General features: G+C 44.1%; 43 protein-coding genes and 1 pseudogene. 40 read left to right on the top strand and 4 right to left on the bottom strand.

The window, feature by feature from the left end; translation table 11 throughout:
- Positions 1–168 precede the first annotated feature (168 nt).
- From GT674_RS12350 to GT674_RS12335, 4 genes are all read left to right on the top strand, one after another.
- A complete protein-coding gene (locus tag GT674_RS12350) occupies positions 169–528 on the top strand; it encodes an Asp23/Gls24 family envelope stress response protein (protein WP_161285979.1) in 360 nt (119 codons plus the stop codon).
- 22 nt (positions 529–550) lie between these two features.
- Positions 551–2,215 carry a DAK2 domain-containing protein gene (locus tag GT674_RS12345; RefSeq protein ID WP_161285983.1) on the top strand — a complete coding sequence of 555 codons (1,665 nt, stop codon included), beginning with the start codon at positions 551–553 and terminating at the stop codon, positions 2,213–2,215.
- A 5-nt stretch (positions 2,216–2,220) separates the two neighbouring features.
- Positions 2,221–4,269: an ATP-dependent DNA helicase RecG gene (gene recG, locus GT674_RS12340; RefSeq protein WP_161285978.1), complete on the top strand. Its 2,049-nt coding sequence runs from the start codon at positions 2,221–2,223 to the stop codon at positions 4,267–4,269.
- A 77-nt stretch (positions 4,270–4,346) separates the two neighbouring features.
- A complete protein-coding gene (locus GT674_RS12335; RefSeq protein WP_161285977.1) occupies positions 4,347–4,838 on the top strand; it encodes a DUF6465 family protein in 492 nt (163 codons plus the stop codon).
- A gap of 70 nt (positions 4,839–4,908) precedes the next feature.
- On the opposite strand, the gene GT674_RS12330 is transcribed toward GT674_RS12335, so the two are convergent.
- On the bottom strand, positions 4,909–5,136 hold the full coding sequence (locus tag GT674_RS12330; protein WP_161285976.1) for an alpha/beta-type small acid-soluble spore protein: 228 nt from the start codon (positions 5,134–5,136) through the stop codon (positions 4,909–4,911).
- Positions 5,137–5,386: 250 nt separating this feature from the next.
- Between GT674_RS12330 and GT674_RS12325 the strand changes: the two genes are divergently transcribed.
- From GT674_RS12325 to GT674_RS12310, 4 genes are read left to right on the top strand one after another with little or no spacing between them, the layout of a single operon-like run.
- Positions 5,387–5,782, top strand: a complete 396-nt coding sequence (locus tag GT674_RS12325) for a methylglyoxal synthase (RefSeq protein WP_161285975.1) — start codon at positions 5,387–5,389, stop codon at positions 5,780–5,782.
- Positions 5,779–6,333, top strand: coding sequence for a 16S rRNA (guanine(966)-N(2))-methyltransferase RsmD (rsmD, locus tag GT674_RS12320; RefSeq protein WP_161285974.1), 555 nt, complete (start codon positions 5,779–5,781; stop codon positions 6,331–6,333). The genes GT674_RS12325 and rsmD overlap by 4 nt, the downstream gene beginning before the upstream one ends.
- Before the next feature lie 9 nt (positions 6,334–6,342).
- Positions 6,343–6,834: a pantetheine-phosphate adenylyltransferase gene (gene coaD / locus GT674_RS12315; protein WP_161285973.1), complete on the top strand. Its 492-nt coding sequence runs from the start codon at positions 6,343–6,345 to the stop codon at positions 6,832–6,834.
- 14 nt (positions 6,835–6,848) lie between these two features.
- Positions 6,849–7,484 carry an ATPase gene (locus tag GT674_RS12310; protein WP_161285972.1) on the top strand — a complete coding sequence of 212 codons (636 nt, stop codon included), beginning with the start codon at positions 6,849–6,851 and terminating at the stop codon, positions 7,482–7,484.
- Here GT674_RS12310 and GT674_RS12305 read toward each other — a convergent pair.
- Entirely contained in the window at positions 7,461–8,372 is a 912-nt protein-coding gene (locus GT674_RS12305; RefSeq protein ID WP_161285971.1) for a nucleoside recognition domain-containing protein, read from the bottom strand. The genes GT674_RS12310 and GT674_RS12305 overlap by 24 nt on opposite strands.
- 175 nt (positions 8,373–8,547) lie before the next feature.
- Here GT674_RS12305 and GT674_RS12300 point away from each other — a divergent pair, with 175 nt between their 5' ends.
- From GT674_RS12300 to GT674_RS12150, 32 genes are all read left to right on the top strand, one after another.
- Positions 8,548–9,999 (top strand): aminoacyl-histidine dipeptidase, encoded by a 1,452-nt coding sequence (locus tag GT674_RS12300; protein WP_161285970.1) that lies wholly within the window; start codon positions 8,548–8,550, stop codon positions 9,997–9,999.
- Between the two features lie 181 nt (positions 10,000–10,180).
- The gene (locus GT674_RS12295) at positions 10,181–10,993 is read left to right on the top strand and encodes a M23 family metallopeptidase (protein ID WP_243149119.1); all 813 of its coding nucleotides are present in this window, start codon (positions 10,181–10,183) and stop codon (positions 10,991–10,993) included.
- Positions 10,994–11,099: 106 nt separating this feature from the next.
- Positions 11,100–11,906: a GTP pyrophosphokinase gene (locus GT674_RS12290; protein WP_161285969.1), complete on the top strand. Its 807-nt coding sequence runs from the start codon at positions 11,100–11,102 to the stop codon at positions 11,904–11,906.
- 14 nt (positions 11,907–11,920) lie between these two features.
- The gene (locus tag GT674_RS12285) at positions 11,921–13,822 is read left to right on the top strand and encodes a YgiQ family radical SAM protein (RefSeq protein WP_161285968.1); all 1,902 of its coding nucleotides are present in this window, start codon (positions 11,921–11,923) and stop codon (positions 13,820–13,822) included.
- Positions 13,823–13,860: 38 nt separating this feature from the next.
- Positions 13,861–14,484: a hypothetical protein gene (locus tag GT674_RS12280; RefSeq protein ID WP_161285967.1), complete on the top strand. Its 624-nt coding sequence runs from the start codon at positions 13,861–13,863 to the stop codon at positions 14,482–14,484.
- 18 nt (positions 14,485–14,502) lie between these two features.
- Positions 14,503–15,486 (top strand): RluA family pseudouridine synthase, encoded by a 984-nt coding sequence (locus GT674_RS12275; protein WP_161285966.1) that lies wholly within the window; start codon positions 14,503–14,505, stop codon positions 15,484–15,486.
- Positions 15,483–16,040 carry a signal peptidase I gene (gene lepB, locus GT674_RS12270; protein ID WP_161285965.1) on the top strand — a complete coding sequence of 186 codons (558 nt, stop codon included), beginning with the start codon at positions 15,483–15,485 and terminating at the stop codon, positions 16,038–16,040. The genes GT674_RS12275 and lepB overlap by 4 nt, the downstream gene beginning before the upstream one ends.
- Positions 16,041–16,574, top strand: a complete 534-nt coding sequence (locus GT674_RS12265; protein WP_161285964.1) for a Holliday junction resolvase RecU — start codon at positions 16,041–16,043, stop codon at positions 16,572–16,574.
- 93 nt (positions 16,575–16,667) lie between these two features.
- Positions 16,668–17,786, top strand: coding sequence for an ATP phosphoribosyltransferase regulatory subunit (gene hisZ / locus GT674_RS12260; RefSeq protein WP_161285963.1), 1,119 nt, complete (start codon positions 16,668–16,670; stop codon positions 17,784–17,786).
- Position 17,787: 1 nt separating this feature from the next.
- A complete protein-coding gene (gene hisG, locus GT674_RS12255) occupies positions 17,788–18,429 on the top strand; it encodes an ATP phosphoribosyltransferase (RefSeq protein WP_161285962.1) in 642 nt (213 codons plus the stop codon).
- 27 nt (positions 18,430–18,456) lie between these two features.
- Positions 18,457–19,758, top strand: a complete 1,302-nt coding sequence (gene hisD, locus GT674_RS12250; RefSeq protein WP_161285961.1) for a histidinol dehydrogenase — start codon at positions 18,457–18,459, stop codon at positions 19,756–19,758.
- 9 nt (positions 19,759–19,767) lie between these two features.
- On the top strand, positions 19,768–20,355 hold the full coding sequence (hisB, locus tag GT674_RS12245) for an imidazoleglycerol-phosphate dehydratase HisB (protein WP_161285960.1): 588 nt from the start codon (positions 19,768–19,770) through the stop codon (positions 20,353–20,355).
- Between the two features lie 18 nt (positions 20,356–20,373).
- Positions 20,374–21,654 (top strand): bifunctional phosphoribosyl-AMP cyclohydrolase/phosphoribosyl-ATP diphosphatase HisIE, encoded by a 1,281-nt coding sequence (gene hisIE / locus GT674_RS12240; protein ID WP_161285959.1) that lies wholly within the window; start codon positions 20,374–20,376, stop codon positions 21,652–21,654.
- A 14-nt stretch (positions 21,655–21,668) separates the two neighbouring features.
- The gene (locus GT674_RS12235) at positions 21,669–22,403 is read left to right on the top strand and encodes a glycosyltransferase family 2 protein (RefSeq protein ID WP_161285958.1); all 735 of its coding nucleotides are present in this window, start codon (positions 21,669–21,671) and stop codon (positions 22,401–22,403) included.
- Positions 22,404–22,497: 94 nt separating this feature from the next.
- The gene (locus GT674_RS12230; RefSeq protein ID WP_243149118.1) at positions 22,498–24,438 is read left to right on the top strand and encodes an outer membrane protein assembly factor BamB family protein; all 1,941 of its coding nucleotides are present in this window, start codon (positions 22,498–22,500) and stop codon (positions 24,436–24,438) included.
- 90 nt (positions 24,439–24,528) lie between these two features.
- The gene (locus GT674_RS12225; protein ID WP_161285957.1) at positions 24,529–25,050 is read left to right on the top strand and encodes a GGDEF domain-containing protein; all 522 of its coding nucleotides are present in this window, start codon (positions 24,529–24,531) and stop codon (positions 25,048–25,050) included.
- A gap of 24 nt (positions 25,051–25,074) precedes the next feature.
- The gene (locus GT674_RS12220) at positions 25,075–26,847 is read left to right on the top strand and encodes an extracellular solute-binding protein (RefSeq protein WP_161285956.1); all 1,773 of its coding nucleotides are present in this window, start codon (positions 25,075–25,077) and stop codon (positions 26,845–26,847) included.
- 4 nt (positions 26,848–26,851) lie between these two features.
- Positions 26,852–27,190 carry a hypothetical protein gene (locus tag GT674_RS18265; protein WP_330585567.1) on the top strand — a complete coding sequence of 113 codons (339 nt, stop codon included), beginning with the start codon at positions 26,852–26,854 and terminating at the stop codon, positions 27,188–27,190.
- Positions 27,191–27,208: 18 nt separating this feature from the next.
- Positions 27,209–29,815, top strand: coding sequence for a response regulator (locus GT674_RS12215; protein WP_330585566.1), 2,607 nt, complete (start codon positions 27,209–27,211; stop codon positions 29,813–29,815).
- Positions 29,816–29,877: 62 nt separating this feature from the next.
- A complete protein-coding gene (locus GT674_RS12210; RefSeq protein WP_161285955.1) occupies positions 29,878–30,339 on the top strand; it encodes an NUDIX hydrolase in 462 nt (153 codons plus the stop codon).
- A gap of 11 nt (positions 30,340–30,350) precedes the next feature.
- Positions 30,351–31,817, top strand: a complete 1,467-nt coding sequence (locus GT674_RS12205) for an ATP-binding protein (RefSeq protein ID WP_161285954.1) — start codon at positions 30,351–30,353, stop codon at positions 31,815–31,817.
- 346 nt (positions 31,818–32,163) lie between these two features.
- A complete protein-coding gene (locus GT674_RS12200; protein WP_161285953.1) occupies positions 32,164–33,378 on the top strand; it encodes a BMP family lipoprotein in 1,215 nt (404 codons plus the stop codon).
- Positions 33,379–33,405: 27 nt separating this feature from the next.
- Complete coding sequence (locus GT674_RS12195; RefSeq protein ID WP_161285952.1) at positions 33,406–34,965, top strand: ABC transporter ATP-binding protein; 1,560 nt, start codon at positions 33,406–33,408, stop codon at positions 34,963–34,965.
- Positions 34,949–36,013 (top strand): ABC transporter permease, encoded by a 1,065-nt coding sequence (locus tag GT674_RS12190; RefSeq protein WP_178818098.1) that lies wholly within the window; start codon positions 34,949–34,951, stop codon positions 36,011–36,013. Before GT674_RS12195 ends, GT674_RS12190 begins: the two co-directional genes overlap by 17 nt.
- On the top strand, positions 36,013–36,927 hold the full coding sequence (locus GT674_RS12185; protein WP_161285951.1) for an ABC transporter permease: 915 nt from the start codon (positions 36,013–36,015) through the stop codon (positions 36,925–36,927). The genes GT674_RS12190 and GT674_RS12185 overlap by 1 nt, the downstream gene beginning before the upstream one ends.
- Positions 36,928–36,938: 11 nt before the next feature.
- Positions 36,939–37,505 carry a cysteine hydrolase family protein gene (locus GT674_RS12180; RefSeq protein ID WP_161285950.1) on the top strand — a complete coding sequence of 189 codons (567 nt, stop codon included), beginning with the start codon at positions 36,939–36,941 and terminating at the stop codon, positions 37,503–37,505.
- Positions 37,506–37,516: 11 nt separating this feature from the next.
- The gene (locus tag GT674_RS12175) at positions 37,517–38,455 is read left to right on the top strand and encodes a carbohydrate kinase family protein (protein WP_161285949.1); all 939 of its coding nucleotides are present in this window, start codon (positions 37,517–37,519) and stop codon (positions 38,453–38,455) included.
- Positions 38,456–38,470: 15 nt separating this feature from the next.
- Positions 38,471–39,238: a nucleoside phosphorylase gene (locus tag GT674_RS12170; RefSeq protein ID WP_161285948.1), complete on the top strand. Its 768-nt coding sequence runs from the start codon at positions 38,471–38,473 to the stop codon at positions 39,236–39,238.
- A complete protein-coding gene (locus tag GT674_RS12165; protein WP_161285947.1) occupies positions 39,231–40,019 on the top strand; it encodes a BtpA/SgcQ family protein in 789 nt (262 codons plus the stop codon). Before GT674_RS12170 ends, GT674_RS12165 begins: the two co-directional genes overlap by 8 nt.
- 20 nt (positions 40,020–40,039) lie before the next feature.
- Positions 40,040–41,188, top strand: a complete 1,149-nt coding sequence (locus GT674_RS12160; RefSeq protein ID WP_161285946.1) for an iron-containing alcohol dehydrogenase — start codon at positions 40,040–40,042, stop codon at positions 41,186–41,188.
- Between the two features lie 3 nt (positions 41,189–41,191).
- Positions 41,192–41,911: a tryptophan synthase subunit alpha gene (locus tag GT674_RS12155; protein WP_161285945.1), complete on the top strand. Its 720-nt coding sequence runs from the start codon at positions 41,192–41,194 to the stop codon at positions 41,909–41,911.
- A gap of 48 nt (positions 41,912–41,959) precedes the next feature.
- A complete protein-coding gene (locus GT674_RS12150) occupies positions 41,960–42,688 on the top strand; it encodes a GntR family transcriptional regulator (RefSeq protein WP_161285944.1) in 729 nt (242 codons plus the stop codon).
- 227 nt (positions 42,689–42,915) lie between these two features.
- Here GT674_RS12150 and GT674_RS12145 read toward each other — a convergent pair.
- A pseudogene (locus tag GT674_RS12145) lies at positions 42,916–43,212 on the bottom strand (SulP family inorganic anion transporter); the annotation flags it as partial.
- A 163-nt stretch (positions 43,213–43,375) separates the two neighbouring features.
- The gene (locus GT674_RS17930; protein WP_334297017.1) at positions 43,376–43,525 is read right to left on the bottom strand and encodes a zinc ribbon domain-containing protein; all 150 of its coding nucleotides are present in this window, start codon (positions 43,523–43,525) and stop codon (positions 43,376–43,378) included.
- Between the last annotated feature and the right edge of the window lie 242 nt (positions 43,526–43,767).

Here is a 43,767-nt window from a genome sequence, read left to right as displayed (position 1 = left end):
CTGTTGATGGAAGCATTATACTACATTGGGACATTTTCCTTTGTGGTATATTAGGACATTATCATAAATGGTTCATAACGATTATCTTATGTCGAAATTAAACATTGTCTTATAGCGGAAAACGGGTTATAATATCCTCATATAATAAATTTTTATGGAGGTCACTATATGAATGGACGTATAGATTCCGGCTTAGGTCAGATCGTCATTGACACAGACGTTATTGCTACCTATGCGGGCAGTGTGGCAGTTGAATGTTTCGGGATCGTAGGAATGGCGGCAGTCAGCATGAAGGACGGACTTGTCAAGCTGCTTCGTATGGAAAGTCTGAAACATGGTATCAGTGTCAAGATCACAGAGGACAATAAGATCCGCCTGAATTTCCATGTGATTGTAGCGTACGGTGTAAATATCAGTACGATCGCAGACAATCTTGTCAGCAATGTCAAATATAAAGTCGAAGATTTTACCGGTATGGAGATCGAGAAGATCAATATTTATGTAGAAGGCGTACGCGCAATAGATTAAGAAATCAGAGGAGGAACTTGTGTTGAATATAAAAACCATAGATGCCGGCATGCTTTCCAGAATGTTTCTGGCAGGAGCCAAGAATCTGGAGGCAAAGAAAGAATGGATCAATGAACTGAATGTATTTCCTGTGCCGGATGGAGATACAGGAACCAATATGACAATGACGATCATGTCAGCGGCTGCTGAGGTGAGCGCACTGACAGATCCTGATATGGAGACCCTTGCGAAGGCTATCTCTTCCGGTTCTCTTCGCGGAGCCAGAGGAAACTCCGGTGTTATTCTTTCTCAGCTGCTTCGAGGCTTTACCAAGAGCGTTAAGAAAGCAAAGGAACTCGATGCACTGGCCGTTGCCGCAGCGATGGAACGTGCAGTGGAGACAGCATACAAGGCAGTTATGAAGCCGAAGGAAGGAACCATCCTTACTGTAGCGAGAGAGGCAGCACTTAAGGCAGCTGAGATCGCTCCGGAAGCAGATGAACTGCAGCCGTTTTTTGAGAAAGTTTTTGCACATGCAGAGGAAACTCTGGCCAGGACTCCTGAGATGCTTCCTGTTCTTAAGGAAGCAGGCGTTGTGGATTCAGGCGGACAGGGACTTCTGGAGGTCTTAAGAGGTGCCATCGACGGTTTCCTTGGCAAGGAAGTTGATTATTCTGATTTTGAGAGAACTGCAGGTCCGGCAGTGACGAAGATCTCTCCACAGGCAGAGGCTGATATTAAATTTGGCTACTGTACAGAGTTTATTATTCTTCTGGATAAACCGCTTCCGCTGGAAGAAGAACATAAATTTAAGGAATTTCTGACTTCTCTTGGTGATTCCATCGTTCTTGTCGCAGATGATGAGATTGTCAAGGTTCATGTACACACCAACCATCCGGGACAGGCGATCGAGCGGGCTCTGACTTATGGTGCTCTTTCCCGTATGAAGATCGATAACATGAGAGAAGAACATCAGGAGAAGCTGATCAAGGATGCGGAGAAGCTCGCGAAACAGCAGGCTGAGGAAGAGAAGAAGCAGGAGCCGGCAAAGGAAGTCGGATTTATTGCAGTGTCCGCAGGTGACGGACTTACTGACATCTTCAGGGAGCTTGGTGTAGATTATCTGATCGAGGGCGGTCAGACTATGAATCCGAGTACGGAGGATATGCTGAACGCGATCGACAAGGTCAATGCGAAGGCAGTCTATATTCTTCCGAACAACAAGAATATCATTCTGGCAGCAAACCAGGCAAGAGATCTGACAGAAGATAAGAAGATCATTGTAGTTCCGACCAAAACAGTTCCGCAGGGTGTTACAGCACTTATCAGCTATGTGCCGGAGAAATCTCTTGAGGAAAACACCGCTGAGATGGAAGAAGCGATCGCAAGAGTCAAGACAGGACAGATCACTTATGCGGTAAGAGATACCAGAATCGAGGAGAATGAGATCCATGAGGGTGACATCATGGGAATCGGAGATAAGGGAATCCTTGCTGTAGGCGGCAATAAAGAAAAGGTTGCAGAGGATACGGTAGATGCGATGATTTTTGATGATGCAGAGATCATCAGTATCTATTACGGTGCAGATGCCTCCGAGGAAAAGGCAGAGGAACTGGCAGCAGCCCTGGAGGAGAAATATCCGGACTGTGAAGTGGAAATCAACTATGGCGGACAGCCGATCTATTATTATATCATTTCTGTTGAGTAGGATAAATGGGACAGAGTTTAAGAACATTAAAGGGTGTAGGAGAGAAGACGGAGAAGCTTTTCTGGAAAGTCGGTATCTATGATACGGACGATCTTCTTCACTACTATCCGAGAAATTATGATGAGTATGAAACGCCGGTAGATATCGCAGAACTTAAGGAGGGGACGGTGCAGGCCGTCTCCGCTGCGGTATGCTCCGGCGTTTATGTTAATTCCGTGAAAGGCAGACAGATCATTTCTGTGAATATAGCCGATCAGAGTGGAAAATTCCCGGTGGTCTGGTTCAATCTTCCATATTTAAAGAAGACTCTCCGAAAGGGAAGCTGGTTCGTTTTTCGTGGAAGGATCGTGCGTAAGCAGGGAAAGCTTGAGATGGAGCACCCGGAGATTTTTACTCCGTCAGCATATGAGGAGATCCTGCACCACCTTCAGCCGATATATGGACTGACAGCAGGGTTGTCCAACAAAACGGTCGTCAAGATGATCACACAGCTTCTGGAGAGTGTTCCGATGCAGAGTGAATATCTTCCGGAAGAATTCAGGGAACGTTATGAACTTGCAGATATTAATTATGCCCTCAGGACCATACATTTTCCGCCGAATAAAGAAGAGCTTCTGGTTTCACGGAAACGTCTGGTTTTTGATGAATTTTTTCTCTTTATTCTTTCAGTAAGAAAGATGAAGGAGAAGACAGAAGAAACCCCGAACTGTTTCCCGGTCAGAGAAACCTGGCTGACAGAAGAAATCATAGAGAGGCTTCCGTATTCTCTTACAGGGGCACAGCTGAATGCCTGGCATGAGATTGAGCGGGATCTTGCGGGGAGAAGAATGATGTCCCGTCTGGTTCAGGGAGATGTCGGAAGCGGAAAGACGATCCTTGCCTTTCTTGCCATGTGCCTTGTGGCAGATAATGGTTACCAGGCAGCGTTGATGGCACCGACAGAAGTTCTTGCCAGACAGCATTATGAAGGGTTTCAGAAGCTGATGGAGGAGCAGAACCTTTCTTTTCCGACAGTACTTCTGACCGGATCAGATACCGCCAGGGAGAAACGCCTTGCATATGCAAAGATTGCCTCGGGAGAGGCACTGGTTATTATCGGAACGCATGCACTGATCCAGGAAAAGGTGGAGTATGCAAATCTTGCACTGGTGATCACAGATGAGCAGCACCGCTTTGGTGTAAAACAGAGAGAAGCTCTGACGACAAGAGGAAATCCGCCGAATGTCCTGGTCATGAGTGCGACACCGATCCCGCGTACGCTTGCAATCATCCTGTATGGCGATCTGGATATTTCTGTGATCGATGAGCTTCCGGCCAGACGTCTTCCGATCAAAAACTGTGTGGTTAATACATCGTATCGTCCGAAGGCTTATTCCTTCATAGAAAGGCAGGTCCGGGAAGGAAGACAGGCCTATGTCATCTGTCCGATGGTGGAGGAGAGTGAGGGCATGGAGGCGGAAAATGTCCTTGATTACACGGAGAAATTAAGGGAGAATCTTTCCTCCGATATCCGGATCGAATATCTCCACGGAAAAATGAAAGCCAAAGAAAAGAATGTTGTCATGGAAGCTTTTGCACAGGGCGCGATCCAGGTTCTGGTATCAACAACTGTTGTAGAGGTCGGGGTCAATGTACCGAATGCTACGGTCATGATGGTTGAGAATGCGGAGCGTTTTGGCCTGGCACAGCTCCACCAGCTCCGCGGCCGGGTCGGAAGAGGGGAATATCAGTCTTACTGTATCTTTATACAGGGAAATCAGGAGCAGGTATCAAAGAGGCTGGAAATCCTGAATAAATCCAATGACGGATTTTATATTGCCGGAGAAGATCTAAAGCTTCGAGGCCCCGGTGATCTGTTTGGAATCCGTCAGAGTGGAGATATGGAGTTCAAAATCGGTGATATCTATAATGATTCAGCAACCCTTACAAAGGCCAGCGAAGCGGCCGATGAGATTCTTGCCCTTGATCCGGAGCTTGATCTTGAACAGCACAGATTCCTGAAAGAACGTATGGGAAGTTATGGTCAAAGCGAGGCGGAAAACATCAGTTTGTAAAAGAAAACTTGCAAAACTGTTGGAAACGTGCTATTTTAGTACCGTAAAATATTTTTTCACCTTGTAAGGAGGCTATTATGGCTACAAGAACAACGACAAAGAAAGCAGAACCTAAGACAACTACTGCACAGAAGGCTATCGAAAAAGAGGCTCCTGCAAAGCTCGCTGCAGAACCGGAGACAAAAGAGCCGGTCAAAGCAACAGTAACCGAGAAGAAAGCTGTAGAAACAGAAGTGAAAGAACCTGTGAAGAAAACAACCAGAAAGAGAACTACAGCGAAAAAGACGACTGAAGAGAAAACGACCGAAAAGAAAACTGCTGCAAAGAGAACAACCACAAGAAAAACCGCAGCCAAGAAAGCAGCTGAGGTAAACACGGAAGTATTCGTGCAGTGGCTTGGCAAAGAGATATATGCAAAGGATGTTGTAGACAGCATCAAGAAGATCTGGACAGAAGAGATGGGCAAAAAAGAATCAGAACTTGAAGATTTAAGGGTATATATCAAACCTGAGGACAACGGTGCACATTATGTCATCAATGGTGATATTACCGGATTTCTTGGATTATAAGAAGGACAAAAGCTCAGATGATCGGTTCATCTGAGCTTTTTATCCTTTTGTGGATCAGGAACAGCGAAGATTAGTACTGACTGCTCTGACTTCCGGAAGACATCTGTCTTTCCTGCTGTTCGATCATTTTTTTGACCATATAGCCGCCGACAGATCCGTTCTGTTTGGAGGTAAGATTTCCATTGTATCCATCGGTGAGCGGCACACCAAGTTCATTTGCTACTTCAAATTTAAAACGATCCAGGGCACCCTTTGCTTCTGGTACAACTGCTTTGTTAGAAGAAGTGTTGTTTGACATAGTTCATTTCCTCCTTGGTTGGTTGTTTTGTGTTCGTGTTACGATGTTAGTATGTGGATTTATGAGAATAATACACTGGAAGTTACCGTATAATCTGCCAGAAAAATGAAAAATATTAACTTTCTATGAATAATGTATAAATTTGAAAGATTTAATTGCACTTTTTTTGGCAACTTGCTATAATAATTTAGATGAGTTACAAAATAAACTAAAAACCAGCTATGTATTGGTGAAAATGGAGAGATGAACGATGAATTTAGGAATCATTGCACACAACAGCAAAAAGGTACTTATCGAAGATTTCTGTATCGCCTATAAGAATATTCTCGCCAAGCATGAGGTTTATGCTACCGGAACAACCGGAAGAAGAATTGAAGAAGCCACAAACCTTCATGTGCATAAGTTTCTTGCAGGAAGTATAGGCGGAGACAAGCAGTTTATGGAAATGGTAGAGAGACAGGATCTTGATATGGTCATCCTGTTTTACAATCCGGTCATGGTCGACCCGAAGGAACCGGACATTCACTCTATCGTTATGAGATGTGATCAATATAATATACCGGTTGCTACGAATATCGCAACAGCAGAACTTCTGATTCTCGGACTTGCCCGCGGCGACCTGGATTGGAGACTGAATCTGAAATGAGAGTAATAGCTGGAAAAGCCAGACGTCTTTCTCTTAAGACGGTACCTGGCATGGAGACTAGACCAACCACTGACAGAATCAAAGAAACACTGTTTAATATTCTGCAGCCTTATATTCCGGATTGTACTTTCCTGGATCTTTTCAGCGGAAGTGGCGCGATTGGAATTGAGGCACTCAGCAGAGGAGCAGAACATGCAACCTTTGTTGAGAAAAATCCCAGGGCATGTGCCTGTATCAGGGAAAATCTTGCATTTACAAAGCTGGCTGAACATGGTAAACTGCTGAACATGGATGTACTGCAGGCTCTTCGCTCTATGGAAGGGCAGGCTGCATTTGACTGTATTTTTATGGATCCTCCGTATATGAATGAACTGGAGAGGCAGGTACTTGAGTATCTTAAGGACAGTTCACTTGCGGATGAGGATACGCTGATCGTTGTAGAGGCGGATCTTCATACGGATTTCACTTATGCAGAGGAACTTGGTTATGAATTGAGCCGATCCAAAGAATACAAGACAAATAAGCATATTTTTTTGCATAAAAGAAAGTGAGAATACCTTATGGTAACAGCTGTTTATCCGGGAAGTTTTGATCCGGCAACTTATGGTCATCTGGATGTCATCAGGCGCGCAAGCGTTTCTTTTGACAGAGTTGTGGTCGGGGTTTTGCAGAATTCTGCAAAAAGTCCGTTGTTTTCTGTAGAAGAACGTGTTAATATATTAGCAAAGGCGACCAGAGATATCCCAAATGTGATCATCAAGCCATTTGATGGACTTTCTGTAAACTTTGCCAGAGAGAACCAGGCCCAGGTCATCGTACGTGGGCTTCGTGCGGTTACGGATTTTGAGTATGAGCTTCAGATGGCTCAGACAAACCGTGTTCTGGCGCCGGATGTAGATACCGTATTTTTGACGACAAGTCTTGAGTACGCTTATGTGAGTTCCACCATCATGAAGGAAGTTGCCCGATTTGGCGGAGACCTGTCGAGCTTTGCACCGGCAGAGATCATTCAGGAACTGCGCCTGAAACTACAGGAAAAAGAGAGAAAATAAGGAGAGTATATACTATGAGCAGCAGAATTGAACAGCTTATCGACGAGATCGATGAATTTATAGAAGGCTGCAAGTTTCAGCCTTTGTCTGCAACAAAGATCGTTGTAAATAAAGAGGAGATGGAGGAGTATCTGAGAGAACTTCGTCTCAAAACTCCGGATGAAATCAAGAGATACCAGAAGATCATCAGCAACAAGGATGCGATCCTTGAAGATGCACAGGCTAAGGCCGATGCTCTGATCGCAGATGCACAGAACAAAGCACAGGAGCTTGTTACACAGCATGAGATCATGCAGAAGGCTTATGCCCAGGCAAACGAGACCATCAATGCTGCCAACAAGCAGGCGCAGGAGATCCTGGACTCTGCCACACAGGATGCAAACAGCATTCGTCTGAGTGCGATCACTTACACAGATGATATGATGGCAAACATCGGTTCTGTCCTGAATCAGACACTGGAAGATGCGGGTGGCAAATACAAGACCTTCATTGATTCTCTGCAGAGCTGCCTGGAAGTTGTAAACCACAATCGTCAGGAGCTTGCACCTCAGACAGCACAGGCAGCAGCTATTACAGGTTCCTACCATGAAGAGCCTGCCAGAGAAGCAGAGGATGATGGCAGTCTGTTAGATGATCTTGGTGATGAATAAGAACAGGATCATGACGATCAGTGCATTCAGAAGTTTGGATGCAAGATAGGGAAGCAGTGAGAGTTCTCGTGTCACGAGGCTTCGGGTCTGTGCAGTGACGCAGATTCCGCCGAGGGTGACGGTGATCAGGGCGCAGAGACATTTTGTATCAGCGCTCAGAGAAGAGAGTGAGAGCTGATGGAGTCCGGTAGTCATTTCCAGAAGACAGAACAGCAGATACGAGAGTATGCTGCGGTTTTTCCAGAAATGTCGGACACAGGCATTCAGAATCGAGAACATCAGAATATAACCACCCAGTCGGGTGATCGTTTCAAAACCGTTCATAATAGAGGCATCCAGTACGGCTCCGGGAGAGTCGGAGGAGGATGTCTCTTTTTTTGTGCCGGATATTTTCGACAGAGTATTTCCCCTGAAGTACCCCAGACGCATAACAGTCATCGTGAGCCATCCGGAAGCTAGCAGAATTCCAAAGATCTTGAAAGCGGGGAACTGCCCTTTCATACAGGTATGTATCAGATAGGAATTGATGAATACAGGACTGGCATGGTTGGTAAAGGTGAGGAGATACTGCGCTTCCCGGTGGCTGATCTTCTGAGCGGTATAGAGATCGGAAGTGACTTTTGCTCCCATGGGATAACCGCAGAGAAGTCCGAAGAGAAGAGCACAGGCACCGGCAGGGGAGATGCCGAATATTTTACTTAAAAAAGGTTCCAGAGGAAGCAGGATCTGGCTTATGAGGTCTGTCCGAATCAGGATCCCGGTAAGAATCATGAAGGGAAGCAGTGTGGGGATCAGGATGTTGAGCCAGAGCTGCATTCCTTTCTGGGCACAAAGCAGTGCCTCCTCTGGATAGAGCATAAGGAAAAGAAGCAGCAGAATGCTTATCATTGTACAGAAGAATCTTTTCATAAAAATCTTTTTTTCTTTACTATACGAAACAGAGCAGATAAATATGAGTAAAAAATCCGGAAACCCTTGAAAAAAGAGATATTTACGGGTAAAATAAATGCTGATCTTCTGTAGTCGATCTGAAGCGATGCAGTGATAATGGAGGAAATTTAAAATGAGAGTTTTAGAAAACTGTGAACCTAAAAGAGTATTTTATTATTTTGAAGAAATCTGTAAGATTCCGCATGGTTCCGGAAACACAAAACAGATCAGTGATTATCTGGTAGATTTTGCGAAGAAACATGGATTTGATTATGTACAGGATGAGATGAATAATGTTGTGATCTACAAACCAGCATCCAAAGGATATGAGAATGCACCGACTGTGATCCTTCAGGGACATATGGATATGGTGTGTGAGAAGCGTCCGGGTGTAGAGCATGACTTTGAAAAAGACGGGCTGAATCTTTCTGTCAGGGACGGATATATCAGTGCAAACGGAACCACGCTTGGCGGAGATGACGGAATTGCCGTTGCATATGCGCTGGCACTTCTGGACAGCACAGACCTTCCGCACCCGGCACTGGAGGTTCTGATTACGGTAGATGAGGAGATCGGACTTCTTGGAGCAGTAGGCCTTGACTGCAGCGTCCTTAAGGGAAAACGTATGATCAATATGGATTCTGAGGCTGAGGGAAGCCTCTGGATCAGCTGTGCAGGCGGACTTTCAGCAGTCAGCAGTATTCCGGTGCAGAGAATCGAAGCCGAGGGAACCAGACTTCAGGTCAAGATCTGCGGACTGATGGGTGGACATTCCGGAGCTGAAATTGACAAGAAACGTGCAAATGCCAATGTTCTTATGGCCCGTTTCCTTTATGGACTGAAGAATGAGGCAGATTATGAGATCATTTCTCTGGAAGGCGGTCAGAAGGACAATGCGATCACCAGAGAAGCGGTGGCAGAACTTCTTATTGACGGAGCACAGGCGGAGGCTGTGAAAGCTTATGCAGCCAAAGTACAGGCCGGACTTCGTGAGGAATATGAAGGAAGCGATTCAGGCATCACGATCCAGATCACAGAAGGTGATGTGGAGCAGGCGATGATCCTTCATCCGACCAGCAGAGAAAAAGTTCTCTTCTACCTGATGGAAGTTCCGTTTGGTATCCAGAAGATGAGTGGAAGTATCGAGGGACTGGTAGAGACTTCTACCAATATCGGAATTGTGAAGCTGTATGAGGACGAATTCTTTGCAAGCTCAGGAGTAAGAAGCTCCGTGGAAGCAGCAAGAGATGCACTGTCTGACAAGATCCAGTATCTCACAGAGTTTCTTGGCGGCGAGTACACGATCCAGGGTGCTTATCCGGCATGGGAATACAGAAAGGAATCTCCGCTTCGTGACAGGATGGTATCTGTATATGAAGAAATGTACGGACAGAAACCGGCAGTCGTTGCGATCCATGCGGGACTGGAATGCGGACTCTTCTATAAGAAGATTGAAGGACTGGACTGTGTATCTTTGGGTCCGGACATGAAAAATATCCATACTTCAGAGGAGGTTCTGGATATTGCATCTACAGAACGTGTATGGAACTACCTTGTAAAAGTTCTGGAACAGTTAAAAGACTGATCGTTACTGTGAACAGTTACGACTGATCCTTCAAAATGATATAAACGCTAAGACAGAGGCTTTGGGACGAAAAACATCCGAAGCCTCTGTTTTACTGTCCACGGAGATCCGCACGGCTATACATAAAGAAGAAACGTAAGACATAAAATAAAAACGGACCATAATCCGAAGAAAGAAGGATATGAAGCATAAAATCTGTATAGTTCTGTTCTGTATCCTGATACTTATCTGTATCGAAGGAGGACAGGAAATTCTGCTCAGGCGAAGCAGAGCCTCCATTTTGAATACAGAAACCTGTGCTACAGAGGCCTTCCGTGAACAGAGACTTTTGCCCGGGCTGTATCAGCAGCTGAAAAAGCAGGAGCTAGAGACGGCCGACTGGATTGAAAATCTGACAGCTGTCATGCTGAATGGCGGCTTTTATCCCGAGAACTGCTCTTTCGACAAAGAACCTTATCTGAGATATAAATATGGAGAATATAAAGATCTGTGCGATGCTTATCGGATGGTGTGGAACGATGCAGAATATTTTCCTGTTGCGTCGAAGGAGATTTTTTTTGAGGATGACTGGATAAAGAGCGGAAAAAACGATGGAAAGGATCAGAAAAGAGCAGGCTGTAATCTGTTTGGAAAATGCGACCAGGCAGATTTTTATCCGATTATCAGTATGACAGACGGAAGGGTTGAAGAGATTGGATGGATTCCTTCCGACGGGTATCGGATTGGAATACGTGCACCGTCAGGAGGATATTTTTATTATGCACATCTCTCCTCGTATGAGCGTCTCCGGGAGAAAGGAACCCTCGTGGATGCCGGAGAAATTCTTGGGTTTATGGGAAATACCGGCTGTGATCCGGGAAAGGCAGAAGGGAAGATACCGGTGCATCTGAATTTCAGAATCTATATCAGAATGCCCTGCACAGATGCGATGAACGTAAATCCTTACTGGGTTTTAAGAGCCGTTCAGAAAAAAATCATAAACTGTGTATATTAATTCACTATTTCAGATGAAAATGTGATATAATGCAAATGTAGTTTTGCTTTCGCCAAGATTGAGACGAAACTACTTTTGTAACAAGCCTTTAAAGGGAGCGATTTTTATGGAAATACAGTTATGGAGAAGTATATTATGCCCCTATGAACTGGCGGTCAGAGAACTGATGGTCAAGTTTGAGCATATTATAGACGAACACAAGCAGAATGACCTCTATTCTCCGATCGAACAGGTCAGCGGACGTGTCAAGAGTGTGCCGAGCATCCTGGAAAAAATGCAGCGCAAACACATTCTTATGGAACATATGGAAGAAGAACTGGAGGATATCGCGGGAATCCGTATTATCTGTCAGTTTGAAGAAGATATTGATACAGTAGCAGCCATGATCCAGAAGCGTACCGATATGACGATCAAGAGTGAGAAAAATTATCTCAAGCATATCAAACAGAGTGGTTACAGAAGCTATCACCTGATCATTTATTATACAGTAGAAACCATAAACGGGCCGAAGCAGATTCAGGCGGAGATCCAGATCCGTACCATGGCGATGAATTTCTGGGCGACGATCGAGCACTCTCTCCAATATAAATATAAAGGCGAGATGCCGCTTCATGTTGCAGAACGCTTAAGTAATGCAGCAGATGCGATCATTGCACTGGACCAGGAAATGTCGTCCGTCAGGGACGAGATCATGGATGCACAGAATTCCTCACAGCTCCAGTCGAATCTTGTCAAAGATATCCTTCTCAGTATCGAAAATCTTTACAAGATCTCAAATAAAAGAGAAGTTGCCAAGATCCAGGATGAATTTCTTCGGGTATTCAGAACGAAAGATCTGCAGCAGCTTGCCCGTTTTCACAGACAGCTTGATATTATCGCAGAAGGATATCGGGCGCAGTCTGTATCATTTTAGGAGAACACAGACACATGCAGGATTTTTTACCAGTAACCAAAAAAGAAATGCAGCAAAGAGGATGGGACCAGGTGGATTTTGTCTATCTGACAGGAGATGCCTATGTAGACCATCCTTCTTTTGGTGCTGCGATCATATCAAGACTTCTGGAAAGCAGAGGTTATCGTGTGGGGATCATTCCACAGCCCGACTGGCGTAAGAAAGAGAGTGTACAGGTATTTGGCGCGCCGCGCCTTGGTTTCTTGGTCAGTGCCGGAAATATGGATTCTATGGTGAACCATTATACCGTATCCAGAAAGCACCGCCAGAAGGATTCCTACTCTCCGGGAGGAGAGATGGGCCTTCGTCCGGACATGCCTACAGTAGTCTACAGTAATCTGATCCGTCAGACATATAAGCATACCCCGATCATACTGGGAGGGATCGAGGCAAGCCTTCGTCGTCTTGCCCATTATGACTATTGGGAGAATAAGGTACGCCGCAGCGTCCTTCTGGATTCGGGAGCGGATCTCATTTCCTACGGAATGGGGGAACATTCGATCATACAGATCGCAGAAGCACTGCAGAGTGGACTTCCGATAGATGAGATTACCTTTGTCCCGGGAACCGTTTATAAATGCAAAGATCTTTCCCGTGCCTATGATCCGGTCATCCTTCCTTCCTATGAGACGGTTTCTTCAGACAAAAAAGCATATGCAGAAAGCTTTGCCGAGCAGTATCGGAATACAGACCCTTTTACTGCCAGAGTGATGGCAGAGAATTACGGAAACAGAGGCTATGTGATCCAGAATCCGCCTGCACTTCCGTTAAGTCAGCAGGAGATGGATGATGTCTATGATCTTCCTTACCGGAATGCATGGCATCCGATGTATGATGCCAGAGGAGGAATACCGGCACTGGAAGAAATCAAATTCAGTCTGACGAGCAACAGAGGGTGCTTTGGAGGCTGTAATTTCTGTGCCCTGACCTTCCATCAGGGAAGGATCCTTCAGACAAGAAGCCACGATTCTATTTTGAGGGAAGCAGAAAAAATGACAAAAGACCCTGATTTTAAGGGATATATCCATGATGTGGGAGGACCTACAGCGGATTTTCGACAGCCGTCCTGTCAAAAGCAGCTGACCAAAGGTGTCTGCCAGAACCGGCAATGCCTTTTTCCGAAACCGTGCGGCAATCTTACCGTAGATCATACAGATTATGTTTCTCTGCTTCGAAAGCTCCGGAAACTCTCCGGCGTCAAAAAAGTATTCATCCGTTCCGGCGTTCGTTTTGATTATGTGGTGGCAGACAAGAGCCCTGTTTTTCTGCAGGAGCTTGTAAAGCATCATGTCAGCGGACAGCTTCGTGTTGCACCGGAACATGTTTCCAATCAGGTACTTCATTATATGGGAAAACCGTCCCATGAAGTCTACCAGCAGTTTCTGGATCAATATGAGAAAGCGAATGCTGCCACCGGCAGGAAGCAGTATGCGGTTCCGTATTTTATGTCCTCGCATCCGGGATGTACGATAAAAGAGGCGGTAAAGCTTGCAGAATATGTGCGTGATCTGGGATTTACGCCGGAACAGGTGCAGGATTTTTATCCGACGCCGTCGACACTTTCCACTTGTATGTATTATACCGGGATACATCCTCTTACGAAAGAAAAGGTATATATTCCGCGTGACCCGCATGAAAAGGCAATCCAGAGAGCTCTGATGCAGTACAAAAACCCTGCAAACCGGAGTCTGGTGCTGGAAGGACTTAAGATGGCAGGGCGCATGGATCTGGTTGGATTCGGGCCGAAATGTCTGCTTCGCCCGGAGAGAGACCGGCGAAAGGAATCCGGCAGAACCATATCAGGTGCAGAGCGAAAGAAGGCTCAGGGAAGAAAGCCGGCCAGAAAAACAATCCGCAACACGCATAAGAAAAAATAAAAGTAACTGTCAGAACGGTTACCAATAAGGAGCTGTAAATGAGCAAAACAAAAAATGAAAACAAGGTCAGAAAAGGAGATTACGGGTATCTGGCTTCCGAAAAAAAGAAGAGGATCCTTATTACTGCAATTTTATTTGCAGTACCGCTTGGAATCTTTTTTTCTGCAATGATCTATTTTAAGACCAGACTGACGATATGGACGGTGATTGCTGTTGTCGGCTGCCTTCCGGCGTGCAAATCCATGGTAAGTCTTATCATGATCTTTCGTGCAAAGCCGGTCGCACCGCAGGTGTATGAGGAGATATCCGAGCATGCCGGCAGAATCCTGATGTCTTATGAGATGTATATGACCTTCTATGAAAAAAGTGCATCGATCGATGCATTTGCAATCTGTGGAAATACGGTTGTCGGTTTCAGCAGTGATCCGAAGATCGATACTGCATTTATGGAGCGGGAAGCACAGAAGATTTTGCGGGGAAATGGCTTTAAGGCAAACGTCAAGATCTTTACGAGGCTGCCGCAGTTTCTGGAACGTCTGGATTCCATGAACGAGCATAAAGAATCCCTGGAGGAGGGAATCAAATTCCGACCGGACGAAAAATATCCGGAATTATCCAGAAATGAACTGATCAAACACACGATCCTGGCGATCTGTGTCTGAAAGAAAGAGGAACAGGAAATGAAGGAGTTTCAGATTCGTGACAATGAAGCCGGACAGAGATTTGACAAGTATCTGTCCAAGCTTCTTCGGAATGCTCCGAAAAGTTTTTTTTACAAAATGCTCCGCAAGAAAAATATCACGTTGAATGGTAAGAAGGCGACTGGAAATGAAAAGCTGGAAGCTGGTGATACGATAAAGCTGTTTTTAAGTGATGAGACATTTGATAAATTCAGTGAGCAGAAACAGGCTGCCAGGGCAGTGACTGCACTGGAGGTGATCTATGAGGACAGAGACATTCTTCTCATCAACAAACCGGCAGGAATGCTTTCACAGCCGGATGACAGCGGAGAACCATCCATGGTAGAATATCTGACAGGCTATCTTCTTGAGAAGGGAGAACTGACAGAGGAAGACCTTCGCACCTTCCGCCCATCTGTCTGCAATCGCCTTGACAAAAACACGAGCGGTATCATTGCAGGAGGCAAATCACTGGCGGGGCTGCAGGAGCTTTCGGAATTATTCCATGACAGGACAGTACATAAAGAATATCTGTGTGTTGTAAATGGAGTCCTAAAGGAAAGGAAGCATATCAAAGGTTATTTATATAAAGATACAAAGCTGAATAAAGTAACCATTTACAGACAGAAAGAGAAAGATGCACAGCCAATAGAGACCGTCTATGAGCCGCTTGGAGACAATGGGAGGGTAACACTTCTTAAGGTTGGGCTGATCACGGGACGTACGCATCAGATCCGTGCCCATCTTGCGTCTGAGGGGCATCCGCTGGCGGGTGATACCAAGTACGGGCAGGAGAGCTTTAATCGCCGTTGCAGAGAAAAATATCAGTTAAAGCATCAGCTGCTTCATGCGTTCCGTCTGAGTTTCCCGGACGGGATGGATGGGAGGCTTTCAAATCTGTCTGGAAAGTGTTTTGAGGCACCACTGCCGGCACAGTTTCAACGCATCATAAAAGAAGAGAAGTTAGAGGAGAAATTATTATGAAAATCTGGAATGAGGTCTGGGACTATGTCAAGATGTTCGTCATCGTAATCGTGGTAGTCCTGGTCGTAAACAATGTGATTCTTATCAATGCAAAAATCCCGTCTGAATCCATGGAACAGACAATCATGACAGGAGACCGTATCTTTGGTTTCCGTATGGCATATGGCATCAACTTCGATTTCTTTGGAAAACATATTTCCAAAAAAATGAAAGATCCGGAGCGTTATGATATCATCATCTTCAAATATCCGGATGATGAGAGCCAGCTCTTTATCAAAAGACTGATCGGTCTTCCGGGAGATACTGTTGAGATCAGGAACGGCAAAGTTTTTATCAACGGTGTGGAAGATGAGGAAGCAAACAGTCATGTACCGGAAACACCAACCGGAAATTATGGTCCATATGTTGTGCCGGAGGGAAGCTATTTCATGCTTGGAGATAATCGAGAGCATTCCAAGGATTCCAGATTCTGGCAGAATACGTTTGTGACCTATGATGAAATTGTCGGCAAAGCAATCGTAAGATATTATCCGTCCATCAAGGTTCTGGAATAAATGGCAACGTGGAACAGCAGAGGTCTTCGAGGTTCAACCCTTGAAGACCTTGTTAATCGTACCAACGAGCAGTATGCTCAGAAGAAGCTGGCACTGATACAGAAAATACCGACACCGATCACTCCGGTACGGATGGATAAGGAAAACCGTCATATAACACTGGCCTATTTTGAGCAGAGAAGTACCGTAGATTATATTGGAGTGGTTCAGGGCATCCCGGTCTGTTTTGACGCAAAGGAATGCTGTGTGGATACCTTTCCGCTGAGCAATATACATCCTCATCAGGTGGGGTTTATGGAGGCCTTTGAGCAGCAGGGAGGAATTGCCTTCTTCCTTATTTTCTTCAGCCACGCGGATCGTTTTTATTATCTTCCGTTCCGCGATCTCAAAAGCTTCTGGCAGCGTATGGAAGATGGCGGGCGCAAGAGTTTTCGAAGAGAAGAACTCAAAGAGGAATTCTATCTGCCGAAGCAGGGCGGATTTCTGGTTCCTTATCTGGAGGGGATTCAGCAGGATCTCAAAATGCGGGATTGACAATCCTTAGAATATCAACTATAATCTTTAGTGTTTTACAGAGTAGCATGGTAGCATACTAAAGCGTATGGCTGCCCACGAGGAGGACAAACTATGCAGCGTATTTTTCATACACCGGAGGGTGTACGTGACATCTATAATGGAGAGTGCAGCCAGAAGCATCATCTGCAGGCGGAAATTTATAAAGTATTCCATTCTTATGGATATGAAGAGATAGAAACACCGGGGATTGAATATTTTGAGGTGTTCAGCAGTGAGGTAGGAACCGTTCCTTCCAAAGACCTGTATAAATTTTTTGACAGAGAAGGCAACACTCTGGTATTGAGACCGGACTTTACCCCGTCTGTATCCAGAGCATGTGCGACGTATTTTAATCCGGATCAGCAGGTAGTGACACTGTGTTACACCGGAAATACATTTGTAAATAACTCAAGCTATCAGGGAAGGCTCAAAGAAACGACGCAGATGGGCGTTGAGCGTATCGGAGATGATTCTCCGGAGGCAGATGCAGAACTGCTTGCCATGACGATCGAGAGCCTTCTGGCCTCAGGCCTTACTGAATTTCAGGTCAGTGTAGGGCAGGTGGATTATTTCAAATCCCTTCTTCGGGAGGCAGATCTTGAAGAAGAGGCAGAAGAGCGTCTTCGTTCTTTGATCTCTCAGAAGAATTATTTTGCAGTAGAGGATCTGGTAAAGGAACAGAATCTTCCGGAATCTCTGGAAAAAGCTTTCCGCGAACTGCCGCATCTGTTCGGTTCCAGCGAGGTGCTTGCAAAAGCCAGAAGTCTGACAGAAAATAAATGTGCGATCGCGGCTGTAGAAAGACTGGAAGAAATCTATGAGATTCTTAAGATATACGGCTATGAAAAATATGTAAGCTTTGATCTTGGCATGCTCAGCAAGATCCAGTATTATACAGGAATCATTTTTCAGGCATATACCTATGGGATCGGCGAGCCGGTAGTAAAAGGCGGACGTTACAATGAGCTTCTGAAGCATTTCGGAAAACCGGCAGCTTCCATTGGTTTTGTTATTGTTGTAGACAGTCTTCTTATGGCACTTTCCAGACAGAAGATAAAGGTTATGGAGGATGAAGCTCCTCTGATCCTTACCTATACAGAGAAAAACAGACGAGAAGCCATCCTGGAGGCACAGAGGCTTCGTAAAGAGGGAACCTGTGTAGCTCTGCGCTGTGAGAAGGAGGAAGACTGAGATGAGATACCTGACAATTGCACTGACAAAGGGAAGACTTGCCGAAAAAACTCTGGATATGCTGGAACAGATCGGGATCACCTGTGAGGAGATGAGAGACAAGAGTTCCCGTAAACTGATTTTTGTAAATGAAGAACTGAAGCTTCGTTTTTTCCTTGCAAAGGGACCGGATGTACCGACTTATGTAGAATACGGTGCAGCCGACATCGGAGTGACAGGTAAGGATATTATCCTGGAAGAGGGAAGAAAGCTTTATGAGGTTATGGATCTTGGATTCGGCAAATGCCGGATGTGTGTCTGCGGACCGGAAAGTGCCAGAGAGCTTCTGCATAACAATCAGCTGATCCGTGTGGCAACTAAATATCCGAATATAGCAAAGGATTACTTCTATAATCAGAAGCATCAGACGGTAGAGCTTATCAAACTGAATGGTTCTATCGAACTTGCACCGATCGTAGGACTTTCTGAGGTGATCGTAGATATTGTGGAAACAGGAAGTACGCTTCGTGAGAACGGTCTTAAGGTTCTTGAGGAAGTCTGCCCGCTTTCTGCAAGGATGGTCGTGAATCAGGTCAGCATGAAGATGGAGGGCGAAAGAATCCATAAGCTGATCACAGATCTCAGAAATGTGATGGATAAATAAATACTGTTGACAGAAGGGATGATAACAATGCGTACAGTAGCACTGACAAAAGAAAGTACAAAAGATATTTTGGAAAATCTTCTCAAAAGAAGTCCGAACAATTACGGAAAGTTTGAAGCCGCAGTAGATAACATTCTCAAAAATGTAAAAGAAAAAGGGGATGAAGCCCTTTTTGCCTATACGAAGGAATTTGACAAGACTGAAATCACCGGAGAAACGATCCGTGTTACAGAAGAAGAGATCAAAGAAGCCTATGAGGCAGTAGACCCGGCTCTGATCGAGGTGATCCGAAAAGCACTGGTGAACATCAGAAGTTATCACGAGAAACAGAGACAGAACAGCTGGTTTACCACAGAAGCAAAGGGAACCATGCTTGGTCAGAAGGTGACACCACTTGAGAGAGTCGGCGTTTATGTTCCGGGCGGAAAGGCGGTTTATCCTTCTTCGGTTCTTATGAACATTGTGCCGGCGAAGGTGGCAGGGGTAGACCAGATCGTGATGACGACACCTCCGGGAAAAGACGGGAAGGTCAATCCGTCCACGCTGGTAGCTGCAAAAGAAGCAGGAGCTGATGAAATCTACAAGGTCGGCGGCGCACAGGCGATCGGAGCACTTGCCTATGGAACAGAGAGTATTCCGAAGGTGGATAAGATCGTAGGACCTGGAAATATTTTTGTAGCTCTTGCAAAAAAAGCAGTCTACGGTTATGTCAGTATTGATTCTATCGCAGGACCGAGTGAGATCCTGGTTCTTGCAGATGAGACAGCAAATCCAAGATATGTTGCAGCAGATCTTCTGTCCCAGGCAGAGCATGACGAGCTTGCCTCCGCGATCCTGATCACAACGAGCAGAGAGTTTGCAGCTAAGGTGAGTGAGGAAGTGGATGGCTTTGTCAAAGTCCTTTCCCGTAAAGAGATCATTCAGAAATCATTGGATAACTTTGGTTATATCCTGATCGCCGAAAATATGGATGAGGCGATCGAGGCAGCAAACGCCATCGCATCTGAACATATGGAAATTGTGACTGCAAATCCTTTTGAAGTCATGATGAAGGTAAGAAATGCCGGTGCGATCTTTATCGGAGAAAACAGCTCTGAACCGCTGGGAGATTATTTTGCAGGACCAAACCATGTACTGCCAACCAATGGAACCGCAAAGTTTTTCTCCGCACTTTCTGTAGACGATTTTGTAAAGAAATCCAGCATCGTATACTATTCAAGAGAAGCACTGCGAGAGATTCACAAAGACATTGAACAGTTTGCATCTTCAGAGCAGCTGACAGCACATGCAAATTCTATTGCTGTACGTTTTGAGGATGAAGAACAGTAGGAGGAATAGATGACCAGAGAAGCATCTGTAGAAAGAAATACAAAAGAAACAGAGATCAAACTGAAGCTGGTTCTGGATGGAACCGGATACTCAGACATTGAAACAGGAGTGGGATTTTTTGACCATATGCTTGACGGATTTGCACGTCACGGACTCTTTGACTTAAGCGTACGAGTACATGGAGATCTTAAGGTAGACGACCATCACACCATTGAGGATACGGGAATCGTCCTCGGAAATGCGATCAAAGAAGCTGCGGGAGACAAAAAGGGCATCCGCCGCTATGGAAGCTGCATTCTTCCGATGGATGAAGTCCTTGTCCTCTGTGCAGTCGATCTGTCCGGACGTCCGTATTTCTCCTGGGATGCAGAATTTACTTCTGAAAAGATCGGTGATATGGCAACGGAGATGGTGAAGGAATTTTTCTATGCGATTTCGTATTCCTGCGGAATGAATCTTCATATCAAGGTACTGACAGGCGGAAACAGCCATCATGTGGCAGAGGCAATGTTCAAAAGCTTTGCCAAGGCACTGGATCAGGCAACATCTTTTGATCCAAGGATCACAGATGTACTTTCCACCAAGGGAAGTCTGTAAGACAGAGAGGATTGTCCTATGAATAAAAAATTACTAATTCCGTGTCTGTATTTACAGGCGGGCAAAGCAGTGACCGGTTTTGGACAGAGAAACCTGTTTGGTGATGGTGACGTAGAGAAACTGGCACGTTTTTACAGTGATAATGGAGCAGATGAGATTCTGGTCTTTGACTTTTCTTCGGGAGATGCAGAACATGGACAGGCAATCGCGAAGATCCGGGAAATCTGTGCGGCATCTGAAGTACCGGTTATGGCAGCCGGAAATATCAACCGCATGGAGGATGTCAAAAAACTGATCTATGCCGGATGTGCCAGGGTTGTTCTGAATTTTGCAAAAAACAGTAATGTGGAGCTTCTCGAAGGAATGTCCAGGCGTTTTGGAAAAGAGAAGATGCTGGTATGCATCTCCTCACTTGAGGAATATGAGGATCACAAAGAAATGATTTGTGAGTATGCTTCCGGGATTCTTGCACTGGATGCGGTACCGAAGATGCAGGAAGGTTCCAGGCTGCCAGTGATCTTCCATACAGAAGAAAGCAATGCAGAGTCACTGCAGTCGCTTCTTTTGGATCCTCTGATCGGAGGGCTGAGCGGAAGCTTTATCAGTGCAACGGAAACAGATCTCAATGAATTTAAGCAGAACTGTAAGGAAGCCGGAATCCCGGTCAATACCTATGAGAGTGCGATCAGCTGGTCTGAGTTTAAGCTAAACGGTGACGGAATGGTTCCGGTCATTGTACAGGATTATAAAACCGATCAGGTGCTGATGCTGGCCTATATGAACGAAGAAGCCTTTAATATGACGGTCAGAACCGGCAAAATGACTTACTGGAGCCGCAGCCGCCAGGAACTCTGGATCAAAGGACTGACTTCCGGACATTTTCAGTATGTGAAATCCTTGCATTTGGACTGTGATAATGATACAATTCTTGCGAAGGTAGATCAGATTGGTGCAGCCTGCCATACAGGAAGCAGGTCCTGCTTTTTTAAAGAACTGATAAAAAAAGAATATGACGATACGAATCCCCTCAGGGTTTTTCAGGATGTTTATCAGGTGATCGCAGACCGCAAGGCACATCCGAAGGAGGGGTCTTATACGAACTATCTTTTTGACAAAGGAATCGACAAGATTCTCAAGAAAGTCGGCGAGGAGTGCACAGAAATCGTGATCGCAGCAAAAAATCCGGACAAAGAAGAAATCAAATATGAGATTTCAGATTTTCTGTACCATGCCATGGTGCTGATGGTAGAGAAAGGTGTTACCTGGGAGGATATTACCCGGGAGCTTGCCCGCAGATAACAGGAGATCATGTAGTGAAAACAGAAAACGAAAAGTTATATATCGTCATACCGGCATATAATGAGCGTGATAATATCTATCAGGTGCTGGATGACTGGTATCCGGTGGTGGAGAAACATTGCGGAGGAGGAGAATCCCGTCTGGTCGTGATCGATGACGGAAGTAAGGACGATACGTATGCGATCATGCAGGAATATGCGAAGACGCATCCGCTGTTTCAGCCTCTGACCAAGCCTAATGGCGGCCATGGTGCAACGGTATTATATGGTTATCGTTATGCACTGAAGCAGGGAGCAGATTATATTTTCCAGACAGATTCTGATGGTCAGACACTGCCGGAGGAGTTTGAGCCATTCTGGGAGCAGAAGGAATCCTACGATATGGTGATTGGATGGAGAAATAAGCGTCAGGACGGCGAAAACCGTATTTTTGTCACAAAGACCCTTCGTTTTGTGATCCGCATCTGTTTCGGAGTTTCCGTGACAGATGCCAACACACCGTTCCGTCTGATGCAGGCGGAGACACTTCAGAAATATATCGGCCTTATTCCGAAGGACTTTAATCTTTCCAATGTCATTCTTTCCGTGATTTATGCAAAGAAAGGATGCAGGGTCAAATATATTCCGATCACATTCCGTCCGAGACAGGGTGGTGTGAATTCCATCAATATGAAAAAAATATTCGGAATCGGCAGACAGGCAGTCAGAGATTTCCGAAAAATAAATAAAGTATTATCCCGGGGAGTTTGATTCTCCGGGATTATTGTCGTATAATAAAAATACTTTATTTCTGCCGGGTTAGCAGGAAATGAATTAACAGGGGCAGCTTTTTGAGGAGAGGATTATGGAACAGAAAAGAAATACACATATCAGGAAAAGCAGGTACAGTCCCAAAGTTACAGAGGAACATACTGTACATCCAGAGATGACAGAGAGACAGAAACTGAAGAAGAGTCTGTCTGAAACACAGAACGAAAAAAAACGAAAAACACAGAGTTCAGAGCAACCTGCAAGACCGGTACAGCATCAGACTGCTGCTTCCAGACACCGAAGCCGCCGCAGGAGGAGAAGATTCCGTCTGAAACCACAGTTTAAAATAGGAGGTATCCTGTTTCTGGTACTTCTGCTTGTTTTTGCCGGCGGCAGGATTTTTCTGTCTGGCAAACAAACAGACAACAAAAAGGTAAAGGCCGCAGCCTCCAAAGATGCAAAGGCAGCAGGGGATCTCGTGGAAATGGAGGTGACGAAGGAGATTTCCTTTGAGCCTCATTGTGTGGAGTCAACAAAACCGGAGAATCTGATTAGTTATACGAATATTGAGGTTGATGGAACGCAGCTTACAAATATCTCGGATTATCGGCCGGAGAGTGATATTCAGTTTCAGGTAGGAGAGGATTACACCGATGTAGACGGGATCGTCACATTCAGGGGAAACAGTTTCCGTGATAATCCGACACATGGTTATGCGAATATGAATGATTATAAGCTTAACAGCTTATGGTCAGCAGACACAGGTTCTCTTGCCTCAGGAAATACAGTATGGACAGGAAGTGGCTGGACAGGTCAGCCTCTGATGATGAAATGGCCAAAAGAAGTCAAAGCCCATATGAACATGACTGAGAAAGCCAAGGCAGATGATGATCTGGTCGAGGTGATCTATGCCTGTATGGACGGAAATGTCTATTTCCTTGATCTGAAAACAGGTGAGAAAACGCGGGATCCTCTGTATCTTGGCTATACATTCAAGGGTGCAGGTGCACTGGATCCGAGAGGTTATCCGATCATGTATGTCGGTGCCGGATACAACAGTGACGAGGGAACGGCGCGCGTTTTCGTTGTTAACCTGATCGACTGCAGTGTTATGTATACCTTTGGTGATAACGATGAATTTTCACTCAGAGGAAGTCTGAGCTTTTTCGACGGCTCTGCACTGGTAGATGAAGAGACGGATACGCTGATCTATCCGGGAGAAAATGGAATTCTTTACCTTATCAGGCTGAATACCAGTTATGATGCAGCTGCCGGCTCCTTATCCATCAATCCAGGCAGAATCGTGAAATGGCGTTATTATGGAACAAGAAGCAGTGGCGAGTCTTTCTGGCTTGGAATGGAGGACAGTGCTGCTGTCTATAAGGGCTATGTCTTTATGACAGACAATGGCGGAAACCTGATGTGTCTGAACATAAATACCCTGCAGCTGGTATGGGTGCAGGATACGCTCGATGATTCCAACTCCACGCCGGTTCTGGAAATCGAAAACGGACATCTGTATCTGTATGTAAGTACTTCTTTCCGTCTGGGATGGAGAAGCAATGATTCTGCAACGATCCCAATCTGGAAGATCGATGCACAGACAGGCGAGATCATCTGGCATACGGATTATCAATGCTACACAGACGATGGTGTTTCCGGCGGCGTTCAGTCTACGATTGCCTGCGGAAAGAACAGCCTTTCTGATTACATATATGTCACAGTTGCCAAAACTTCTGACAATGCCTCGGGAGTCCTGGTCTGCCTGAAGAAATCTGACGGCTCCAAAGTCTGGGAGGATTCCTCCTCCTATGCCTGGTCTTCACCGGTCTGTGTTTACAATAAAGACGGAAACGGCAAAGTCCTCTACTGCAACAGTACGGGGGATGTCCGTCTGCTTGACGGCAAAACAGGAGAATTGAATGATAAACTGTCGATCAGTGACGGTGTGATCGAGGCCTCCCCGGCTGTGTATGACAGCTACATGGTTGTCGGCACCAGAGACTGCAAGATCTGGGGAATCCAGTTTAAGTAAATCGTAACTGTTCAGTACCCTCACAGTTACAGTATATAGCAAGCAGGCAGGTAGCTGCTGTTAATGAGAACAGCGACATTTATAAGCTGAGTGATCTTTATTTATTCTGTAAATTATATGGTAGATCTGACTCCGATCACATTCATCATAATACTGGAACACCTTCTGATGGCAGCAGTCATTACGTTTTTTCTGCATTCAGGCTATCGGGAACTAAAAGAACACAGGAATAATAAGCTGAACAGAGTTATGGCAGATGCTAATGATCTGAAGAAGATAAATGATAATCTCGGTCATCAGAAGGGGGATGAACTGATCACGCAGATAGCCAGTTGTTTAAAGCAGGTGATCAAAAATGATGGAAACTGCTATAGGACTGGTGGAGATGAATTTGTTATCTGCGTAAAAGGAAAGACCAGACAGGAAATCGAAACATACGTGACCTGCATTCGGAAAGAATTACGACGGATGAATGACAGGAAAGATATTCCGGTGTCTGCAGCGATCGGTTATGCGTGGACTTCTGAAAAAGCAAAAAATCTGGACAGACTGATGCAGGAAGCGGATGATGCGATGTATGAAGACAAAAAGAAAATGAAAAAGAACCGATAACTTTGATAAAAGAGAGGAGAATTTATGAAAAAGAAAAAACGGAATCCCACTTTCACTGTATTTTTGGTAATAGTTATGGCAATATCACTTCTGTCAGGCTGTGGCGAAAAGAAGGAGGAAAAAGAGGAAAAAGATACAATCACAGTCTATTTGTGGAGCACAAGCCTGTATGAAAAATATGCATCATACATTCAGGAACAGCTTCCGGATATCATTACCTGTTGCCGGTTTTCCCTGCATGATGCCAGCCCACTGAAGGACAGTCTGATGGATCTTTCCACGACGAATGAGGCGGGTGCCGTTTACAACTCCTATCTTACCAGCTTTATGAATGAAGACGGCAGTGTGAACTGGCTTCCGGTATGTGCGGACGTTCATGGTTTCATTGCCAATAAGGATCTTTTTGAAAAGTATGATATCCCATTGCCGACAGATTACGAGAGCTTTGTTTCTGCATGCCAGAGATTCGAGGAAGAGGGAATTCGGGGATTTAGTGCAGATTACTATTATGATTACACCTGCATGGAAACACTGCAGGGACTGTCGGCAGCAGAGCTTTCTACAGCAGCCGGACGCAAGTGGCGTACAGCCTACAGCGATCCGGGAAATACAGAGAAGGCAGGACTGGACGAGACTGTCTGGCCGAAGGCCTTTGAACGTATGGAGCAGTTCATTCAGGATACGAAACTGAGTGCGGATGATCTGGATATGAATTATGATGATGTGGTCCAGATGTATCAGAATGGCGAGCTTGCCATGTATTTTGGCAGTTCATACGGTGTAAAAATGTTTCAGGACCAGGGAATCAACACGACATTTCTCCCATTCTTTGAAGAGAACGGCGAAAAGTGGCTGATGACCACGCCATATTTCCAGGTGGCACTGAACCGCGATCTGACACAGGATGAAACACGTCGCCAGAAGGCAATGAAAGTATTGAATACAATGCTTTCTGAGGATGCACAGAATCAGATCATCATGGATGGTCAGGATCTGTTGAGCTACAGTCAGGATGTGGATATTCATCTTACAGACTATCTGAAAGATGTTAGGCCTGTGATCGAAGAAAATCATATGTATATCCGTATTGCGTCCAATGACTTCTTTGCTGTTTCCAAGGATGTGGTTTCCAAAATGATCGAAGGAGAGTATGATGCAGAACAGGCGTATCAGGCATTCAATGCCCAGCTTCTTGAGGACGATCCTGCTTCGGAAGAGGTAGTATTAAATTCACAGAAATCCTATTCCAATTATTTTCATGCAAGTGGCGGAAATGCATCTTATTCTGTCATGGCAAATACGCTGCGTGGCATGTATGGGACAGATGTGCTGATCGCGACTGGAAACAGTTTTACCGGAAATGTGCTGAAGGCAGGATATACCAAAAAAATGGCAGCCAGTATGATCATGCCAAACGATCTCCAGGTTTACAGTCGGAAGATGAGCGGAGCAGAATTAAAAGAGACCGTCAGAAGCTTTGTGGAGGGTTATCAGGGAGGGTTTATCCCATTTAACCGTGGTTCGCTGCCAGTAGCCAGTGGTATTTCCATGGAAGTCAGAGAAGACAAAGATGGTTATACACTGATCGAAATTACAAAGAATGGAAAAGCTATTCAGGATGATGATACTTTTACAGTAACCTGTCTGGCAGCAGCACAGTATATGGAAGCTTTTCAGACAGACAAAAATATCGTCTTTGATGGAGGAGATGTGCAGGTGACAGATGACTGGATCAATTATGTTTCAGATGGTGATGCCATTCTTGCAGAACCTGAAGATTATATCACTTTGAGGTAAAAGGATGGGCAGTACGAATCATACTACGAAAAGAAAGAAGAAGTTTTTTAGAAGAAATCGATTAGGAATAGCAGCTTTTGTTGTTTTGCTTATAGGAGTTGTCTGTGGCGGCCTCCAATATTCTGACTTTGTGTCACGGACGATTTATAAGGAAAGTGTTTCTCATCTGACAGAAGTTTTTCACCAGTCCAATAATCTGTTAAGTGAACTGGCGGATAAAAATCTGACCTATCTGCATATGTGGAGTGAGTATCTGACGAATACTTCCGACGAAAGTGAAATTCGTGAGTACATAGATAAGGCACAGGAAGAGGCAGGCTTTTTATCGTTCTATTTTCTGTAGGCTGACGGCAATTATAAGATGGCAACAGGTAAGACGGGATATCTTGGATTACAGGAAAATCTCGAGGATGAGATAAGGCAGGGAAAGGACCTCATAACAAATGTGGCACTTCCCGGGAAATCTCAGATGCTTGTATTTGTCAGTCCCAGGGCGTATGGAACCTATCAGGGATTTGAATATGATGCCATTGCGATTGCCTATGAAAATGCCGATATTGTAAAAGTACTGGATATTTCTGCCTTTCAGGGAAATGCAAAAAGCTATGTCGTCCATTCAGATGGTCGTGTAGTGATCGACCATTCGAATGAATCCTGGGGGACAGTATATAATTTCTTTGGTGTTCTCAGAGAGCATTCAGATATTTCTGAAGAAATAATCCTTGAACTCTCAGACCAGTTCAAAGAGGGACGTACCGATGCAATGCTTGTTAAGCTGGATGGAAAGGATTACTATCTGGTTTATGAAAAGTCAAAAATCCAGGACTGGACATTGCTGGGGCTGGTCCCGACGGATATCGTCAATACCAGTATGAATACTCTGCAGTTCACTACCATGCTCCTTGTGGGGGCAGTGATGCTTTGCGTTACGCTGTTTATCATTGGACTTATCCTCAAAAAGAGCAGTGTAAGCCTGAAGAAAAAGGATACAGAAATCCTGTATCGGGATGAACTTTTTAAAAAGCTTTCTATGAATGTGGAGGATGTCTTTCTCATGCTGGATGCCAGAACATATAAGGCAGATTACATCAGTCCGAATGTAAATAAACTGTTGGGCATTACGATAGAACAGCTTCAGGAGGATGTTCATGTCCTGGCAAAACTGCAGCCTAAGGAGACCGGGAATCGTACAAAGAATTGTCTGGCGGGGATTTCGACGGATGAACAGAAAGAATGGGATTTTGAGTATATTCATCAGAAAACCAGAGAGCGGCGTTGGTTCCATATTGTTGCTATGGGCAGCGAAGTAAACGGAAAAAAGAAATATATCCTGGTTATGTCAGACCGTACAGCCGATAAGAAAATGAATCAGGCACTTTCGGAGGCTGTTCATGCTGCAGAGACTGCAAACCGGGCAAAGAGCACCTTCCTCTCCAATATGTCTCACGACATCCGGACACCAATGAATGCGATTATTGGGTTTACTACTCTTGCTGTAAGCAATATCAATAACAGAGAAAAGGTTAAGGATTACTTAGGCAAGATTCTCTCCTCCAGCAATCATCTGCTTTCTCTTATCAATGATGTGCTGGATATGAGCCGTATTGAGAGCGGTAAAATCCATCTCGAAGAGACCGAAGTCAGTCTGTCCGAGATTCTTCATGACCTAAAGACGATTGTCAGCGGGCAGATCCATGCAAAACAGCTGGAACTCTATATGGATGCCATGGACGTAACGGATGAAGATGTGTATTGCGACAAGACACGACTGAACCAGGTCCTTTTGAACCTGTTATCCAATGCCGTTAAGTTTACTCCTGCAGGCGGGACCGTTTCTGTCCGGATCAAACAGTTTCCAGGTAAACAGAGAGACAGCGGTCTGTATGAGATTCGAGTGAAAGACAATGGAATCGGTATGAGCCAGGAGTTTGCGCAGAGGATTTTTTCACCATTTGAACGTGAGCGGACCTCCACGGTCAGCCGGATCCAGGGTACGGGACTTGGTATGGCTATCACCAAAAACATTGTGGATATGATGGGCGGTACCATTGATGTTCAGACTGAGCAGGGGAAGGGCAGTGAATTTATTGTCCGTCTGGCACTGCGTATCCAGCCGGAACATCATCGTGAAGAAAAGATCGCAGAGCTGGAGGGATTGAAGGCTCTGGTGGTAGACGATGATTTTAATACCTGTGACAGTGTGACAAAGATGCTTGTGAAGGTGGGAATGCGTTCGGAATGGACGCTGTCCGGTAAAGAAGCCGTTCTTCGTGCCCGACAGTCCATGGAACTGGGGGATGCTTTTCATGCCTATATCATCGACTGGCGTCTGCCGGATATGAACGGTATTGAAGTTACCCGCCAGATTCGCGGACTCGGGGATGATACACCGATCATTATCCTGACAGCCTATGACTGGTCAGAAATTGAAGTAGAAGCAAGGGCTGCCGGAGTCACTGCATTCTGCTCCAAGCCGATGTTTATGTCAGATCTCAGAGAGACGCTGATGACCGCGATCGGAAAGCAGCAGGGAGAGAATGATGATGAGATTCTTCCGAGAGAAAGTTCTGATTTTACAGATAAGCACATCCTTCTTGTAGAGGATAACGAGCTTAATCGTGAGATCGCTGTAGAAATCCTCAGGGAATATGGATTCCAGGTCGACACAGCGGAAAATGGTGCCATTGCCGTAGAGAAGATTTATCGCTCAACACCGGGAGATTATGATCTGGTGCTGATGGATGTACAGATGCCTGTCATGAATGGATATGAGGCCACCGGACATATTCGTGCACTGGAGAATCCTGCACTGGCTCAGATTCCGATATTTGCAATGACCGCCAATGCGTTTGATGAGGACAGAAGGACAGCACTGAGCTGCGGTATGAACGGGTTCCTTTCCAAGCCTATTGTCATCGAAGAACTGACGCATACTCTGCAGAATATATTTGGAAATGAAGGAATATAATCCGGAAGGATGCTTCGGGTAATGTAAGAAGAATCAGTCATAGAAGAAACTGGAGAGACAAAATGAAAATAACAACCTTATGTTACATAGAAAATAATAATCAGTATCTGATGCTGCACAGAGTAAAAAAACAGAATGATATAAACCAGGGAAAGTGGATTGGAGTTGGCGGACATGCAGAAGGCATAGAATCCCCGGAGGAATGTCTTGTGCGTGAGGTAAAGGAAGAAACAGGACTGACACTGTTGTCCTATAAATTTCGTGGTCTGGTCACATTTATAAGCAGCGAATGTGAACCAGAGCTTATGTGTGTATTTACTGCAGACGAATATGCCGGTGAACTGATAGAATGTAATGAAGGAGATCTTAGCTGGGTGGATAAAGCGATAGTGCCGACACTGCCAACATGGGAGGGGGACAAAGTCTTTCTTGAACTGCTTCTTTCAGGAGATGAGAGATTTTTCTCTGTGAAACTGCAGTATGAAGGTGAGAAACTGATAAACAAGCAAATCAATCTTTATTAAAGGCAGAAGCCATGAGATCCATATCCATATACACGATCACAAGAAATCAGAATTTATCCTCTCTGTCAAAACTGGAACGCCAATTGTCAGACAGAGAGCACTTTCTGAAAATACGGGAATGGGAACTGGAAAGTATGAAGTCGCTGGTGCGTCGACTGGAGGCACACATGGATGACGTATATTCTCTGCGTTTCTTTTATTCTTATCAGATTCCCAGACTTGGAAAAGAATTCGATCTTCTTCAGATCAAAGAGGATCAGATTATCAATATCGAATTGAAAAGCGGAGTTGTTTCTGATGAAGCAATCCGCAAACAGCTCATGCAAAACCGTTACTATCTTTCTGTCCTGGGCTGCACCATACAGTCTTACACCTATATCAGCAGTCAGGACAGGCTTGTAAGACTTACCAATCATGACCACATTGTGGACGCAGACTGGAAGGATCTGTGCAGGGCACTGCAGAGAGAGAGTGACGACTATCGGAGAGATATTGATGATCTGTTTCAGGCAGAGCTGTACCTGATTTCTCCGGTCTCAGAGCCGGCCCGTTTCCTGAAAAAAGAATATTTCCTGACATCCCAGCAGAGAGATATCCAGCGTCAGATTTTGAAGAAGCTTCGTATCGGGCGATATGGATATTTTTGTTTCACGGGTCTTCCCGGAACAGGAAAAACGCTTCTTCTTTATGATATTGCCATGAAACTGTCCAGACGTCAAAAGGTTCTGATCATTCACTGCGGAAATGCCGGCAGCGAATGGAAAATTTTACATGAACGTTTGAGGCGTATTGATTTCCTGGCAGATGACCAGCTGACAGAAGAAGTATCGCTGGAAGCTTACAGCGCAGTTCTGGTAGATGAGACACATTTACTTTCTGCCGAAAAACTGCAGATTTTGTTAAAACAGTATAATGGACATTTTCCACTCATCTTTTCCAGTGACTCTGAAGATGCCATATGTCCGGATGAATTAGGCACAGATACCATAAAATTTATAGAAAATCTGCCGGAGATCCAGATATTTCATTTGACTAACCGGATTCGGACCAATGCAGAACTGTCCTCATTCATTCAGAACATGATGCATTATACGGGAAGAAAAACAGCCAATTTCTATCCCCATGTTTCTGCTGTATATGCAAATGACGAGGGTGAGGCAGAGATGCTGCTGAAGGATTATACCAGTCAGGGATATCAGTACAGACCACTGGTCTGTACCAGGTACCATGAAATGGAGATGACTGCTGTCAGGGATACAAAATGCCTTGTTACTGTACTGGATGATCGTTATTATTATGATAAAAACGGCTATCTTCGCTCCAGATATTTCTGTGAAGGAAAAGAATCCGAAGTCCGCAGCCTGTTCCATCAGCTGAATCAGGCAAAGGAGGAGCTTTCCATAATCGTCAAACAAAATGAAGATGTATATGAAACACTACTGACACTTTTGCAGCCGGGCAATCTAAAATGGCAGTAATTTTGTATGGCATTGTATGTTATAAAAAGAAGTGTAAGGTTATGATGAAAATCGAAGGATAGAGATCCCGTATTACCCCAAAAGTGTACACCAGGTGTACACTTTTTTCTTTTGGAAATTTCAACAGGTATTGTCCATGAAAGCAGGTGGTATTGTCACTTGTTATATGCGAAAATCCAAATATAAAAGGGGCAAATTGTGAAAAACATACAATAAAACGGATATAAAATTGCTATATATGACAAAAATAAATAAAGGTCTTTACTTTTTGGAAGCGGTGAGGTATATTATAGAAAAACTCAACTGGTCATGACGACATGACATCATAACAAAAGGAGGAAAATAAATGAAGAAACGAGCAGTACAGGCACTTGGATGTTTACTGGTGATGACAATGATGGCGGGAAGCTTGACAGCATGTGGGGGAAAGACGGAGACAGAAGCAGAGACAAAAACAGAAACAAAGGCAGACAAAAAGAACAGTGATGTAAAGGTTGCCATCATTTGTTCCGCGGCAGGACAGAATGATAATGGATATAACCAGTCTGCTGTAGAAGGTGCCAAGAAAGCAGCTGAGGAATTCGGTATTGAATATAAAGTTGTCGAGCCGACAACCGGAGTACCGCAGGCACTGGAATCCTTAGCTGATGATGGATACAACCTGATCTTTAACCTGGAATACGATTTCGAAGCACTGATCCAGGGAACCGGCGGTTCCAAACCGATCGCAGAGATGTATCCGGACACAACCTTCGTTTGTGTAAACGACAATCCGAATCAAGATGAAAACGGAAATGTCATTCACAAAAATGTAATCAGCGTTCTCTTTGATGTACAGCAGGCATCCTTTGTGGCAGGTGCACTTACTACACTGGTTAATGAAAACACGGAGACATTGTTTGGTACAGACGAGTATAACTTCACACCGGCAGATGATGGCGGACGTTCCGTAGGATTTATCGGAGGAACAAACTCAAATGGTATCACAGTATTTTCTTATGGATACATTGAAGGTGTAAACTACGAAGCAGAAAAGTTAGGCGTAAATTATGACTATTATGCAAAATACGACGCAGGTTTTGCTGATTCAGCAACAGGAAGTACAGTTGCCGGAACTTATTACAACCAGGGAGCCAACATTGTATTCGCTGTAGCAGGTTCTGTAGGTGATGGTGTTGCATCAAAGGCAAAAGAAGAAGGAAAACTTGCTATTCAGGTAGATGCAAATAAAGACGATCAGCAGCCAGGATATATCCTGACAAGTGTTATCAAGAACACAGAAGTACCGGTATATGACATTGTAAAAGAAGCAGTAGACGGAAAACTTTCTGAGATGGATGCTGCACAGACCTATTCCTTGGCTTCAGGAGCTGCTTCTATTACAGACCTTGCTGAGATCAGCAAACATGTACAGGAAAGCGGAGAAGAAAAATGGGAAGAGATCAAAGCTGAGATCAAAGATGTAGAGGATAAGATCTCAGATGGAACAATTGTAGTAACGGATGCACAGAGTGGAGAAGAATTCGATGCTTCTAAATGCCCGAATGTTACAGTGAAATAATTGTTTTAGCAGAAAGGGGGCAGCAATATGAACAGCATGATACAGACGATTGATCTGACCAAAAAATTTAACGATTTTGTTGCGAATGATCATATCAATCTGGATGTAAAAGAACGGGAAATTAAATGTATTGTAGGTGAAAACGGTGCGGGAAAATCTACAATGATGAATATGCTCTACGGATTGCTGCAGCCAACAAGTGGAAAAATCCTGATTCGGGGTAAAGAGGTCACATTAAACAGTCCGATTGATGCGATCGCAAACGGAATAGGGATGGTGCACCAGCATTTTAAGCTGGTGCCGTCTCTGACCGTATATGAAAATATATTGTTGGGTGCGGAAATTACACAGAATAAAAATGGAATGAAAACTCCATTTATTGATCAGAAAGAAGAAATTAAGAGAGTTGAGAAGCTGATCCAGGAAAATCATTTTGAATTAAATGCAACGGATAAGATTGAAGATATTTCTGTCGGGGGTCGTCAGAGAGTAGAGATACTCAAGATGTTATACAGAAACGTAGATATACTGATCCTGGATGAGCCAACAGCTGTACTTACATCTCAGGAAGTTGACGAATTGATGGTGACTCTGAAGAATCTGAAGGAACAGGGAAAGACGATCATTGTCATCACGCATAAGCTGAGAGAGGTTATGGAGCTGGCAGACAGTATCACGGTCATCAAGCATGGCAAGGTTGTCGGAAATGTGCTGAAAAAAGATACCAGTGAACGTGAACTGGCACAGATGATGGTCGGAAGAGATGTTGTTCTTACTGTGAATAACGAGCGAAAACAGAAGATCGATCCGGAAGTTATGTATAAAGTACAAAATCTTACGACAATAAATGATTACGGAAAAGAAGTCGTATCCGATATGTCCTTTGAGGTACATAAAGGAGAAATCCTTGGAATCGCCGGTGTTGAAGGAAACGGACAGTCAGAGCTTGTAAAACTCATGACAGGTTTGATGGAGTCAACAAGAGGAACGGTAGTCTTTGGCGGAGAAGATGTTACAAACTGGTGGCCGGAGAAATTAAGAAAGGCAGGTCTTGGAATTGTTCCTGAGGATCGATATGCACAGGGACTGTGTAGAGAAATGACAGTTGCTGACAACTGTATAGCAGGTTATCACGGAGACAAAGATAACTTTAAATACGGGCTCTTTGATAAGAAAGTGATCAATGCCAAAAGAGATAAATACATCAAGGAATTTGATATCCGTCTTGGTGATGTAAATGGTAACATTGGAAATTTATCAGGAGGAAATGCACAGAAGGTCATCATCGCAAGGGAACTTGCAGCGAAGCCGAAAATGCTGATAGCCTGTCAGCCGACACGAGGCGTTGATATCGGATCGATTGAATTCATACACAAACAGATCCTGAAATTCAGAGATGAAGGAAATACAGTTGTTCTGATTTCAAGTGAATTATCAGAGATCATGAGTTTGTCTGACAGAGTGATCGTTATGTACAAAGGTAAGATTTCGGGAGAAGTATCACCGAAGGAAGTATCAATGGCTGCGATGGGACTTCTGATGGCTGGAATTGGAAAGGAGGAACAGGATCATGAAAAAGAAAGATAATATCGTAAAAGGAATCGTCAATTCTGTACTTCCGGTAGTTCTCGCATTTGTTCTTGGCGCGTTCATCATTGTCGCGATCGGAGAAAATCCACTGGAAACTTACGGTGTACTGATCCAGAAATCACTGTTAACAGGAAAAGGCTTTATGAATACCCTGCATTATGCATCTCCGCTTATTCTGACAGGACTTGCGATCGCGATCACATTCAAAGCCAATCTGTACAATATGGGTGTGGAAGGTCAGATGCTTCTGGGCGGATTCTTTGCAGGAATCACCGGAGCATATCTCAATATTTCAAATCCATTTTTAAGCAAACTGATCTGTTTTCTGGTTGCAATTGCCTGTGGAATGGTGTTCGCATTGATTCCGGCACTTCTGAAGGCAAAATGCAATGTAAATGAAATGGTTGTAACGCTGATGTTAAACTATGCAGTTTCCAAAACTCTGGAATTTCTGACAACTGGCGTTTTTAAGGATCAGAGTGCAGGATATGTGGCAACACCAACGATCAATGAGAATGTAATGTTCAAAAGATTTGGTTCTTCAAGAATGACAATGTTCTTTGTGATCGCAATGATCATTCTGGTGATCATGTACTTTATTATGAAGAAATCCAAACTGGGATATGAAATCACAGCTATTGGAAAAAATCCTGAATTTGCAGAAGCTACAGGAATGAATGTCGGAAAAAAAATCATCGTTATGATGCTGATCAGTGGTGCACTCTCCGGAATAGCAGGTGCAGGCTGGATGTTAAGTGACCAGTTTAAATACACTCTGACATTTTCTGCTAACCCGGGTCTTGGATGGGACGGTATGCTGATCGCCCTTCTCGGAGGACACTCACCGGTTGGAATCTTAATCGCATCTATCTTTTATGCAGCCCTGAAAACAGGCAGTGACAGTATCAATATGTATACTGCAGTTCCGAAAGAGATTGTAGCGATCATCCAGGGAATGATCATCCTGTTCCTGGCAGTTAAATTTATTGGTGACAAAACAAGTGTATTCAGTCGTTTTAAAAAGACGAAAAAGGAGGCAGCATAATGGAATTATTAAATAGTATTTTGTATGACACAGTATACCATAGTGCTCCTATTATTCTCTGCGTGATCGGTGGAATCTTTGCATATAAGGCAAATGTACTGAATATTGCACTGGAAGGAATGATGCTGAACGGAGCATTTATTTCCGTACTTGTAGAGTACCTGACAGGAAGTGTGGCACTGGCAGTGGCAGCCGCGATCCTGACGACCTTGTTATGGGGTCTTGTATTTTCCTTTCTCGGTATTACCTGTAAAGGAAATGTTATTGTCATCGGTCTTGGAATCAACCTGATCGTTCCGGCAGTTGCAAAATTTGTGCTCAAGATCATGGAAGTAGCAAACATCAGCCTTCAAAATGTCAGTGTTGCAGATTTCAAGATCAATATTCCGGGAATCAAAAGCATTCCTCTGATCGGAAAAATCTTAAGCGGACATCCGATCATCACGTATCTGGCGTTTATTGGAATTGCGGCAGCAGCAATCCTGTTATATAAAACAAAATTTGGAATTTATGTCAGAGTTGTCGGAGAAAACGAAGATTCAGCAATCAGTCTTGGTCTTAAAACACAGAAGTATAAATATGTGGCGGTTCTGATCGGAGCATTCTGCTGTGCACTGGCAGGAATCAACCTTTCCATGGAAAGAATGGCAATGTTTACAAGTGACATGACTGCAGGCCGAGGATTCATTGCAATTGCAGCAATCTACTGCGGTCAGGGAAAACCGGTACAGTCCTCACTGTATGCAATCCTATTTGGTGTTGCGAGATCACTTGCAGTCAACTTAAGTGTATTTGCAGGACCGGCAGCAGGAATGTTCGATACCATCCCATACATTATTATGGTGGCAGTACTTGCGGTTGTTTCATTTATGAAATTTAAAGATGTCAAGGTAAGAGGATACAAGTTCGATTAAGGGGGAAGAAAATGGCAAAAACAGCATTGGTGATTGTAGATATGGTTCGTGACTTTACAGATCCGGAAGGGCTGGTATTCTATCCAGAAAACCGACAGATTCTCCCGCGGATCAAAAAGGTACTCGATGAAAGCAGAAAGCATGATCTTCTGGTGGTCTTTTTGCAGCACTGCAATCGAAAGGATAAGCTCGACAGAAAGGCACAGTCTATGAGACCGAACTGTATAGAAGGTACATTCGGAATTGAAATAGACCCGATGCTAAAAGTTGATGAAAAGAAGGATTACGTTATCCGAAAGAGAAGATACAGCGGATTCTTTGCAACAGACCTGGATTTGGTATTACGTGAAAACGGGGTGGAGAACGTTGTTGTTGTAGGTACCAAAACAAACTGCTGCATCAGGGCAACAGTGACAGATGCCTTTTATCTGGATTATAACCCATATGTTATCCGGGAATGTGTGGCAACAAATTCAGAGACAGTGAATGAGGTTCATCTGACAGATATCGATAAATATCTGGGAAAAGTAATTGACATGGATACATTCAGTAAATTATTAGAAAGTGGACAGTTGTAGGAGGCACGGTAATGAAAGTAGATGTTCTGACAAGTGGCTATGTGAGCATGGATCACATCATAAGAATAGCAACACCTGCCAAGGTAGGTTTTACATCACTGGTTACAAATAAATCCAATTCAAAAATCTTTTATGGCGGCTGTTCTGTCAACATTGCTTATGCACTTTGCAGACTTGGTATGAAAGCAATGCCAGTTTTAAGAGTAGGCGGAGATTATGAGAGCAATGGCTTTAAGAAGTTTCTGGAGGAGGGAAATGTACCTCTGGATGGAATTGAGCAGATAGAAGAGGAAGCAACCAGTGTATGTTATCTTTTACAGGATAATAACAATGACCATATCACTGTTTTTTATCCTGGAGCAATGGATGGCAAATATGCACGGGAAATGAAAGACAGCCTGTTTGAAGATGCAAAGCTTGGTGTGATCACAGTTGCATCAAGACCGGATAATGAAGAGTTCTTCGAAAAATGCAAGAAGCATCATGTACCGATGGTATTTGGAATGAAAGACGATTTTGATGCTTTTCCGGAACCATTTCTGAAACAGTTATTAACAGAATGCAAGATTATTTTTACAAATGAAGTGGAATGTGAGATCATCAGGAATCTTTTTGGTCTGAGTACGATCACCGACTTATTTGAAATCGGAAAAGCAGATATTATCGTGACAACTCTTGGAAAAGACGGAAGTATCTGTTATGTACGTGAAGAAGGAAAAATACGCAGCGAAAAGATTGGAATCTGTGAAGTAGAACATGTGGCAGACGCAACCGGACCGGGAGATGCCTATATGGCAGGATTCGTGTACGGATATTTACATGGATACTCTCCGGAAGACTGCTGCAGACTGGGAAGCGTATTGTCCTACTTCGTTTTACAGGCAGAAGGCTGCTGTACAAATGCACCAACAGAGCAGCAATTACTGCAGAAATTTGAGGAATTGCACTGAAAGGGGGAAATACAGATGAGCACATTATATATGGGAGCAAGTGAGGAAACTATTGCAAAATATGTACTTTTTTCAGGAGATCCGTGGAGAGTAGAGGTTGTAAAAAAATATCTGGACAATCCGAAAAAAGTTGCTTTTATGAGAGAATTTAATACCTATACCGGAACCTATAAAGGTGTAGAGATCACAGTAACTTCAACAGGAATCGGAGCTCCGTCAGCGGCGATCGCGATGGAAGAAATGTACGAATCCGGAATGGAAGTTGCTGTAAGAATGGGAACTGTCATGTCCATGCAGGATGATATGTTGGGACATTTCATGGTACCGATCGCAGCTATGAGACGCGAGGGAACCAGCCAGAGCTATGTGGATCTGAGTTATCCGGCAGTTGCAGATGTCGAGCTTGTCAATGTAATGAATGAAACCGTTCAAAAGATGGGAAAACGTTATCTGAACGGTCTCAACTGTACAATGGATGGATTTTACAGCTGCATGCATGACTCAAAGTTCTCCCTGGAATATGGACGGGACATGTCAGAAACATTTGAGGAAGTCAAAAAACTCGGAGTAACAGGAATCGATATGGAATCTTCCTGTATGCTGACTCTGGGACGTCTGATGGGAGTTAAGACCTGTATCCTGACACTTGTCACAGTACTTGAAAATTTAAAAGAAACCTTAAAGGGACAGGAACGTGTGGATGCAGAGGATCTGCTCTGCAGAACAGCACTGGAAGGAATTTATAATTATCATGTAAAAAAGGAGGCTGCTAAAAATGAGTAAAGAAGTACTTACATTAAATTCACAGACAGTAATCGGAATGGTACATTGTCTGCCACTTCCGACAACAGCAGGATTCGACGGAGATTATCAGAAGATCATTGACCGTGCAGTTCAGGATGCAGTGACTCTTGAAAAAGCAGGAGTAGATGCAGTTATCGTAGAAAACATGGGAGATACTCCTTTTTCAGCTCTTTTGAACAAGGCACAGATTGCTGCACTGACAGCTGCGGCATATGCAGTAAAACAGGCAGTCAAGATTCCGGTAGGAATTGATGCAGCATTTAATGACTGTGAAGCAGATATCGCGATCGCAGCAATGGTCGGAGCATCCTTTATCCGTGTTCCGGTATTTGTAGATACCGTATTATTTACAGATGGAATCATTCAGCCATGTGCCAAAAAATGCCTGGAATACCGTAAGATGATGGGACAGGAAAATGTCAAGATTATCGCTGACGTTCAGGTAAAGCATGCACATATGCTGAGAGAGAACATTTCAATCGAACAGTCAGCAAAAGATGCAGCATCTAACGGAGCCGATGGCATTATCGTTACCGGCACACAGGTTGGAGAAGAGACACCACTGGATCTGATCAAGAGAGTCAAAAATGTTGTCAAGATCCCGGTATTTGCAGGAAGCGGTGTAAATGCAGAAAATATTCACGATCAGCTTCAGACAGCAGATGGTGCGATCATTGGTTCCAGTCTGAAAGAAGGCGGAATTTTAACAAATCCGATTTCCTATGAACTGGTAAAAAAAGTATTAGACGGATTAAAGTAAAGAAAGGCAGGAAAATAAAAATGATGAGACCAATGAAACTTGCAGGATCAGAATTAATGTTTGGAAATGGAAGTCTTGCATATATTAAAACAATTAAGGCAAAAAAAGTCAGCATCGTTATTGGCGGACGCAGCATGGAAAGAAGCGGAATGCTGGCAAAGGTAGAAGGCTACTTCAAAGAAGCCGGAGCTGAAACCATGGTGATCAGAGATGTAGAACCGGATCCGTCCTTTGAGACCGTGATCAGAGGAAAAAATGCGATGCTGGAATTTGGTCCGGACCTTATCGTAGGACTTGGCGGCGGTTCTGCAATGGATGCTGCAAAAGCAATGTGGATCTTCTATGAGCATCCGGAACTGACACAGATGGAAGACATCCTTCCTCCAAATGAATTCCCGAAATTACGTGGCAAAGCAAGAATGTGCTGTATTCCTTCAACAAGTGGAACAGCAAGTGAAGTTTCTCGTTCTATTGTAATCTCTGACAACGAAAAAGGATTAAAACATGGTGTGGGAAATATGGAGATGATGCCGGATATCGCAATCTGTGATCCGGAAGTAACCATGTCCATGCCGGCCAAGATTACAGCAGAGACAGGAATGGATGCTCTTACTCATGCATTAGAGGCGCTTGCTTCTAACCGTGCAAACTACGTGTCTGACATTCTTGCAAGCCAGGCAGCACAGGATATTATGGAAACTTTACCGGTGGCATATGAGAATGGAAGTGACTTAAAAGCCAGAGAGATCATGGTGGAGGCATCTATGGTAGCTGGAATGGCATTTACCAATGTTTCCCTCGGAATCGTACACTCCATGGCACATACTCTTGGCGGAATTTTCCATGTATCACATGGTCTGGCAGATGCTGTTATTTTACCGTATATCATCAGATATAATGAGCAGAATGAAGCAGCAAAAGAAGTTTACGCAAACTTTGCAAAGAGAATCGGAGTAGCAAATCTTTATGAAGCAGTAGAAGCACTGAATGCAAAGATTAATATTCCAAAATGCTTCAAAGAGATCCTTCCGGATGAAGAAGCATATATGGCAAAACTGGATGAGATGGCAGCACTTGCAAAAGCAGATGGCTGTACAAAAACAAACCCGGTGATCCCGGAAATCGATGAGTTCAAAGAATTATTTGTTAAAGTATACAGAGGAGAATAAGAAATGGAAATTATTTGTTATTTATCAAATGGATACCCGACAATTGAGGCAAGCTATAACATGGCTGTAGAATATGCAGATGCAGGCTGCAAAATGATGGAAGTGGACTTCCCTTCCAGAAACCCATACCTGGAAAGTGATTACATTGCAGGAAGAATGAAAAAAGCACTGGAAGCCTGTGATGATTATGAGAAATACATGGATTCCATCGTTGCGATCCAGAAAAGACTTCCGGATGTGAAGCTGCTTGTGCTGGCCTATGAGAATACAGTAGAAGATATCGGTGTAGACAGATTTATTGAGTTCTGTTTATCAAATAATTTAAAAGATATTTTGCTTGTTGGTCTGAAAGATGATATTATTAAGGATAAGATAATTGCAGCCGGACTTCAGGTTTCCTGCTATGTACAATTCCACTTACCGAAAGAAGAAGTAGAGATGGCAAAACAGTCTAACGGATTTGTATATTTACAGGCAAAGCCATATGAGACACAGCAGATAAATGAGAAATATCCTACATTAAAAGACGGTGTAGAGTATTTGAGAAGCTGCGGAATTGACAGACCTATTTATTGCGGAGTAGGTGTTCATGCACCAGAGGATGTAAAACTGGTAAAAGAGGCAGGTGGAGATGCAGCGTTTGTTGGCAGCACCATCCTGAAACTGCACGAGGATATTCCTGCAATGAAAGAAAAGATCAGAGAATTCAAGGCTATGTGTTAATATAGGAATCTTCTGCGATTAAAAAAGAAAAATTGAGGTGACAGGAAGATGCTGGATGAAAAGCTGCCTAAATACTATCTTGTAAAGAAGGCAATTGTAGAAAACATTGAGAATGAAGTGTATGATTCCAAAGATCCTATTCCAAGTGAACGGGAACTGATGGAAACATATCAGGTCAGCAGGATTACGGTCCGAAAAGCCATTGATGAGCTGGTTACAGAAGGTTATCTGTACAAGATCCAGGGAAAAGGAACGTATGTAAAAACAGATGAAGGAAGCAGTAATCTTTTTTCTATCACAAGCTGTACCGACGATGTTCTGCGGCTGGGGATGAAACCCAGCAAGGAAGTTGTTGTTTCCAAGATGGTCAATCCTAATGTAAAAAGAGCCAAGGCTCTGGAAATCACAACCGATGATAAGATATACATGATAGGAAGAATCCTGTATGCAGATACAGAACCTCTTAACTATACCCTGACTTTTCTTCCGGAAAAAATCTTCCCCGGACTGTCAAAGTATGACCTGGGAAAGGAATCTCTTTACAGGATCATGACGGAGGTTTACGGTGTTAAGATAACAAAAGCCAGAAGAACCATAGAGGCGATAGGTGCTCAGGATGAGATCGCGGAATATCTGGATGTAGAAGAGGGAACACCTATCATTCTGTTCCGCTGTATCACTCATGGAATCGTGAATGGAAGAGAGATCCCGATAGAAAATTTCAAATGTTATTACAGGACAGATAAGTTCAAATTTTATATCGATCAGGTCAGATGATCGTAGAAGGATTTTAAAGAAGCCGCCGGCAGATGCCGGTGGCTTTTTTCAGCGTGTGCAGTTCAGTTGTTTACCTTATATAAGAGAGGGTATTATTTTGCAATAACCTCTTCCGCACGTTTTAAGGCGGCACTGATATTTGGCTGGAAGTTTTCCTTTCCAACGCGTTTGGTAAATCCTGCTTTGTCCATGACCTTCATCGGCTGTTCGTTGACATGAGAGAATACTACTGTGATTCCTCTTGCCTCACAGACTTCTGCTACAATACCGGCGACGATCGTTGCGAATGCAGCTGTTGGTCCGGCAATCTGTACGCAGCTTCCGCCAAGTGCAGAAATGATAAATCCTGCAACGATGGCTGTGAAAATACCCGCTTCCGGACCAACTCCAGAGGCAAGAGCCAGTGCAATAGAAAGCGGCAATGTAATAATTGCCACAATGATTCCTGCCGTTACATCTTTGAAAAACTGAGAGCGGTTATAATTCTTAAGTGATGTAAGCAAGAATGGTTTAAGTGAATTCATAGTGATAGTATTCCTTTCCTGTGATATGCTCCCACCACTTAAATCATAGATTTTGAAGTGGGGGGCTTCTTGCTCAATGGCTCTATTGAGCCAAGTATCTACAAGCTATCCTCGCGTACCCCGCGATTTTTGCAAGTCCGGATACGGACTTTTTATTGTGCTGTCATGCACATTCTGCAAAGATTCTTTTTCCCTCATTCATGAGGTTCACTGCTGCGTTTACATCACGATCCATTCTGTTTCCACATTCACAGTAATAAATTCTTTCAGATAAAGACAATTCGGCTTTTTTCTTTCCGCATGCACTGCATATCTTACTGGATGCNAAGTGAATTCATAGTGATAGTATTCCTTTCCTGTGATATGCTCCCACCACTTAAATCATAGATTTTGAAGTGGGGGGCTTCTTGCTCAATGGCTCTATTGAGCCAAGTATCTACAAGCTATCCTCGCGTACCCCGCGATTTTTGCAAGTCCGGATACGGACTTTTTATTGTGCTGTCATGCACATTCTGCAAAGATTCTTTTTCCCTCATTCATGAGGTTCACTGCTGC

Source organism: Blautia sp. BIOML-A1 (assembly GCF_009883055.1).
In the GTDB taxonomy this organism is placed as follows: domain Bacteria; phylum Bacillota; class Clostridia; order Lachnospirales; family Lachnospiraceae; genus Blautia_A.
The sequence above is the reverse complement of the archived record's forward strand: the minus strand, read 5'-3'. Positions and strand labels throughout refer to the sequence as shown.

Bases quoted from the DNA above. Each gene is read 5' to 3' on its own strand.
- GT674_RS12300 (WP_161285970.1), top strand. From the start codon at position 8,548: ATGAGAGTTTTAGAAAACTGTGAACCTAAAAGAGTATTTTATTATTTT.
- hisD (WP_161285961.1), top strand. From the start codon at position 18,457: ATGCGTACAGTAGCACTGACAAAAGAAAGTACAAAAGATATTTTGGAA.
- GT674_RS12285 (WP_161285968.1), top strand. From the start codon at position 11,921: ATGCAGGATTTTTTACCAGTAACCAAAAAAGAAATGCAGCAAAGAGGA.
- GT674_RS12195 (WP_161285952.1), top strand. From the start codon at position 33,406: ATGAACAGCATGATACAGACGATTGATCTGACCAAAAAATTTAACGAT.
- GT674_RS12325 (WP_161285975.1), top strand. From the start codon at position 5,387: ATGAATTTAGGAATCATTGCACACAACAGCAAAAAGGTACTTATCGAA.
- GT674_RS12165 (WP_161285947.1), top strand. From the start codon at position 39,231: ATGAGTAAAGAAGTACTTACATTAAATTCACAGACAGTAATCGGAATG.
- hisG (WP_161285962.1), top strand. From the start codon at position 17,788: ATGAGATACCTGACAATTGCACTGACAAAGGGAAGACTTGCCGAAAAA.
- GT674_RS12215 (WP_330585566.1), top strand. From the start codon at position 27,209: ATGGCAACAGGTAAGACGGGATATCTTGGATTACAGGAAAATCTCGAG.
- hisIE (WP_161285959.1), top strand. From the start codon at position 20,374: ATGAATAAAAAATTACTAATTCCGTGTCTGTATTTACAGGCGGGCAAA.
- GT674_RS12205 (WP_161285954.1), top strand. From the start codon at position 30,351: ATGAGATCCATATCCATATACACGATCACAAGAAATCAGAATTTATCC.
- GT674_RS12290 (WP_161285969.1), top strand. From the start codon at position 11,100: ATGGAAATACAGTTATGGAGAAGTATATTATGCCCCTATGAACTGGCG.
- GT674_RS12295 (WP_243149119.1), top strand. From the start codon at position 10,181: ATGAAGCATAAAATCTGTATAGTTCTGTTCTGTATCCTGATACTTATC.
- hisZ (WP_161285963.1), top strand. From the start codon at position 16,668: ATGCAGCGTATTTTTCATACACCGGAGGGTGTACGTGACATCTATAAT.
- GT674_RS12200 (WP_161285953.1), top strand. From the start codon at position 32,164: ATGAAGAAACGAGCAGTACAGGCACTTGGATGTTTACTGGTGATGACA.
- GT674_RS12310 (WP_161285972.1), top strand. From the start codon at position 6,849: ATGAGCAGCAGAATTGAACAGCTTATCGACGAGATCGATGAATTTATA.
- GT674_RS12280 (WP_161285967.1), top strand. From the start codon at position 13,861: ATGAGCAAAACAAAAAATGAAAACAAGGTCAGAAAAGGAGATTACGGG.
- recG (WP_161285978.1), top strand. From the start codon at position 2,221: ATGGGACAGAGTTTAAGAACATTAAAGGGTGTAGGAGAGAAGACGGAG.
- GT674_RS12335 (WP_161285977.1), top strand. From the start codon at position 4,347: ATGGCTACAAGAACAACGACAAAGAAAGCAGAACCTAAGACAACTACT.
- GT674_RS18265 (WP_330585567.1), top strand. From the start codon at position 26,852: ATGGGCAGTACGAATCATACTACGAAAAGAAAGAAGAAGTTTTTTAGA.
- GT674_RS12305 (WP_161285971.1), bottom strand. From the start codon at position 8,372: ATGATAAGCATTCTGCTGCTTCTTTTCCTTATGCTCTATCCAGAGGAG.
- GT674_RS12180 (WP_161285950.1), top strand. From the start codon at position 36,939: ATGGCAAAAACAGCATTGGTGATTGTAGATATGGTTCGTGACTTTACA.
- GT674_RS12265 (WP_161285964.1), top strand. From the start codon at position 16,041: ATGGCAACGTGGAACAGCAGAGGTCTTCGAGGTTCAACCCTTGAAGAC.
- GT674_RS12230 (WP_243149118.1), top strand. From the start codon at position 22,498: ATGGAACAGAAAAGAAATACACATATCAGGAAAAGCAGGTACAGTCCC.
- GT674_RS12185 (WP_161285951.1), top strand. From the start codon at position 36,013: ATGGAATTATTAAATAGTATTTTGTATGACACAGTATACCATAGTGCT.
- GT674_RS12275 (WP_161285966.1), top strand. From the start codon at position 14,503: ATGAAGGAGTTTCAGATTCGTGACAATGAAGCCGGACAGAGATTTGAC.
- lepB (WP_161285965.1), top strand. From the start codon at position 15,483: ATGAAAATCTGGAATGAGGTCTGGGACTATGTCAAGATGTTCGTCATC.
- GT674_RS12175 (WP_161285949.1), top strand. From the start codon at position 37,517: ATGAAAGTAGATGTTCTGACAAGTGGCTATGTGAGCATGGATCACATC.
- coaD (WP_161285973.1), top strand. From the start codon at position 6,343: ATGGTAACAGCTGTTTATCCGGGAAGTTTTGATCCGGCAACTTATGGT.
- rsmD (WP_161285974.1), top strand. From the start codon at position 5,779: ATGAGAGTAATAGCTGGAAAAGCCAGACGTCTTTCTCTTAAGACGGTA.
- GT674_RS12155 (WP_161285945.1), top strand. From the start codon at position 41,192: ATGGAAATTATTTGTTATTTATCAAATGGATACCCGACAATTGAGGCA.
- GT674_RS12330 (WP_161285976.1), bottom strand. From the start codon at position 5,136: ATGTCAAACAACACTTCTTCTAACAAAGCAGTTGTACCAGAAGCAAAG.
- GT674_RS12210 (WP_161285955.1), top strand. From the start codon at position 29,878: ATGAAAATAACAACCTTATGTTACATAGAAAATAATAATCAGTATCTG.
- GT674_RS12190 (WP_178818098.1), top strand. From the start codon at position 34,949: ATGAAAAAGAAAGATAATATCGTAAAAGGAATCGTCAATTCTGTACTT.
- GT674_RS12170 (WP_161285948.1), top strand. From the start codon at position 38,471: ATGAGCACATTATATATGGGAGCAAGTGAGGAAACTATTGCAAAATAT.
- GT674_RS12160 (WP_161285946.1), top strand. From the start codon at position 40,040: ATGATGAGACCAATGAAACTTGCAGGATCAGAATTAATGTTTGGAAAT.
- hisB (WP_161285960.1), top strand. From the start codon at position 19,768: ATGACCAGAGAAGCATCTGTAGAAAGAAATACAAAAGAAACAGAGATC.
- GT674_RS12150 (WP_161285944.1), top strand. From the start codon at position 41,960: ATGCTGGATGAAAAGCTGCCTAAATACTATCTTGTAAAGAAGGCAATT.
- GT674_RS12220 (WP_161285956.1), top strand. From the start codon at position 25,075: ATGAAAAAGAAAAAACGGAATCCCACTTTCACTGTATTTTTGGTAATA.
- GT674_RS12350 (WP_161285979.1), top strand. From the start codon at position 169: ATGAATGGACGTATAGATTCCGGCTTAGGTCAGATCGTCATTGACACA.